52 protein-coding genes and 1 tRNA gene (2 of these 53 running past the window's edge) are annotated in these 56,943 nt (G+C 63.2%); 16 read left to right on the top strand and 37 right to left on the bottom strand.

All coding sequences use genetic code 11. From position 1 onward, the window contains the following. The 3 genes in view from ACMT3I_RS15590 to ACMT3I_RS15580 are tightly spaced (at most 55 nt apart) and all read left to right on the top strand, a layout consistent with a single transcriptional unit that may run on beyond the window. A protein-coding gene (locus ACMT3I_RS15590) for an ATP-dependent DNA ligase (protein WP_414805438.1) crosses the window boundary here: on the top strand, positions 1 to 154 show its end. Its footprint begins 188 nt before the window's first position; 154 of the gene's 342 nt are visible here — the last part of the coding sequence; its start codon lies off the left edge, out of view; it ends in the stop codon at positions 152 to 154. A 55-nt stretch (positions 155 to 209) separates the two neighbouring features. Continuing rightward, a complete protein-coding gene (locus ACMT3I_RS15585; RefSeq protein ID WP_414805437.1) occupies positions 210 to 425 on the top strand; it encodes an SCO4848 family membrane protein in 216 nt (71 codons plus the stop codon). A 37-nt stretch (positions 426 to 462) separates the two neighbouring features. Further along, positions 463 to 1,281 (top strand): shikimate 5-dehydrogenase, encoded by an 819-nt coding sequence (locus ACMT3I_RS15580; RefSeq protein ID WP_414805436.1) that lies wholly within the window; start codon positions 463 to 465, stop codon positions 1,279 to 1,281. On the opposite strand, the gene ACMT3I_RS15575 is transcribed toward ACMT3I_RS15580, so the two are convergent. Together ACMT3I_RS15575 and ACMT3I_RS15570 are read right to left on the bottom strand one after the other, a co-directional pair. Continuing rightward, complete coding sequence (locus tag ACMT3I_RS15575) at positions 1,278 to 1,682, bottom strand: hypothetical protein (protein ID WP_414805435.1); 405 nt, start codon at positions 1,680 to 1,682, stop codon at positions 1,278 to 1,280. The genes ACMT3I_RS15580 and ACMT3I_RS15575 overlap by 4 nt on opposite strands. Positions 1,683 to 1,739: 57 nt before the next feature. After that, positions 1,740 to 2,204 (bottom strand): MarR family winged helix-turn-helix transcriptional regulator, encoded by a 465-nt coding sequence (locus ACMT3I_RS15570; RefSeq protein WP_414805434.1) that lies wholly within the window; start codon positions 2,202 to 2,204, stop codon positions 1,740 to 1,742. A 128-nt stretch (positions 2,205 to 2,332) separates the two neighbouring features. Here ACMT3I_RS15570 and ACMT3I_RS15565 point away from each other — a divergent pair, with 128 nt between their 5' ends. Then, a complete protein-coding gene (locus tag ACMT3I_RS15565) occupies positions 2,333 to 3,601 on the top strand; it encodes a multidrug effflux MFS transporter (RefSeq protein WP_414805433.1) in 1,269 nt (422 codons plus the stop codon). Between the two features lie 152 nt (positions 3,602 to 3,753). Here the strand turns inward: ACMT3I_RS15565 and ACMT3I_RS15560 are convergent, their stop codons facing one another. From ACMT3I_RS15560 to ACMT3I_RS15545, 4 genes are read right to left on the bottom strand one after another with little or no spacing between them, the layout of a single operon-like run. Next, on the bottom strand, positions 3,754 to 5,064 hold the full coding sequence (locus tag ACMT3I_RS15560; RefSeq protein WP_414805432.1) for a Gfo/Idh/MocA family protein: 1,311 nt from the start codon (positions 5,062 to 5,064) through the stop codon (positions 3,754 to 3,756). Positions 5,065 to 5,123: 59 nt separating this feature from the next. Further along, positions 5,124 to 5,942: a carbohydrate ABC transporter permease gene (locus ACMT3I_RS15555; RefSeq protein WP_414805431.1), complete on the bottom strand. Its 819-nt coding sequence runs from the start codon at positions 5,940 to 5,942 to the stop codon at positions 5,124 to 5,126. Then, positions 5,939 to 6,931 (bottom strand): carbohydrate ABC transporter permease, encoded by a 993-nt coding sequence (locus ACMT3I_RS15550; RefSeq protein ID WP_414805430.1) that lies wholly within the window; start codon positions 6,929 to 6,931, stop codon positions 5,939 to 5,941. The genes ACMT3I_RS15555 and ACMT3I_RS15550 overlap by 4 nt, the downstream gene beginning before the upstream one ends. Beyond that, positions 6,918 to 8,234 (bottom strand): ABC transporter substrate-binding protein, encoded by a 1,317-nt coding sequence (locus ACMT3I_RS15545; protein WP_414805429.1) that lies wholly within the window; start codon positions 8,232 to 8,234, stop codon positions 6,918 to 6,920. The genes ACMT3I_RS15550 and ACMT3I_RS15545 overlap by 14 nt, the downstream gene beginning before the upstream one ends. Before the next feature lie 184 nt (positions 8,235 to 8,418). Between ACMT3I_RS15545 and ACMT3I_RS15540 the strand changes: the two genes are divergently transcribed. The 3 genes from ACMT3I_RS15540 to ACMT3I_RS15530 all read left to right on the top strand — a co-directional run bounded on the left by ACMT3I_RS15540 (position 8,419) and on the right by ACMT3I_RS15530 (position 13,562). Next, positions 8,419 to 9,576 (top strand): ROK family protein, encoded by a 1,158-nt coding sequence (locus tag ACMT3I_RS15540; RefSeq protein ID WP_414805428.1) that lies wholly within the window; start codon positions 8,419 to 8,421, stop codon positions 9,574 to 9,576. Positions 9,577 to 9,720: 144 nt separating this feature from the next. Continuing rightward, entirely contained in the window at positions 9,721 to 12,123 is a 2,403-nt protein-coding gene (locus ACMT3I_RS15535; RefSeq protein WP_414805427.1) for an ATP-binding cassette domain-containing protein, read from the top strand. Between the two features lie 71 nt (positions 12,124 to 12,194). Beyond that, complete coding sequence (locus tag ACMT3I_RS15530) at positions 12,195 to 13,562, top strand: glucose-6-phosphate dehydrogenase (RefSeq protein ID WP_414805426.1); 1,368 nt, start codon at positions 12,195 to 12,197, stop codon at positions 13,560 to 13,562. A 25-nt stretch (positions 13,563 to 13,587) separates the two neighbouring features. Here ACMT3I_RS15530 and ACMT3I_RS15525 read toward each other — a convergent pair whose 3' ends face one another. Next, positions 13,588 to 14,478: an NAD-dependent epimerase/dehydratase family protein gene (locus ACMT3I_RS15525; RefSeq protein ID WP_414805425.1), complete on the bottom strand. Its 891-nt coding sequence runs from the start codon at positions 14,476 to 14,478 to the stop codon at positions 13,588 to 13,590. A 179-nt stretch (positions 14,479 to 14,657) separates the two neighbouring features. Here ACMT3I_RS15525 and ACMT3I_RS15520 point away from each other — a divergent pair, with 179 nt between their 5' ends. Next, positions 14,658 to 14,987 (top strand): hypothetical protein, encoded by a 330-nt coding sequence (locus ACMT3I_RS15520; RefSeq protein ID WP_414805424.1) that lies wholly within the window; start codon positions 14,658 to 14,660, stop codon positions 14,985 to 14,987. A gap of 43 nt (positions 14,988 to 15,030) precedes the next feature. Here ACMT3I_RS15520 and ACMT3I_RS15515 read toward each other — a convergent pair whose 3' ends face one another. Then, positions 15,031 to 16,272 carry an EAL domain-containing protein gene (locus ACMT3I_RS15515; protein ID WP_414805423.1) on the bottom strand — a complete coding sequence of 414 codons (1,242 nt, stop codon included), beginning with the start codon at positions 16,270 to 16,272 and terminating at the stop codon, positions 15,031 to 15,033. A gap of 251 nt (positions 16,273 to 16,523) precedes the next feature. Between ACMT3I_RS15515 and ACMT3I_RS15510 the strand changes: the two genes are divergently transcribed. Together ACMT3I_RS15510 and ACMT3I_RS15505 are read left to right on the top strand one after the other, a co-directional pair. After that, positions 16,524 to 17,279 carry an SDR family NAD(P)-dependent oxidoreductase gene (locus ACMT3I_RS15510; protein ID WP_414805422.1) on the top strand — a complete coding sequence of 252 codons (756 nt, stop codon included), beginning with the start codon at positions 16,524 to 16,526 and terminating at the stop codon, positions 17,277 to 17,279. A 130-nt stretch (positions 17,280 to 17,409) separates the two neighbouring features. Further along, complete coding sequence (locus tag ACMT3I_RS15505; protein ID WP_414805421.1) at positions 17,410 to 18,864, top strand: class I adenylate-forming enzyme family protein; 1,455 nt, start codon at positions 17,410 to 17,412, stop codon at positions 18,862 to 18,864. Positions 18,865 to 18,970: 106 nt separating this feature from the next. Here ACMT3I_RS15505 and ACMT3I_RS15500 read toward each other — a convergent pair whose 3' ends face one another. From ACMT3I_RS15500 to ACMT3I_RS15470, 7 genes are all read right to left on the bottom strand, one after another. Beyond that, positions 18,971 to 20,500, bottom strand: a complete 1,530-nt coding sequence (locus ACMT3I_RS15500; RefSeq protein WP_414805420.1) for an InlB B-repeat-containing protein — start codon at positions 20,498 to 20,500, stop codon at positions 18,971 to 18,973. Between the two features lie 150 nt (positions 20,501 to 20,650). Continuing rightward, positions 20,651 to 22,393, bottom strand: a complete 1,743-nt coding sequence (locus ACMT3I_RS15495) for a CocE/NonD family hydrolase (protein WP_414805419.1) — start codon at positions 22,391 to 22,393, stop codon at positions 20,651 to 20,653. 3 nt (positions 22,394 to 22,396) lie between these two features. Next, complete coding sequence (locus ACMT3I_RS15490) at positions 22,397 to 23,356, bottom strand: MBL fold metallo-hydrolase (RefSeq protein WP_414805418.1); 960 nt, start codon at positions 23,354 to 23,356, stop codon at positions 22,397 to 22,399. Beyond that, the gene (locus ACMT3I_RS15485) at positions 23,353 to 24,285 is read right to left on the bottom strand and encodes an alpha/beta hydrolase (RefSeq protein WP_414805417.1); all 933 of its coding nucleotides are present in this window, start codon (positions 24,283 to 24,285) and stop codon (positions 23,353 to 23,355) included. Before ACMT3I_RS15485 ends, ACMT3I_RS15490 begins: the two co-directional genes overlap by 4 nt. Positions 24,286 to 24,310: 25 nt before the next feature. Beyond that, positions 24,311 to 25,420, bottom strand: a complete 1,110-nt coding sequence (locus tag ACMT3I_RS15480; protein ID WP_414805416.1) for an FAD-dependent oxidoreductase — start codon at positions 25,418 to 25,420, stop codon at positions 24,311 to 24,313. 56 nt (positions 25,421 to 25,476) lie between these two features. Further along, positions 25,477 to 26,430 (bottom strand): phosphotriesterase, encoded by a 954-nt coding sequence (locus tag ACMT3I_RS15475; protein WP_414805415.1) that lies wholly within the window; start codon positions 26,428 to 26,430, stop codon positions 25,477 to 25,479. Between the two features lie 11 nt (positions 26,431 to 26,441). After that, positions 26,442 to 27,488, bottom strand: coding sequence for a phosphotriesterase (locus ACMT3I_RS15470; RefSeq protein WP_414805414.1), 1,047 nt, complete (start codon positions 27,486 to 27,488; stop codon positions 26,442 to 26,444). Between the two features lie 222 nt (positions 27,489 to 27,710). Between ACMT3I_RS15470 and ACMT3I_RS15465 the strand changes: the two genes are divergently transcribed. Next, positions 27,711 to 28,328, top strand: coding sequence for a TetR/AcrR family transcriptional regulator (locus ACMT3I_RS15465; protein WP_414805413.1), 618 nt, complete (start codon positions 27,711 to 27,713; stop codon positions 28,326 to 28,328). Positions 28,329 to 28,344: 16 nt separating this feature from the next. On the opposite strand, the gene ACMT3I_RS15460 is transcribed toward ACMT3I_RS15465, so the two are convergent. Together ACMT3I_RS15460 and ACMT3I_RS15455 are read right to left on the bottom strand one after the other, a co-directional pair. Next, complete coding sequence (locus tag ACMT3I_RS15460) at positions 28,345 to 30,696, bottom strand: arylsulfatase (RefSeq protein WP_414805412.1); 2,352 nt, start codon at positions 30,694 to 30,696, stop codon at positions 28,345 to 28,347. Then, on the bottom strand, positions 30,689 to 30,949 hold the full coding sequence (locus tag ACMT3I_RS15455) for a hypothetical protein (RefSeq protein WP_414805411.1): 261 nt from the start codon (positions 30,947 to 30,949) through the stop codon (positions 30,689 to 30,691). Before ACMT3I_RS15455 ends, ACMT3I_RS15460 begins: the two co-directional genes overlap by 8 nt. Before the next feature lie 163 nt (positions 30,950 to 31,112). Here ACMT3I_RS15455 and ACMT3I_RS15450 point away from each other — a divergent pair, with 163 nt between their 5' ends. Beyond that, entirely contained in the window at positions 31,113 to 33,392 is a 2,280-nt protein-coding gene (locus ACMT3I_RS15450) for a LuxR C-terminal-related transcriptional regulator (protein WP_414805410.1), read from the top strand. Here the strand turns inward: ACMT3I_RS15450 and cls (ACMT3I_RS15445) are convergent. Continuing rightward, positions 33,378 to 34,853 carry a cardiolipin synthase gene (gene cls / locus ACMT3I_RS15445; RefSeq protein ID WP_414805409.1) on the bottom strand — a complete coding sequence of 492 codons (1,476 nt, stop codon included), beginning with the start codon at positions 34,851 to 34,853 and terminating at the stop codon, positions 33,378 to 33,380. The two genes, ACMT3I_RS15450 and cls (ACMT3I_RS15445), sit on opposite strands and share 15 nt — an antisense overlap. A 258-nt stretch (positions 34,854 to 35,111) precedes the next feature. Then, positions 35,112 to 35,201: transfer RNA gene (locus ACMT3I_RS15440), tRNA-Ser, on the bottom strand. A 112-nt stretch (positions 35,202 to 35,313) separates the two neighbouring features. Between ACMT3I_RS15440 and ACMT3I_RS15435 the strand changes: the two genes are divergently transcribed. After that, entirely contained in the window at positions 35,314 to 36,144 is an 831-nt protein-coding gene (locus tag ACMT3I_RS15435) for an SGNH/GDSL hydrolase family protein (protein WP_414805408.1), read from the top strand. A 10-nt stretch (positions 36,145 to 36,154) separates the two neighbouring features. Further along, the gene (gene radA, locus ACMT3I_RS15430; protein ID WP_414805407.1) at positions 36,155 to 37,516 is read left to right on the top strand and encodes a DNA repair protein RadA; all 1,362 of its coding nucleotides are present in this window, start codon (positions 36,155 to 36,157) and stop codon (positions 37,514 to 37,516) included. A gap of 130 nt (positions 37,517 to 37,646) precedes the next feature. Here radA and ACMT3I_RS15425 read toward each other — a convergent pair whose 3' ends face one another. From ACMT3I_RS15425 to ACMT3I_RS15410, 4 genes are all read right to left on the bottom strand, one after another. Next, the gene (locus tag ACMT3I_RS15425; RefSeq protein WP_414805406.1) at positions 37,647 to 38,237 is read right to left on the bottom strand and encodes a hypothetical protein; all 591 of its coding nucleotides are present in this window, start codon (positions 38,235 to 38,237) and stop codon (positions 37,647 to 37,649) included. A 94-nt stretch (positions 38,238 to 38,331) separates the two neighbouring features. Continuing rightward, a complete protein-coding gene (locus ACMT3I_RS15420) occupies positions 38,332 to 38,964 on the bottom strand; it encodes a hypothetical protein (RefSeq protein ID WP_414805405.1) in 633 nt (210 codons plus the stop codon). Between the two features lie 164 nt (positions 38,965 to 39,128). Continuing rightward, on the bottom strand, positions 39,129 to 39,638 hold the full coding sequence (locus ACMT3I_RS15415; RefSeq protein ID WP_414805404.1) for an amino-acid N-acetyltransferase: 510 nt from the start codon (positions 39,636 to 39,638) through the stop codon (positions 39,129 to 39,131). A 263-nt stretch (positions 39,639 to 39,901) separates the two neighbouring features. Continuing rightward, positions 39,902 to 42,427 carry an ATP-dependent Clp protease ATP-binding subunit gene (locus ACMT3I_RS15410; protein ID WP_414805403.1) on the bottom strand — a complete coding sequence of 842 codons (2,526 nt, stop codon included), beginning with the start codon at positions 42,425 to 42,427 and terminating at the stop codon, positions 39,902 to 39,904. 242 nt (positions 42,428 to 42,669) lie between these two features. Here ACMT3I_RS15410 and ACMT3I_RS15405 point away from each other — a divergent pair, with 242 nt between their 5' ends. Next, positions 42,670 to 44,349 carry a hypothetical protein gene (locus tag ACMT3I_RS15405; RefSeq protein ID WP_414805402.1) on the top strand — a complete coding sequence of 560 codons (1,680 nt, stop codon included), beginning with the start codon at positions 42,670 to 42,672 and terminating at the stop codon, positions 44,347 to 44,349. A 110-nt stretch (positions 44,350 to 44,459) separates the two neighbouring features. Then, on the top strand, positions 44,460 to 45,434 hold the full coding sequence (locus ACMT3I_RS15400; protein WP_414805401.1) for a pirin family protein: 975 nt from the start codon (positions 44,460 to 44,462) through the stop codon (positions 45,432 to 45,434). A gap of 143 nt (positions 45,435 to 45,577) precedes the next feature. Here the strand turns inward: ACMT3I_RS15400 and cls (ACMT3I_RS15395) are convergent, their stop codons facing one another. From cls (ACMT3I_RS15395) to folE, 14 genes are all read right to left on the bottom strand, one after another. Next, complete coding sequence (gene cls, locus ACMT3I_RS15395) at positions 45,578 to 47,041, bottom strand: cardiolipin synthase (RefSeq protein ID WP_414805400.1); 1,464 nt, start codon at positions 47,039 to 47,041, stop codon at positions 45,578 to 45,580. 4 nt (positions 47,042 to 47,045) lie between these two features. Further along, positions 47,046 to 47,222, bottom strand: a complete 177-nt coding sequence (locus ACMT3I_RS15390) for a hypothetical protein (RefSeq protein WP_414805399.1) — start codon at positions 47,220 to 47,222, stop codon at positions 47,046 to 47,048. A gap of 218 nt (positions 47,223 to 47,440) precedes the next feature. Further along, on the bottom strand, positions 47,441 to 48,325 hold the full coding sequence (locus ACMT3I_RS15385) for an endonuclease domain-containing protein (RefSeq protein WP_414805398.1): 885 nt from the start codon (positions 48,323 to 48,325) through the stop codon (positions 47,441 to 47,443). A gap of 250 nt (positions 48,326 to 48,575) precedes the next feature. Continuing rightward, positions 48,576 to 48,749: a hypothetical protein gene (locus ACMT3I_RS15380; RefSeq protein ID WP_414805397.1), complete on the bottom strand. Its 174-nt coding sequence runs from the start codon at positions 48,747 to 48,749 to the stop codon at positions 48,576 to 48,578. Positions 48,750 to 48,752: 3 nt separating this feature from the next. Next, complete coding sequence (gene lysS, locus ACMT3I_RS15375; RefSeq protein ID WP_414805396.1) at positions 48,753 to 50,282, bottom strand: lysine--tRNA ligase; 1,530 nt, start codon at positions 50,280 to 50,282, stop codon at positions 48,753 to 48,755. A 59-nt stretch (positions 50,283 to 50,341) separates the two neighbouring features. Next, positions 50,342 to 51,235: a pantoate--beta-alanine ligase gene (panC, locus tag ACMT3I_RS15370; RefSeq protein WP_414805395.1), complete on the bottom strand. Its 894-nt coding sequence runs from the start codon at positions 51,233 to 51,235 to the stop codon at positions 50,342 to 50,344. Then, positions 51,232 to 52,074, bottom strand: coding sequence for a Rossmann-like and DUF2520 domain-containing protein (locus tag ACMT3I_RS15365; protein ID WP_414805394.1), 843 nt, complete (start codon positions 52,072 to 52,074; stop codon positions 51,232 to 51,234). The genes panC and ACMT3I_RS15365 overlap by 4 nt, the downstream gene beginning before the upstream one ends. A gap of 15 nt (positions 52,075 to 52,089) precedes the next feature. After that, a complete protein-coding gene (locus ACMT3I_RS15360) occupies positions 52,090 to 53,838 on the bottom strand; it encodes a PH domain-containing protein (RefSeq protein WP_414805393.1) in 1,749 nt (582 codons plus the stop codon). Then, a complete protein-coding gene (locus ACMT3I_RS15355; protein ID WP_414805392.1) occupies positions 53,835 to 54,368 on the bottom strand; it encodes a PH domain-containing protein in 534 nt (177 codons plus the stop codon). Before ACMT3I_RS15355 ends, ACMT3I_RS15360 begins: the two co-directional genes overlap by 4 nt. After that, entirely contained in the window at positions 54,361 to 54,834 is a 474-nt protein-coding gene (locus tag ACMT3I_RS15350; protein WP_414805391.1) for a DUF3180 domain-containing protein, read from the bottom strand. Before ACMT3I_RS15350 ends, ACMT3I_RS15355 begins: the two co-directional genes overlap by 8 nt. Beyond that, positions 54,831 to 55,409 (bottom strand): 2-amino-4-hydroxy-6-hydroxymethyldihydropteridine diphosphokinase, encoded by a 579-nt coding sequence (gene folK, locus ACMT3I_RS15345; protein WP_414805390.1) that lies wholly within the window; start codon positions 55,407 to 55,409, stop codon positions 54,831 to 54,833. The genes ACMT3I_RS15350 and folK overlap by 4 nt, the downstream gene beginning before the upstream one ends. Continuing rightward, positions 55,406 to 55,837 (bottom strand): dihydroneopterin aldolase, encoded by a 432-nt coding sequence (gene folB, locus ACMT3I_RS15340; RefSeq protein ID WP_414805389.1) that lies wholly within the window; start codon positions 55,835 to 55,837, stop codon positions 55,406 to 55,408. Before folB ends, folK begins: the two co-directional genes overlap by 4 nt. Continuing rightward, entirely contained in the window at positions 55,834 to 56,640 is an 807-nt protein-coding gene (gene folP / locus ACMT3I_RS15335; RefSeq protein ID WP_414805388.1) for a dihydropteroate synthase, read from the bottom strand. The genes folB and folP overlap by 4 nt, the downstream gene beginning before the upstream one ends. After that, positions 56,637 to 56,943 carry the 3' portion of a GTP cyclohydrolase I FolE gene (gene folE / locus ACMT3I_RS15330; RefSeq protein ID WP_414805387.1) on the bottom strand. It continues 263 nt past the right edge of the window, so 307 of the gene's 570 nt are visible here — the last part of the coding sequence; its start codon lies beyond the right edge, outside the window — the gene reads right to left on this strand; it ends in the stop codon at positions 56,637 to 56,639. Before folE ends, folP begins: the two co-directional genes overlap by 4 nt.

The raw sequence follows: 56,943 nt of genomic DNA, 5'->3' as shown, positions 1-56,943 counted from the left end.
TTTCCGTTTTTCGGGAAGTCGGCCACCGGCGATCGACAGGGACTGGCTCGAGACCATGGTCACGTCGGCCAACTCGGCCAACGGACTGCATATCGACGAAGCGACACTGGCCGAGGCGCCGCATCCGTCGTCACGCGGCCCGCAATTCGACTGAGGCTGGCCCCCACACGACGCACCGCCTGCACGGGCAACAATAGGCTTGAGTCATCATGACGCTCGCCATCGCCCTCATCCTGTTCCTGAACGCCGTATTCAACGTTGTGGCCTGGCCGCGGTTCTACACACGCGTCGCCAACGATCCCCGCGCCCGTGATGACGCCGGTCGACCGACCACATTCCTGACGGTGCACCGCGTGCTCGTCGGCATCGCGCTGGCCCTCGCAGCGGCATCCGCCATTGCTGGCGTCGTCGTACTCGTGAGCTAACAGCAACTGCCAATTCTGCGGCTGGCAGAATTGAGTCATGAGGCCTCTGCTTAACAAAGACACCCAGCTGTGCATCTCGCTCGCCGCTCGCCCGAGCAATCACGGTACGCGCTTTCACAACTATCTCTATGACGAGCTCGGTCTCGACTTCATCTACAAGGCGTTCACCACCACCGATATCGCCGCGGCGATCGGCGGAGTTCGCGCCCTCGGAATCCGGGGCTGCTCGGTCTCGATGCCGTTCAAAGAAGACGTGATCGCGCTCGTTGATGACATGGACGCGTCGGCTACGGCCATCCGCTCGGTCAACACGATCGTGAACGACAACGGCGTACTGCGCGCATCGAACACTGACTACATCGCGGCGGCGACACTTATCCGCGAGCACCAGATCGACCCGGCAACCCCGTTCCTGCTGCGGGGAAGTGGCGGCATGGCCAAGGCCGTGGCCGCAGCGCTTCGCGATTCGGGCTTTGAGAACGGCACGGTGGTCGCGCGCAACGAGTCAAGCGGACGAGCGCTGGCCGACGAGCTCGGCTATCGCTGGCTGGCGACACCGGGCAGCGAGAGCGCACCACTGCTCGTCAACGTGACACCCATCGGGATGTCGGGCGGCGCAGAGGCCGACGATCTATCGTTCTCCTCCGACGCCATCCAGGATGCGACGACGGTATTCGATGTTGTCGCGCTGCCCGCAGAGACGCCGCTGATTCGCGCTGCGCGCCAGGCAGGGAAAGCCGTCATCACCGGCGCAGAGGTCATCGCGCTACAGGCTGCTGAGCAGTTCGAGCGGTACACAGGGGTGCGACCGAGCGCCGCGCAGATTCTGGCAGCGTCGGAGTTCTCTCGCAGCTAATCTGCGGCGGGAACGAAGATCAAGACGATCGACACGATGAGGGCCAGCATCCCGATACCCAGGAACAGCCAGGTGAGCATCCGCATCAGCTTTTCGCCGTGGCCGATCCGTTCGAAACGATATCGGTGCGGGTTGCGCGCACTGTAGTACACCCGGATTCCGTCGGATGACTCGAAGTCGCGATGGTCATTTTCGTGGATCACATGCTCATGAAGGCCTTCGGATGACATCCATCGAAGACGCGGCTCGCCGGTGCCATCGACCATGACGGCATCCGTCTCAAGCCATCGTCCGGCACTCACCTGCATGACAAGGAGACCGAAGAGACACAGCCCACCGATCACGAGGCCGATCCACATGAGGATTTCCGCGAGGTTCTCGAGGATGTCCAGTGTGTTCACGAACCAATGCTATCCGCCCCGTGGCGTAGCTGAGTGTCGGATAGCGATACGGAAGCCCTACTGAGCCGACTGTTTGGCTTGCAGGGAACGATCGAGCGCCTTCAACGCAGTCGCTGCTGCCTCGATCGCCGCGATCTGCTCGGGAGGCAGCGCAGCGAGAACGTCGCGAATGGGACCCACCCACGCGTTTCCGATGGCAGCCTGCTCGGCCTTGGCCCGCTCGGTAAGAAAGAGCCTGCTCACCCGGCGATCGTCGGGGTCCATCTCACGCGTGACCAGCCCTCGCTCGGTCAACGTGCGCAGGGCTGCGCTGGCATTGCTCTGGCGCAGACCGAGACTCTTAGAGAGCTCGCCGACGGTGATGCCCGGCGCGTCGAGGATGTGTTTGAGAATCGCCAGCTCCGTCATCGGCACGGGCTCGATGCCTGCAATGACCGGTACGCCTCGGTGGATCGTCCACGCGAGGTCGCGCAGCAACATCGACATATCGAGGCGCTCGACCTGGGCAGAACTTTCAGTCATGAACATAGCTTACTTTATGTTTAGAAACATACATATGTTTACATATAGACTGGGTCGGTTCGTTTTATTTCAGTCAAAGGTTTGTGATGTCTCAATCGTTAAGTTCCACCCCATTGTCCGATCCACCATTGTCGGACGGCCAACCGGTTTCATCCGCTGAGCAGCCCGCAAGCGCTCCCCGTCGCTCGGGAGGTGGCATGCTCATGCTCGGCCTCGCGATGCTCACCGCCGTCGCCCCGTTGTCGATCGACATGTACCTTCCCGGCTTCCCCCGGATGGCAATCGACCTCGGCACGACAGCGAGCGGCGTCCAGCTCACCATGACGGCGTTCCTTGTCGGTATGGCGCTCGGCCAGCTCTTCATCGGCCCGCTGTCTGACGGCCTCGGCCGCCGTCGCCCGCTCCTGATCGGCACTGTCGTCGGCCTGCTCGCCACTGTCGTGTGCGCCATCGCGCCCACCATTGAGATCCTGGGCACTGCCCGATTCATCCAGGGCCTGGGCGGCGCAGCGGGTGTCGTACTCGCCCGTGCGATCATCTCTGACACCGCTCGCGGTGCGGCGGCAGCGAAACTCTTCAGCGTGCTGCTCATCATCACTGTGATTGTTCCCGTGCTTGCCCCTCTGGCGGGTGGCGCAGTCATCGTCGCTGCGGGCTGGCGTGCAGTGTTCTGGGTGATTGCAGCCCTTTTCCTCGTCGTGCTCGTCATCGCACTGATCTGGGTGAAGGAGACGCTTCCCCGCGAGGAGCGCACAACCGGTGGCATCAAGGCCACCATGCGTGCCACCCGTGAGGTTCTTGGCAACCGCAACTACACCGGGTACTTGCTGACCTTCACGCTCGGATTCGGCGCGCTCTTCGCCTACATCTCGGCATCTCCCTTCGTGATGCAGAACATCATGGGCCTGTCCGAAGGGCAGTTCTCGCTCATGTACGCCCTGATCGCGCTGGCGATCACCGTATCGAGCGCCGTTTCAGCTGGCCTTGCAGGCAAGGTCGCTATGCGCACAATGATTCGCATCGGCCTGGTGCTGTCAGTGATCGCAGCTGCTGCCCTGCTCGTGGCGATCGTGAACGGCGTGCCCACCGTGGCCACGCTCATCATCCTGGCCGTGCTGCAGCTCGGCTTCGGCATGTTCTTCGGGAGCGCAACGACCCTGACACTCGAAGAGTCCGGCCACCACTCCGGCACCGGCTCGGCGTTCCTCGGCTTCCTGCAGTTCGCCCTCGCGGCCGTCGTCGCTCCGCTGGTCGGCATTGCCGGTGAAGACAGCGCTATGCCCATGGGCATCGCCATCGTCGGCTTCGTCGTGCTGGCGGCCATTGCGTTCTTCGCGCTTACGCGCAACCGTCCTGCCGCACTGGGCCTGACCACACCTGAGGTTGTTGCTTCGTAAGAACGTGGCCTGAGCCCGCATCCGCGCATCGGGTCCGCACAAGGCATCGTCAGAGGGCCTCGGATACTCCCGAGGCCCTCTGACGTCACGTTAGATCTCGTTCGGTCTATTCAGGTGCGGGCTGCATGCTCCACTGGTTCGTCCAGTATGCCTTACGGGAGAAGTGCCAGGGGTGGCTCGACGACAGGCGCGATCGGAGAGCCGGTCGCCGCGTCGATTGATACGACGGTTCCGCTATTCCTTGCCAGCTCGGCAGCCCAAACGAGCTGGTGCGAGTGCAGGCTCGACCGGGCTCCAGACGTGATGAGCCTGCGGTCCCCGGTTCGGATCGCCTCGATGAACGTTTTCACCAATTCGTTGTCCGCCCCACCGTGGCCGTCGGCTGCGCTGGCACCGCCTGCGACCTCCGTGTCGATGGTTTCCTTGGTGTCAGTGACGAAATCATGCACCTCGAACGATCGGCCGTTGCCGTCGATCGAACCCATCGTTCCAAAGATGCGGGTCTTCCTGAAGTCAAGTTCAGTAAATGCCACAACGGTGAAGGATGCCGTCGCACCAGTGTCGAATTCGAGGTTGACCACCTGGTGGTCAACGACGTCATTCTGGCCGTTGTAAACGCACTCACCGTATGGGCCGTCGCGCAGCGCATCTGCTAGACCGGCGGGCGTGACGGAGTTCGTGACGACCGACAATGGCCAACGCTCCCCCACCGGATCGCCGAGGAACCGGTCGTAGATCTTCGGCGCCGAGTACGCGCACGAATTGATGAGCGGACAGTCGACGCACTTGTCTGCAGCGAGCGCCGGCTTGTTGGCTGGCGTGAAGTGCGACAGGCTGCCGAATGACGACACCCTGGCCACGGTCTGCCCAACGATATAGCTCAACCAGTCGAGATCGTGACTGGACTTGGCCATCAGCATCGAGCTTGATTCGGCCTCACGCGCCCAGTTGCCGCGGACATACGAATGGGCGAAGTGCCACCAGCCGATCGGTTCCAGATGCTCGACCGACACGATCGTGCCGATGCGTCCGGAGTCGAGCACCTCCTTGAGCATGCGGGTGTAGCCGCTGTACCGCATGACGTGACAGATCATCAGCGTCACCTCATGCGCCTCTGCTGCCTCGACGATTCGCAGGCTCTCGGCTTCAGTCGGGGCCATCGGCTTCTCGAGAAGCACGTGGTACCCGGCTTCGGCGAAAGCGACCGTCGGTTCGGCATGCAACTTGTCTGGGGTGGCGATGACGACGGCATCGGCACGTTTCGGACCGGCGACGAGGTCGTGCCAGTCGGCGAACACAGCCGATTTATCCAGGCCATGGTCGGCAGCGAAGACCGCGCGATGAACCGGATCGGGGTCAGCTACGGCGACGATGACTGCGCTGCCGGATTCGACGGCGAGGCGCGCATAGTTCGTACCGCGTGAGCCTGCCCCGACGATGGCGAGTCGAACCTGAGTGTGCATGGTCGAACTATCTCCTGGTGCGTGAACGATGAAAGGGTCTGCAAGCCCCTGCGACGAGATCACTTGATGGCGCCCTGCAGCATGCCGCTGATGAAGTGACGCTGGAAAATGAAGTAGAGGATGGCGATGGGTGCGATGACGATCAGCGTTCCGGCCGCGAGGAGCGGGATGTCTTCGCCGTACTGCTGAACGAAAGTGCCGAGGCCCGACGGCGCAGTGCGCATGGCCGGATCACGGATGAGGATCAGCGCGAGCAGGAACTGGTTCCACGCCCACATGAAGTTGAGCAGCCCGAGCGTGATTAGCGCCGGCTTCGCCGTCGGAATCAGGATCTGCACCATGATGCGAAAACTTGACGCGCCGTCAATCTGCGCTGCTTCGATGAGCTCCCGCGGGATGGACTCGAAGTATGAACGCATCCAGAAGATGCCGAACGGCATGAATGCCCCGGCCAATGGCAGGATGACAGCCCAATACGTGTCGAGCAGCCCGATGCTGCGCATGTCGAAGTAGAGCGGGATAACAATCGCCTCGTATGGCAGTGTCAATCCGGCTATGAAGAAGGCGAACAGCATCCCCTTGCCCGCCAGGCGCATCGTCGCCATCGCGTACCCGGCCAACGTTGAGCAGATGACAGCGACCGGCACCACGATGACGGCGATGATCGCGCTTGAGCGGATCAGTGAGCCGAAGCCGGCCATCGTCCAGGCCGCCGCGAAGTTCGACCACTGTGGATCCGTCGGCCACATCAGTCGGGGAACGAGCGTGCCACTCGGCTGCAGGCTGGCGCTGATCAACGCGAGGAACGGAATGACGACGGCCGCTGCCGCGACGAACAGGAACGAGTTAGAGAGCACTCGGGAGCTGAGATTCTTCATTCTGGTTCCTTTCTGAATCGGCCGACGACGGCAACGAGGATGAGGATGAGCACGCTGAGCACTGTGGCCAGGGCGCAGGCAACGCCGACCCGATTGGAGGTGAACACCAGCTGGTAGATCAGCACGCCAGGCACAGTTGTGGCCCGACCTGGTCCGCCTCCCGTGGTGACGTAGACAACGTCGAAGCTGGCAAGCGCTGAAATGATGGTGATCGTCGATGCGATGACGATTTCGGGGCGCAGCGCAGGAAACGTGATGTGCAAAAACTGCCGAACGGGGCCGGCACGATCGAGGCGTGCTGCCTCATAAAGTGACGGATCGATCTTCTGCATTCCGGCCAGGAGCAGCATGGTGCAGAGGCCTGTCGTCACCCACGTGCCGACGACGCCGACAGCGAAGTATGCCCAGTCGAAGTCACCCAACCACGCCCTGGTGATGCCACCCAGGCCGATGGCTGTGAGCAGCTGGTTGATGGGGCCTTCCAAGCCGTACATGTAACGCCAGACGACACCGACAGCCACGAGGGGAAGTACCTGCGGCAAAAACAAGATAGTGCGCAGGATGCCGGCACCCCGGCGCTGGCGGGAGGCGATGACCGCCGCGATGATGAGGCCGAGGATGACCGGAATCACCGTGTAGAAGAAGATAAAGCCGACGCCGTTGCGCAGTGCCATCTGCAGCTGTGGTTCGGTGAGGACGGTGACGTAGTTCTGGAGTCCGACCCAGGTCGACGGGCCGATGCCGTCCCAGTCGAAGAACGAGATCCAAATGCTGTGCAGCCAGGGAGCAGCGACGAAAAGCCCGTAAAAGGCCAGCGCCGGAAGGATGTAGAGGAGCGCCAATCTGGTCTCACGGCCGCGCTGTCGCTGAGCGGACAGGCGGCGTGTCTCCCGTGCCGAACTGGCTACGGGACCCGCGGCCGGGGCGCCGTTGAATGGCGCCCCAACCGGTGAGAGCTGTGTGGCGTCAGCCAAATCAGCTTTGGCCATGCGTTGCCGACCAATCGTCCTGAATCTGCGTGATGAACTCATCGACTGTGATCTTCGAAGCGATCAGCTCCTGCGTGGCCGCCGTGAGCGTATCGTTCATGGTTGCCGTCGCATTGTTGTTGAAGCCGACCAGGCCGTTGTCTGCGACAACCTTGCCCCATGCTGAGACGATGTCTGCCATTACTGTGCCAGCTTCTGGGGTGGCTGCGGCCGGGTCGACCGGCATGAAACCAGAGGCGAACTGCTGCTCGGATGCGTCAGGCGAGTTGAGGAAGTCGAGGAAAGCGGCCGCAGCGTTGGGGTGCTCGCTGCGTGATGAGATCGCGTAGGCGACAGAGGTGCCGATGGCAGTTGCCTTCGCTCCGGGGAACGCTACAAAGCCCGCGTCTACACCAAGGCCGTCGCCGATAGCCGTCGCATCCCAGTTACCGTCAACGAAGAACAGACCCTCGCCCGTGACGAAGTTTGCGACTGCACCCTGGAGATCGATGCCGTTCGCGTCCTTCGGGATGTAGCCCTTCGTCGCCCAGTCAGCGAGCTTCGTAGCTCCCGTGACGTTGCCCGTGGTGTCGAAGGTGCTATCCGTGGCTCCGAAGACCCAGTCAGCTGCTTCAGCTGCGCCATCAATTGACTGGCCGACCAGCTGTACGACGAAGCTTGAGTGGCCCTGCGAGTTACCGAGCTGCAGCGGCAGCTCGCCTGCGGCCTGAGCGATAGCCAGGTCAGCCTCGAACTCGTCGAGCGTTGCGGGTGCAGCTGTGATACCGAGGTCAGCCGCCATCCTCTCGTTGTAATACAGTCCGACGGTGGAGAAGCCGGCGGGTGCGGCGTAGAGCGCACCACCCGGACCGAGGGTGCTGCCGTCTTCTGCGACCCGCCACTGGTCGAGCTGGTTACTCGGATAGACGTCGTTCCAGCCGTATGCCTCTGCGTACGGGTTGAGGTCGAGCACCAAGTCGTTCTTAACAGTGTTCGCGACGCTGTTCAGCAGAACGATGTCGGGTGATTCATCAGAGTTGAGCGCGAGGTTGACGCTCTTGTTGTAGTCCTCGTAGTTGGTCTGCTCGTAGTCGACGGTGACGTTGGGATACGCCTCTTCAAACGCGGCGATCGTCGCCTTGGTCGACGCGCCTGACTCCGGGGTGGAAACGAGAGAAAGGGTGATCGAGTCAGAGCCGAGTTCGGTACTGACTGCCTCACGTGGTGCGGTGGATCCTGCCGATCCTCCGGGAGCGCATCCGGCCAGGAGCACTACGGTCGCCATCGTTGCCGCTGTGGTGAAGGCGAGCTTGCTTCGTTGCATGGGAGTTCTCGATTCTTCCGCTGTGATTGCCTTGTGCGGGGTTTCACAAGGGCCTTTCGTATTATGGACATTAGGGCCGTGATTTGACCTTGTCAACACGATTCGTCAAAATAAACCAGCCATTTCGAAGACTCCTTTCGTTTTGTAGGATCGAGCGTAATAACTACAGGAATAGGGGCACCGGATGACGGCACTGCGCGGGAATGACGTCGCAACACTTCGGTGGATCAATTCGCGTGCCGTTCTGACGGAATTGATGCACTCAGCCGACGTCCCTCTCTCGGTGACTGAACTCGCCAGCCGCATCGAGCTCTCCCGTCCCACGGTCGAAGCCGCCCTGACCGACCTGGTGACCGAGGAATGGGTTGTCGAAGCAACCGGCCAGAGCCAACCGCATCGCGCAGGCCGACCGGCTCGCCACTACAGCTTCAATGCCGCAGCCGGGCTCGTGATGGGTATCGATATCGGCCCCCACAGCATCGTGGGGCTGCTCACCGATCTCAGTGGCACCGTGCTGCACGAAGTACGCAGACACGACCTGGACCTGGCATCCGGCGATGCGGCGATGACCGCCATTCTGGATGCGGTGGCAGCGGCGGTCGATGCTGTCGGAACCTCGGTGTCGCGCATCAGGGTAATCACCGTCGGCGTGCCGGCAATCGTGAGCAACGACGGCGAGATCGCTCTGACGACGGTGGTTCCCGATTGGCTGCTGAGCGGAATTCCAGAACGTATTCGGGCAGCCTTTCCCGGTTCAATCACCTTCTTCGACAATGACGCGAAGCTCGCAACGCTGGCAGAAGCCGAGTGGGGTGCGGCGAGTGGAACCCAAACGGCGTTGTTCATTCTGGCCGGACGCCGTATCGCTGCCGGCCTGATCGTAAATGGCCAGCTCATGCGGGGAACCCGGGGAGCTGCCGGCGAGATCGGCGCACTGCAGGGGGTGGGCTGGGCGACGTCGTTCGCCCGCTTCTCCGACCGGATCAGTGCGTCTCACGATGCTGACTCTGGCACCGCACCCGGGTTGGAAGCGGTGATGATCGCTGCTGTCGCCGGCGACGAACCAGCGCGCGCAGTCGCCGCAGGCTTCGCAGAGGACATCGCCGAAGGTGTTGCCGCCCTCATTCTCACGATCGACCCTGAGGTGGTCGTGATCGGAGGAGGCTGTGCTCGCGCGGGCGACACTTTCCTGGCCCCTCTCCGCGCGGCGCTGGAGCCTCTGTGCATCTACACTCCCCCGCTCGTGGCATCCTCGCTCGGCTCGAAAGCCGTCGCGCTTGGCGCCGTCGCCCGTTCACTCGATCACATGAGAAACGAAGTGCTGGCGCTCGGACTCAGCTAGTCGACAGCGGACCGGACCGAGCAGAAACCGAGAAGCGCGCGTAAGCACGCCGCAACTAGGCTGGCAGCGTCGGCACGCGGGCACCAGCCTGCGTCGAGCCGACGAAGCGCGCGCAAGCGCCTCCGCATCGCAGAGGGAAACCACATGGGCACCGCCACGAAGACCGACACCACGACGGACGCGCAGGCAACAGCGCAGCACGCCGCTGACAGCCACGACCTGATTCGCGTCCAGGGTGCCCGAGTGAACAACCTCAAGGATGTCAGCGTCGAGATCCCGAAGCGTCGACTCACCGTATTCACGGGGGTTTCGGGCTCTGGCAAGAGTTCGCTCGTGTTCGGCACGATCGCCGCCGAGTCGCAGCGGATGATCAACGAGACCTACAGCGCATTCGTGCAGGGCTTCATGCCGACACAGGCGCGCCCTGATGTCGACGTGCTCGAGGGACTGACCACGGCGATCATTGTCGACCAGGAGCGGATGGGGTCCAACCCACGGTCAACCGTCGGTACGGTCACCGACGCCAACGCGATGCTTCGCATCATCTTCAGCCGTGTCGGACAGCCATACATCGGTTCACCCCAAGCGTTCTCCTTCAACGTGGCCTCAGTAAGCGGTGCCGGAGCAGTCACCATCGAACGTGGCGGCGAGAGCATCAAGGAGCGACGCAGTTTCTCGGTCACCGGCGGCATGTGCCCGCGCTGCGAGGGCACCGGAAGCGTGACCGATCTCGACCTCACCCAGCTCTTCGACGACAGCAAGTCACTCGAGGATGGCGCACTCACCATCCCCGGCTACAACGCCGGCGGCTGGAACATGCGGCTCTACAAGGAGTCGGGCTTCTTCGATCCCACCAAGCCAATCCGTGATTTCACGAAGAAAGAACTGCGCGACTTCCTGCACCACGAGCCAGTGCGCATGAAGATCGCCGGCATCAACATGACCTACGAGGGCCTGATCCCCCGCATCCAGAAGTCGATGCTTTCGAAGGACAAGGAGTCGATGCAGCCGCACATCCGCGCATTCGTCGACAGGGCAGTCACCTACACAACCTGCCCTGACTGCCAGGGAACTCGGCTGAACGAGGGCGCACGCTCGTCGAAGATCAACGGCCTGAGCATCGCGGATGCCTGCGCAATGCAGATCAGTGACCTGGCCGAATGGGTGCGCGACCTTAACGAGCCGCCGGTCGCGCCCGTGCTCGAAGCGCTGCTGCAGACCCTCGATTCGTTCGTGCGGATCGGCCTCGGCTATCTCTCGCTCGAGCGACCGTCCGGCACGCTGTCCGGCGGTGAATCCCAGCGCACCAAGATGATCCGTCATCTGGAATCATCGCTCACCGACGTCACGTACGTCTTCGATGAGCCGACCATCGGGCTGCACCCGCATGACATCCAGCGCATGAACACCCTGTTGCTGCAGCTACGGGACAAAGGCAATACGGTGCTCGTGGTCGAGCACAAGCCGGAAACCATCGCGATCGCCGATCACATCGTCGACCTCGGCCCCGGAGCGGGTACCGGCGGCGGAACCGTCTGCTTCGAGGGATCCGTCGACGGGCTCCGCTCCAGTGGCACGCTCACGGGCCGCCACTTTGACTACAGGGCTGCGCTCAAAGAACCCGTGCGGGAGCGCTCTGGCGCGCTGGCGATCCGCGGCGCGGCGGAACACAACCTGCAGGATGTCGACGTCGACATCCCTCTCGGCGTGCTGACCGTCATCACCGGCGTGTCCGGGTCTGGCAAGAGTTCGCTCGTACACGGATCGATCCCCGGCGACGCCGGCGTGATCACCATCGATCAGGGCGCCATCCGCGGCTCAAGGCGCAGCAACCCGGCGACATACACCGGCCTGCTCGAACCGATCCGCAAGGCATTCGCGAAGGCCAACGGCGTGAAGCCGGCGCTGTTCAGCTCTAATTCAGATGGCGCCTGCCCCAATTGCAACGGTGCAGGCGTCATCTACACCGACCTGGCGATGATGGCCGGGGTCGCCACTGTCTGCGAGGTGTGCGAGGGCAAGCGATTCCAGGCATCAGTGCTTGACTACCATCTCGCCGGGCGCGACATCAGCGAGGTCCTCGCGATGTCGGTGACCGAGGCGGAGGAGTTCTTCGGATCCGGTGAGGCGCGCACGCCGGCCGCGCACGCCATCCTGGCCCGCCTCGTCGATGTGGGGCTCGGCTATCTCAGTCTGGGCCAGCCACTCCCGACGCTGTCTGGCGGTGAGCGTCAGCGCTTGAAGCTGGCCAGCCACATGGGTGAGAAGGGCACGATTTACGTGCTCGACGAACCCACGACAGGGCTGCACCTTGCCGATGTCGAACACCTGCTCGGTCTGCTCGACCGGCTCGTCGACTCGGGCAAGTCAGTCATCGTCATCGAGCACCATCAGGCCGTCATGGCGCACGCCGACTGGATCGTCGACCTTGGCCCTGGCGCCGGGCACGAGGGTGGCCAGGTCGTCTTCGAGGGCACACCGGCCGATCTGGTTGCGGATCGATCCACCCTCACCGGCGAGTACCTCGCGGCGTACGTCGGCGGCTGAGCGACCCGATCAGGGCATTTTTACTGCGCGCACAGAGCCGTCCCGCTGCCCGGCGAAGGTAGCCTAGGCGCATGGCTGACCGCATTGGAACACTTGTCATATTCGGAGCGAGCGGAGATCTCGCCCAGAGGCTACTGCTCCCTGGTCTGGGCCAGTTGCTCAGTAGTTCCCGAGGCTACGACCTTCGCCTGATCGGCGTGGGATCCGACCCGATGACGGATGCCGCGTGGCAGAGCCGCGTCGCCGCGTCTTTCGCTGCGGGCGGATCCGCGAGCAGACGGTCGACCACAGTGGCGAAAAACTCGGTCTATCTCCAGGCCGACGTGACGAACCCGGCCGATCTGACTCGTATCCTCGCTGCAGCGACGGGAACGCCTGCGCTGTACTTTGCGCTGCCGCCCCACGTGACGATTCTCTCGATCGCAGCGCTCGAAAAGGTCGATCTGCCGACGGGCACAGTTCTCGGGTTGGAAAAGCCGTTTGGCACCGATCTGCGAAGCGCACAGGCACTCAATCGAAACCTCCTGAAGCTCGTGCCAGAGAAACAGATTCACCGTGTCGATCACTTTCTCGGAAAGTCGACAGTGCTCAACTTGCTCGGACTTCGGTTTGCCAACCGTATTTTTGAGCCGGTGTGGAGCGCAGAGCACATCGAGAGAGTGGACATCGTCTTTGATGAGAAGCTGGGCCTCGAGGGTCGCGCCGGCTACTACGACAAGGCCGGTGCCCTCGTCGATATGATCCAGAGCCACCTGCTCCTCGTGATGGCACTCGTCGCCATGGAACCTCCGTCGAGTCTCGACGCCGACGATTTGCGCGGGTCGATGGCTCAGGTCTTGCGCGCCACGCGTTCCTGGGCGGGCGAGCTTGTGGAGGGCGACCGCCGTGCACGCTACACAGGCGGAACGATCGACGGTCGAAGACTCCCGGCTTATGTGAAAGAAGCGGGGGTGAATCCAGAGCTCGACACCGAGACGCTGGCGGAGGTCACCGTCGGTATTGAGAATTGGCGTTGGGCAGGCGTCCCGTTCAGGCTGCGGTCAGGAAAGGCCATCTCGGATAAGCGCCAGGAGATCGTGGTGACCTTCAAGGAGGTGCCCCACCGGCCATACGGCTTCACCGGCAATCCCGGTCCCACCCGCCTCACCATCTCGCTCACCCCTGACAGCATCGAGCTCGACCTGAACATCAACGGCGAGGGTGACCCATTCACCATCGACAGAGTCAGTCTTGACGTGCAATTCGGCAACGGAGAACTCGGTCCATACGGCGAGGTGCTGCACGGCATCCTCTCTGACGACCCCACCCTCTCGGTGCGGGCAGACGTCGTGGAGGAGTGCTGGCGAATTGTCACTCCGATTCTCGCCGCCTGGCGGGCGGGCGACGCGCCCATCGACAGCTATCGTGCCGGCTCTCGGGGGCCGACCAGCTGGCGTTAGTCCTTCTCCCGGATGGTTCGGCCGTTCAGCGTCGCTTCACGAGCGTCCGCCCGTTGGAGTCAAGGTAGTCACGCCACGAACGCGAGGGTGACCATCCGAGCATCCGCTGCGCCTTCGCGCTGGTGATCCCTGAGGCATCGACCCTGTCGAGGGGGCGCAGCTCAATCTTGTCGCCATAGTAGGTGTGCAGAATCTCAGCGAAGTCACGGCCACCGACGTTGTCTGGAGAAGCTATGTAGAACACCTCGTGGCCTGGCAGGTCGGATTCGGTGGCCAGCACTATAGCGTCGGCGAGGTCATACACGTCGATGTAGCTCCAGAGGTTGGGGCTGAGCACTGATGCGTCACGGATCTGCGGGCCGAGGTTCTGCTCGTAGTTGTCTTCGTTCTGCACCCAGCTCGGTCGGATCGAGATGACGCGAATATCGGATCGTTCGACGGCGGCGGTCATGAGCTGTTCACCGAAGTGCTTCGAGAGCGCATAGGGATCCTGCGGGTGCACCGGGTGCTGCTCGTCGACCGGCGCGTACTCCGGCAAGAAGTCGCGCTCGGGAAAGAAGAATCCGGGAACGGTTTCACTGGATATGTTCACGAAGCGCTTGACGCCGAAACGTACTGCAGCTTCCAGCACATTGAACGTCGCCATGAGATTCGTCTGGAACACGACATGGGCGGGATTGTGGGTGGGCTCCGGGATGGCTGCAACATGCACCACTGCGTCGGCGCTGCGAATCACGGCGAAGGCTTCCCCCGCATCAGTCAGGTCTGCCATTTGATAGTGCGCTGATCCTTCGGCCTCACGCTCGAAAGTTGGGCGCGTCAGGTCCGTTGCAACCACCTCGTGCCCGGCGGCCAGCAGTGCGTCAGTGGCAGCGCGGCCGACCTTGCCGTGTGCTCCGGTGATGACTACCTTCATGCGTGCTCCTTCTGTTCTGCTGTCGGGCTGTCGGGCTGTCGGGCTGAATTGCGGCCACTGTCGTGCGAGATCGCACACGTCGAGACGCCCCAATGCTAGATGGTCAAACGACCGGATGGTGCCCGGCCGGTGTCGAGAGAAATTGCCAGTTACGACCGCTACGGGATTAGGGTTCGGTCATGATAGAACACGCGAAGCACCACGACAGGCTGCCCAAGGGTGAACTTCCCATCACCGAAGTTGAAGCCGACCGATTGGATGAAGACGGCCGGCATTCCGGTTGGCTCGTACTCACCCCCAACTGGATCCTGTTCCTGGATGAAGACCACGACAGCGGACATCACGACGACCGTATCGAGCACACCGACTTTCAGGGCGCAGAGGCGTCCGGCGACGACACTATCGGCACTCTGGCAATCAATTGGAACGACCACGGCACGGTCTACGAAGGCAACACCATCGAGCTCAGGGCGTTCAAGGATGCGATCGTCGACCAACTGAACCCGTAGCCAGCGCTCCCCTATGAGCTCCGTGGATAGGCCGGGGCGGATGTCAGTTGAGCGGTCGGTTTATCAGGGCGAGCGCAGCGGCAGTGGCGAGATCTCGATCATGGGTGATCACGAATTCGTACGAGCCTTCGTCGTGGTTATCCACATCGAGCTCGCGGGCGGCAAGTACGGCCGAGAAATCGGCGGTCAAAACAACAACGTCCCATTCGGCGATGAGCGGGTCGAGCGAGTTGATCTGGCCCACGCGGATCGGACTGTCGGCACCAAACCCCGCCTCGCCGGCCAGGTAGATCGTGACGAGGCCGGCCTCGGCGCCGAGATCCTCGTAACGACGCCGGGTCGCTGACGTGAGGTTGGTGTGGTGCTGAAAGGTCGACAGCACGATGGCGGAGTCGCCGCTGGCCCGGGCACGCGACTCCAGAAACATACTCAGCTGAACCAACAGCGAGCGGTTGGCAGGGCGCGGCGTACGCGTCGGAGCCACCACCTCGTACGGAGTGCGATCGATCGTCGGTGATGACGCCTGCTCCTGTGCAAACCGGATGCCGGCCAGCCCGGAAGCATTCGGTACCTCGGCGGCTGGTCGACCGAAGAGCCAGCCCTGTCCGTAGGTGGCGCCCAGAGCCAGAGCGCTGATCCGCTGCCTCTCGTTCTCGATCCCCTCGGCGAGAACCACGACATTGGCCCGCTCGGCATGCGCACTGACCGCGCTCATCACCCGGGCGGCATCCTGGTTGGGCCGTTCGCGAAGCAGACCCATATCCAGCTTGATGAGGTCTGGCATCAGCAGCGGTAGCAAAGCCAAAGAGGCCGGATCGGCTCCGAGATCGTCGAGGGCGATCCGGTAACCCAGTGAGCGCGCACGCTCGACTGCGGCGAGAAGCCCGCCCGGGTCGCGCATCAGGTCACGCTCTGTCACCTCAATCACTGCCGGGACCGGCGAACGCGGTACGTCAACGGCGCGAGCTCGCCGGAGGGAAGCCGGCTCAACGTTCAGGAAGAGCGAGTGTGGTGTGGTGAATCCCTGTTCGGCGGCGGTGCGCACGCTTGACGCCCAACAGGCCATATCGAGCTCAGTTACCTGGCCAACGTCATGGGCATGATCGAAGAGCACTGCCGGATTGTGGAAGGCCGTTCCGACCGGGCCTCGACTCAGCGCCTCATAGGCAACGGTCGCACCGGAGTCGAGCTCGACGATGGGCTGGAACAGAGTGCTGAGCAGCTGGTCAGTCACTATCGTGCTGAAGAGCGCCGTGGACGCTCGTTCGATACCTGTCGAGATCACTGCCCCATTTTAGGGGTCGACCAATACCTAGGCGAGCGCGGGGAGCACTGCACGCGAATCCGGCTGCGCCAGGTGCTCGGCGGCACGTGAATCAGCCTTGATCTGATCGAGTAACAACACGGTGGGTCCGATTTATGCGAATGTATGGAATTATTCCACCGCGCCACGGTTGCATCTAAGTGGGCAGACCGTCAAGGTCAGTCATTTCCACAGAAGATCGCGAGATCGGATCTCGCGTAGAAGGAGACACCATGGGCAACTTTGAAGGCAAGACCGCACTCGTCACCGGCGGCGGATCCGGTCTCGGTGAAGCAATCAGCAAGGACCTCGCCAAGAACGGCGTCAACGTCGTTGTGGTCGATGTGAACCTCGACGGCGCGAAGCGTGTTGTCGATGAAATCACTGCCGCAGGTGGGACCGCTGTTCCATTCCGCGCAGACACTGCCGTCGCCGAAGACAGCAAGAAGGCTGTCGACTTCGCCGTCGAGACCTATGGCGCCCTCAACTACGCGGTCAACAACGCCGGAATCGGTGGAGCCAATGCCCCCGTCGGCGACGTCGATCTGGCCGATTGGGACCGCGTCATCGGCATCAACCTGAGCGGCGTGCTCTACGGAATGCGCTACCAGATCCCCGCCATCCTCTCTGCTGGCGCCACCGAAGGTGCAATCGTGAACATGGCATCCATTCACGGCACCGTTGCCGCACTCGGCAACGCCGCGTACACCGCTGCCAAGCACGGCGTCGTCGGACTCACCAAGAACGCAGCTGCCGAATACGGCCCCCAAGGCCTGCGCATCAACGCGGTCGGCCCTGGCTACATTGAAACCCCGCTGCTGGCGAACCTGCCGGAAGAGGCCTACTCCGCACTGCAGGCCAAGCACCCGCTCGGGCGCCTCGGCCAGCCGGAAGAAGTCGCCAACGTCACCACCTTCCTGCTCTCAGACAAGGCTGGTTTCATGACGGGTTCATACGTGCTCGTTGACGGCGGCTACACCGCGATCTAGCCACATCGACTAGACCGCTGATCAGGACATAAGCGAAAAAGGCCACCCTCGGGGTGGCCTTTTCCGTTTATCTCTCGTCGCGACAGCGAGTGTGGCAACGTGGCTTGTCACGAAACGCTATTCTGTCGAGGTGAACCGTGCGACAGCGACGAATCCCTTTCTCTATCTGCAGCGAAGCGCAGAGGCCAATCCCTCGGGTGTCTTCTTTGAAACAATTGACCAAAAGGTGCTCAATGCCGACGCACTAACGTCAGTCAGGAAGATCGCCTACGAATTCCGCCAGCTCGGTATGGAGCCGGGCGATCTGGTGGCACTTGATCTTCCCGAGACCCTCAGCATGCTCTTCACCGAGGCTGTCTTTCACGAAGCTGCTGTCAGCACAGTGCTGCCCAGAGGGTATGTTTCGGACGGCGCGTTCCCCATCGACTGGATTTTCAGCAGCGCCGCCCCTGCCCCCGCCTCCCAGGGTCGCGCCCGCGTGGTCAGCGTCGATGCGCAGTTCCTTCAACACTTGGAGCAGAACCCGCTCGACATCAGCCCGCGAGAATACGAGTCAGATCAGAGCATTGCGCGGCTTCTGTTCTCGAGCGGAACGACGGGCCAGCCGAACGGGATCGCGTTTTCCCTTGCCCTCTTGGAATTTCTGGCGGCCGACGCTCTGTCGACGTACATGTCAGGCGATCCCTTCCTGGTGTTCCTTCCGACGGCCACCACGTTCGGATTCTTCGGGTTTTATATGAGTGCCAAGGATGGGCGACCCTTCTGGTCGGTTGAGTCCAGCACCCCCGACGCCATTGTCCAGCTTGCCGTGCGCAGTAAGGCAACCTCGCTCAAGGCATCGCCCGCGCAGATAGCTGCCTTTGTGGATGTACTTGAGGCGTCAAACCAGACGCTTCCTGATGTCCAAACGGTCTATATCGCCGGCACGGTAATGCCCCCTGCCCTGGCGCGCCGCATGCGGCAGGCAACTGGGGGGTGCGAGGTTTACAACCTCTACGGCTCGACCGAAGCCACGCTCGCGTCTGCGCGTTACTACGACTCAGAAGACCCCTTCGATGCCGGCCAGCTATTTGAGGGCTCGAGTGTGCAAATCGTCGATGAAGATGACAACGAGCTGCCCGCCGGTCAGACCGGCCAGATTCGCCAGCGCAACCCGTACATGGTTCACGAATACTTGGGCAACCCCGAGGCCACACGAAAGGTCTTCCGGGACGGGTGGTTCTATCCCGGTGACCTCGGACTTATCCGCCCCGACGGCGGGCTCACGTTGGCCGGGCGCATTTCAGAAGTACTCAACGCCGGGGGTGTGAAGATCGACCCCACGCAGTTGGATCTATTCGCCCTCACGCATCCGCTGGTGATCGATGCCGCCAGCTTTGAATACAACACCGTTGCCGGCATCAAGCAGATCGGGATCGCCCTCGTCACGGAAGACGGTGTCGACGTGCAGGCGCTGATCGACGGCTTCGACACACGGTTCGGGACCGCTGCCCCCAAGCTCGTGGCCCGGATCGAGACGGTTCCACGCAACGCGATGGGCAAGCCGATGCGTCGTACCCTCGCGGATATGTACCAAGAGAGCTGACCGAAGCCGCTCCCGGCTCGCTGTCGCGATCACTAACCTCGTGCGGCAACAAAAACAGGGAGTCGCCCAATTTTCTCGGGCGACTCCCTGTTCCATTTAAGTGGTGCTAGCTCGCCTTTCGTGCCCGTCGTGCTTTCAAGGCGAGCAAGCCGAGGCCAAATCCCAGCGCGGCAAGTCCAGAAGAAAGGGCGGACGGGTCGATCGCCCGCCCGGTCGTCGCCAGCGCACGGTCAGCGGTCGACGCTGCAGGGGCGACACTCGCTGGCACGGGAGTGACGCTGGGCACCACGATGGAGGCGGGCGGCACTACCGGGGTAACGGGAGGCACGACCGGGGTAACGGGAGGCACGACCGGGGTGGTGACGGGAGGCACAACCGGGGTGGTGACCGGAGGCACAACCACCGCGGTCCACGAGGCATAGAACGTTGTCGACGCGGTCACGGGAGCCGAGAAGTCAGCCGGAGTCGTCAGCGCGGCATCCGAGAACCAACCGTTGAAGGTGAACCCAGACCGCGATGGATCAGCGGGCCGAGCGACAGTACCGCCAGGCACAATCAACTGGGGGGCGATACTGCCTCCCAGACCGCTATCGAACGAGACCGTCACCGGCACCACCGCACTCCACGCGGCGTAGAAGGTCGTCGCAGTCGTGACAGGAGACGCGAAATCAACCGGAGTCGTCAGCGCGACATCCGAGAACCACCCGTTGAAGGTGAATCCGGTCTCGGTGGGAGCTGTGGGTGGCGTAACTGTGCCTCCTGCCGGGAACGTCTGGGAAGCGACGCTGCCGCCATGACCGTTGCTGGCGAATGTGACTGTCACGTCGAGGACGGCCCAGCGGAGGACGACGAGCCCACTCGCGCCTTCCCGAAGCGCAGCACTCGCGCCCGCGGGGCCGCCGCCCGTGCCACCGCCACCGCTATTCGGCGACGGAGCCACTGGGGTCACATCTGCCGCGCCGGAGACGACATGGCCGGCGTTGCAGTCCGCGATGCCGATTGTTCCGCCGAAGATCCCGCTTGCCCCGCCGCCGCCGTAGCAGTCAGTGACGTTGCTGAACAATGATCCGCTCGGAGCGATGGTGGCCACGCTCACTCCAGCGCCTCCGTCGAATGCGTTGGCGGGAGTCCCACCCGCACCGCCGCCGCTACTTGCCGAGCCGGCGTTTAGGTTGCCGCTCCTACCGCCGGAACTGCTAGACCCTCCTGAGCTGCCCGTCGTTCCGTTGGAACCGGGGGCAGCCACCTGTGGCGCACCTGCGCCTTGAGTCACGCTGCTTGATTGACCAGAGCCCCCGACGACGAGCGTCACCGGTGTACTTGTGTCGCCGCCGAAGCCGACTACCTTCACCTCGCCGCCGCCGCCGCTGGCAGCGCCATAACCCTGGTCGGGCACCCCGCTACCGCCACCGGCAACGAGCAGCGCTTCCAGCTGACTCATTTCCGCGCTCGGAGTGAACGTACTCTGTCCGACTGTGGTGACGCGCAACTCACAGATGTTGCCGGTGAGAAGTGTGGCGCCCTGGGAGCACGTGATCGGTGCCGCATTCGCCGGCGGTGCCATGAACAGTGACGAGAAGCCTACGGCCGCCGCGGTCGCCACCATCGCTGTTTTCTTTTTTACTGCACTGTGCATTAACTCGTCCCTGAGGTTTCTGTGGTCGTGGATTATCCCGAGCCGCAGCCGTGAAACGGAATACACCAGGGAAATACAACTATCTGCGACAGGTTATCGCATTTGAACCATCACCTTCGTTCAAATGAACCCCCTGATCGGGGGCAGTATTCATCCGATAGTGCTGGCCTGAGGCGCGCGCACCGTATACGGCAGCACGAGCCGGGACTGGTACTCGGCATCTCGGTAGATCTTGTGCGTGACGGGACGACCGACCGGCAGGTGGAAGGCATCCGGAGGCAGGAGCGCGTTGTGCTCGTCCTGCAGCGGTTCGTTGTTCGAGAGCTCGACGACAATATGGTGGCCAGGCATGAATGTCGCCGCGAACGGATAGAGCCGCAGCACGTACTCCTCGATTCTCCCTGGCTCGACCGGCACCGCACGGGTATGCGGATGGATCGGGTTGCCCAGAGTGCTGCGCCCCTCGTCGAGCTCGCGGTGCGATGCCTTGAGGTAGCCGGTGGTGATGAGCTGGCGCTTACCGCCAGGCGCTTCATCCCAGAGGCGCAGGATGAAGTTCGTGTCGACCTGATCGATCTCGGCGAAGATGTGCGCGGCGCCGGTGCCGATCATCTCGACGGGCTCTTCAAACGGGGTGGTGCTCCACTTCAGGAATTCGACCTTGTCTGTCACGGTGAGCGGGGCCTGGTAGAAACCGTCTGGAGCTGCGTATTCGACGCCCATCGGCTCGGGTTCGGCTGAAAGCGCACGACGCGTACGCAGGTAAAGCGGCTTGTGCTCGACCTGCTTCGGCGGCCACCGATCGGCTGTCACGTTCTCGCGAGAGCCTTCGACGAAAACCGAGACGGCCGGCTCATCCATCACACCGTTGTCGATGCCCTTGATCCAGTAGTCGTACCAGCGGAACATCTTGTCGTGCTCTTCAACGAAGGGGCGCGACTGCATCGGCGGGTACGGACCGATGTCGAGCTTCTTCGGACCCTGCAGCGTGTTGAAGAGATCGATCGTGCCGTCGAGGGTCCAGCCGCGGCCCTGGTCGAGCTGCAGCCAAACCGGGATGTCAATGTTCTTCGCCAGGTTGATCGGGTTGCGTTCCTCGTACCACTCGCCGTCGACCTCGTTCATAGCGATGTCGAACCAGGCTTCGTGGTTCTTCGGGTAGTTCAGCACGTGGAACAAGTTGGGCCAGGCGGCCACATCCGGGTCGGCCAGACGTGCGGCGACCTTAGATTTGATCTCTTCTGCTGAGCAGGTTTCAAGCATCCGTGACTTGACGCCGTCGGTGAAGGCCCAGCCGGAGTCTCCCCCGCGGCCCTCACGCGCAGCTCGCGGCATCAGCCACATGATGCCGCCGTGGTAGGTGGTCTCGTAGAAGTCGTAGTGTCCACCTGAGACGAAGATCGCCTTGAGCGACGGGGGTCGCTCGGCCGCAGCGAGAATTTGCATCGAACCGAAATATGAGATGCCGATCATGCCGACGTTGCCATCGCACCAAGGCTGCGCGGCGACCCACTCGATGAAGTCGTATGCGTCCTGTCCGAGCGACACACCGCCGGCGTTGTAATTGCCGATGTGCTCTCCGTCTGAGGCGCCAGAACCACGCAGGTCACCGATGACGTGCACGTAGTCCTCTCTGACGACGCGTGCGATGTCACCTGCTTCGATGCATCCGTCCCACATGGGGCTCGGCCGCCGCTGCGGCGGCATCGTCAACGCGAGAGCCTGCAGCTCCTTGCCATACGGGCTCAGCGCGATGAGTGCGGGGCGCGGCTTGTCTTCAACGCCCTGGTAGGCATCGGCGGCCAGCGTGATTCCATCGCGCATCGGCACGCGCAGGTCTTTGCGCACGGCGATCGGCTGCCCACCGGCGTTCAGCGTGGGGAGTTTAGTCATGAGTCACAGCTCCTGGTTCTGGTTCTGTTTCGGAGTGAAAGTGCTGAGGTAGCCGTGCATCGTCGTGAAGAACGGCGAAGGCTCTAGCGCGGGATCGCCGGTGTAACCGAGCTCCTCGGCCACGGCGGCAAACGGCGAGTACGGGGAGTCGGTCACCTGTGGGCTGTCAGCGAGATACCGCTGCACGGCAGCATTGATGCGCGACTCGTTGTCGAGGCTTCCCTGCAGTGCTTCCGCAGCCTCGTGGCTGTCGAGTTCGACGCCGAACGCTGTCCCGTCGGCTCGACGGTACGGATGCCCAAGGTAGAGATGCCGGGGGCGGATGTCGTCGCGCAGGTACTCGAGGCTGGCCCGGTACTCCATCGGGCTCTCGTACCCAGGAAAGCCATTCGCCGCCCCATATGACTGCACGGCATCGCCAACGAAGACCGAATCCTGGCCATCAATCACGTAGGCCACCGCACCAGCCGTATGACCGGGAACCGCGTGCACCGACACGGTGACATCGCCGCCGAGTGAGATGGTCTCGCCGCCCCCGACGATCAGGTGTGGCTCCATCTCGCCGGAAATCACGGCGGCTGCGGATGCTGCCTGCCTGGCCTCGCCATCCGGATCGTTCAGGTACTGCGCGCGCCCGAGCAGGTACTCGTCGACGTGGGCTCGCCGCGAGCGCAGCAGCGGCGCATCCGCTTCGCTGATGACCACCTTGGCGCGGCGACCTGTCAGCTCCCAGAGGGCATACGCCCCACCGAGGTGATCGATGTGGCCGTGAGTGAGGAAGATCCACTGCACGTCGTCGATGTTGCGGCCCAGTGCTTCAAGCGCCGGCGCCATGCCCTTGGCGGGAGAGCTGGCGATACCCGTGTCGACGATGGCCAGTTCGGGAGCGTCGATCAGAAAGCTGTAGAGCCCGAAGCGACCCCACGGCGAGATCAGTGGATGGACGGCGACCTCGGTCGTCATCGGTCAGATCCCTGGCCGAGGAATTCGGCCGTCTGCTCGAATGCCCGGTAGTAGTCGGGGATCCAGGAGAAGTGCTGCACGAAGCCGTGTCCGGCACCCGCGTACCGCGTGATCGTTGTTGGCACTCCGGCGGCAGCCAGACGCTCTCCGTACAACTCACCCTCGTCGCGCAGCGGGTCGTATTCGCCGGTGATGATGAGTGCGGCAGGCAAGCCGGCGAGGTCATCGCGCTTGATCGGAGAGACCAGCGGATTCGCCGGGTCGGCGCCGCTGTTGAGATAGAAAGAGTTCCAGGGCTTCAGACCGATCGTCTCGAGGCCGTAGCCCCGCGCGTTCTCCCGCAGGGAGGCATAGCGCTCAACGTCGAAGTCGAGGTCGACCGACGGGTAGAAGAGCACCTGATGCGTGATGGCGTCGAAACCCTCATCGTGCGCCATCGCCGTGACAGCCGCGACGAAGTTGGCACCCGAGCTGTCGCCAACGAGTGCCAGCGTTGAGCCGTCCCAGTTGAGGACGTTGCCGTTCTCGGCCGCCCAGCGCACCACGTCGTAGCAGTCCTGCAGGCCGGCAGGATAGTCGGCTTCCGGCGCCAGACGGTAGTCGACCGAGACGACGGTGAAGCTGGTTTCCTTCGCGAGAGCGCGCGCGATGCCATCGTGGGTGTCCAGGCTGCCACAGAAGAATGCTCCGCCGTGGAAATACACGATTAGGCCTGAGGGATCTGCGTCGATCGGGGCGTAGATCCGAACCGGTACCTCGCGCGATTTCGTCGCGACGACCCTATCCACGACGAGAGCGAGCGGCAGGCGATAGGCAACAGGGGTGACCTGCTCCGCGTCGCCCGCGCGCAGCGCGATCGGATCGGGCCGCGTGTCGTCTGACGACGGAATGTGGGTGAGGATTTCGGCGATCTGGGGGTGAACCGGCATCAGGTGACCTCTTTCTCAGGCTTTCTTAGGCTTTGGCGGGGAACGCGGAGTCGACAGTCTGCGCATTCCAGCCGAGTCGCGAGATGCGCTGCAGCTCGTCGGTCACCGGCTTGCGGGTTGCCTGGTAAATCGCCAGGGAGTCTGTGACCGAGTCACCCTGCAGCAGCGCGTCAGCAAACCCACCGGCGTCGAGGATCGCGGAGTTCGCACCCTGACCCTGGTGGTGCAGCATCGCGTGCGCGGCATCGCCGAGCAGCGCGACCGAGTCGCTGTGCCAGGTGTCGACCGCGTCGATGTCGAACACCGAGCGGCTCGTCATTGCACTGATGTCGAGTGTGCGGGCCACGTCTACGATTCGCTCGTCGAAGCCATCCAGGATGCTCAGCAGGTAGTCGGTCGTGATCTCCGGCGCCCACGAGTCGTCATCCGACTGCGCGGTGATGTCAAACGAGAGCTGACCGCGGTGACGCAGCGGCAGGTTGTACGCGATTGTGCCGTTCTGCCCCATGTAGAAGCGCGGGTTGTCGTCGGTGACGAGACCGAAGGCATCCTCGATCGAAATGATTGTGCGGTAGGCGTGTTCGCCCGAGAAGACCGGCGGCTTGTCAGAGAACAGCTGGTTGCGCACTGTCGAGCGGATGCCATCTGCACCGATGACGAGGTCGGCGGTGACCGTCTCGCCGTTCTCGAAGACGAGGGTCGAGTGGTCACCGTTGTCGGTGATTGTCGACAGTTTGTGGCCGATGTGCACCATCCCGTCTGGCAGCGCGCCCAGCAGCGCTTCGATGAAGTCACCGCGGTGGATGATCCTGTTGTGATTGACCTGCTTGTATGCATGCAGGAACGGCCACTCCTCACTCGCGAACATCTGCTTGCCGTCGCCGGAGAAGATCTCGAGGTGGTCGCTCGGTGAACTGACAGCGGCGATCGCGTCGAACATGCCCCAGGCGCGGAACAGCTCCACCGACGGCGGGCGCAGGCCGATGCCGGCACCGACTTGGGCGAGAGCGGATGCCTGCTCATAGACGTGTACGTTTTCAGCGCCGATGCTCTGCAGCGCTTTGGCCGCCGATGCGCCGCCGTAGCCGCCGCCGACAATGGCGATGTTCAGGTCTTTGATTTCGGAAGACTTCATTGTTCTTACCTTTCGTCGACGCGTCAGTGCGCCGGAGTGACTCTGTAGCGGAGGTTCTAGATCTTGATGCCGAGAAAATCGGCGGGATTGTCGACGAAGATCCTGCGGATGGTGCCCTCATCGACCCCGACAGAGCGGAGGTCGGGGATGAGGTCCTCAAAGATGTAATTCACCGTGTGGCCCTTCACTCCTGCCCAGCCGAGGGCGCTGCAGTTCGCGTCAGCACCGGCGAGGGCCTGGTCCAGGTGGCCGGCGTTGATGAAGCGCAGGAAGTGGTCGAGACGTTCCTTGCGCGGCCTGGCCCAGAACGGTGGGTCTTCGAGTTCGGTCTCGTAGCCGAACGTGTCGAAGCCGACACGGCCGCCCTGCTCGGCGATCCAGGTGTCGCGGGTTTTGTCGGCATTCACTCCGTCGTCCGCGTGCCCGAACAGCACCCGGTCAAGAGGCAGGCCCTCTTCGGTGAAGATCGCGATCGACGTCTCGGCGTCGATCGCTAGGTGGGTGAGGATGGGAACGCCCGTAGTCAGCGCTGCGCGAGCCGCAGCCCGATAGATGCGCTTGTCGAGCTCCGTCATCCGGCCTCCCCGACTCACGCCGACCTTGATCACACCGGCCTTGCTACCCGTGTTACCGATACCGACAGTGATCTCGTGGATGAACTGCGCGGTGAGGTACTCGACGCTTGCGTTGGCGAAAATCGGTAGCGCGGTGTCTCCCCCGACGAATCCCGTGCAGGCGACGATGTTGACGCCCGTCTTAGCCGAGAGCGACTTGTAATAGTCGATGTCGCGGCCGTTGCAGATTCCCGTCGCATCCACGAAGGTGCCGCCACCGAGTTCTCGGAATCTACGGAGCTTCGGTACCGTCTCCTCGTAACGCTGCTCGGGGCTCTTCCACCATGTGGTGTCCAGTTCGGAGCCTGGCATGCCGTATCCGATGTGTTCGTGGATGGCGACGTAGCCCAGTTCCTCTGTCGATATCGGTCCCAGGACCGTGTTCACTCGTGACACTGCACTCACCTTCAGCAGACTCGGAGTTCGATGGCCGGCTGCGCGGCGCGCACCCTCAGCAGATTGCTCGGGTTGCCGACGAGGATCTGTCGGATGTCCGCCGCCCCGACACCACGGGACTCAAGCAGGGGGACGAAATCGGTGAGCACAGCGGTGTACGACGCAGTGCTGGCCGGGTGGCCCTTGGCCGAGCCGGTCGCGTTGCTTGAGAGCAGGATGCGTTCGACGAGGCCGGCCGCGACAAGCTCGGCCACGAGAGTGGCGCGTTCAGCATCGGTGATGTGATCCGCGTCGTCGCTGCCGACGTGGTCGATGGCAACGTATGCGCCCACCATCGCGACGGCGAACGGCGCACCGGCAGTGATGGCATCCGTGCGGTCGAGGCCGCCGACAACGATGCGGTCGGCAGGGAGGTGCTCGTCGAGGACGATCGTGAGATCGTGCACCGCCTGCTGCCCGAACCGGATGGACAGCCCAGTTCCGGTATGCAGGGCGGCCCTGGCTGCTCCGCGGAACAGGCTCTCGTCGGTTGCCGTCATGCCGGTTCGCGTCGCGGCGGTGGTCACCAGACCAGCGGCACCTCGGCGCTCGACTCGGGCGACGACCATGCCATCCGTCACCTCTTTAGCGAACAGGTCGGCGAACTTCTCGGCCGGCCACGGGGTCGGCGGGTTGGTCTGTGGCGTGAGGAAGTAGCCCCCGAGCATCTCTTCGGGGCCCATGCCCGTCGAGGCGACGATGTGCACGCCCGTCGAGCGGGACAGCGCTTCGTACAGCTTCACGTCACGGCCATGGAACATGCCGGTGCTGTCAACAATGGTGCCGCCACCTACCGCCTTGAACGCGGTCAGCTGCGCGGCGAGGGAGTCGAAGATCTCGGCTCGATCGATATCGATGTCGAATGCGTGCTCGGCCCCCGGGATCACCGACAGGAGAGCCTCGTGAACTGCCACCACGCCGAGCGCGTCGGCAGAGATAGGGCCAAGGACCGTGTTGACCGTCGTGCTCATACCGGCGCTGAACGCGCCGCCCTCGTCGACAGGTGGGTGTTGACTCACTGGCTTCTCCCTCGAAGCTCGGATGCGAACAAAGCTGCGGCGCCCCGGGTCTGGTCGAGCCAGCGCGGCGCTGCGTTGTCGTTGACTTTACATCATGTCAAGCTAATTGACGCAAGGTAAATCACGGGCACTCGCATGCTCTTCGGGCCACCATCCCGAAGCCGCGTCGCCTTGCCGATCTCGCGCCTGAGGTACACCGTGGTTGAACTGTAGGGTTACCTCATGCCGTCACTGCGCGAATCCCAGAAGCAGCTGACCCGCGACACGATCATCGATCGCTCGCTCGAGCTGTTTACGGCCAAGGGCTACGCGGCCACGACGATCGACGAGATCGCGACGGCCGCAGGCACGACACGAGTCACGTTCTACGCCCACTTTCCCTCGCGCGCAGAATTGATGGCGGGCTTCATGACCCGCGTCAACTCTGTTCTCGACCGAGCATTCGGCCCCGACCAGCCGTCGACTGCGCCCGAACTTGTCGACGTGGTGCGTGCGGGCGAGTTGCCGGACATCCTCGCCTGGATCGAGTCGCGGGCTGCACTCTGGCCAGTATTTCGGCCGTACCTCGATGTCATCGACCAGGCAGCCGGTGTCGACCCCGAGGTTGAAGCAATGCTGGATGCCTGGCGCGAAGAGGTCGTCTCAGACATCGTGCGGGGCCTTGAACTGGCTGGCCGCTTCTCGGCCGAGACCCACCACATCCGCGGTGCTCTCGCCTATAACCAGCTCAACTACGTCGCCACCCTGTGGACCCGCCGAAGGTACGAGCCCAATCGCGAGCACGCGCTCGAGGTGCTCGCCAACAGCTGGTTCCACCTGCTCAGCGACGACGAAGGCTGAGCAGGTGGTGCCGGCGCTATTGGAGCGCTGTGGCGGCCCTCATCCTGTCGTCGGCTGAAATCAGATGATCGTGACTGTCGGTTCCGGTCTGCAGCCGTACCCAGTTCACCGTTCCCTGAAAGTGCACCTCGGCTTCGTAGTCTTCACTCACGGGAGTGCCGGTGTCGAGCCCGACGTCGAGCGTCTCGTCAGCTGAATACAGCAGGGGAACTGTCGCGCCAATGTGTCCACCACCCACCTCGGCGCCGTCGATAGAGAACGTGACGTTCCCGCCTTTGGCGAGGCCACCACCGTCGTAGGCGAAGTCCATCCGCACCTCGTGCACGCCAGCGGGTACCGCCGTGGTCGCCGATGCGTAGAAGCGCTGCAGACCGGCCAGGTTGTGGCAGTACTTCGGTATTCCACCGTGCAGGTACAGGCTCCATCCGGCGAACGCGCCGCCTTGGGAGACGATCACGCCGTCGGCGCCGCGCTCCGGTACGACGATTTCTGCTGTGATCGAGTGCGACTTGTTCTTGAGGTTCAGCACCGAGTTCTCGCTGAGTCGCGACATGCTGCCGTAGAGCAACTGGGTCTCCCCTGCGACGAGTTGCGGTCTTCCAGCAATGTCGGAGTTGAAGCGTTCGATGCGCCGGTCGTCGAGCGGCAGCACGTTGTACTTCACCGCTTCGATCAGCCAGAGCCGCTTCAATTCTTCGAGCTTCTTCGGCTGCTCTGCCGCAAGATCGTGCGCCTGCGACCAGTCGGTTGTGGTGTCGTAGAGTTCCCAGACGTCGTCGTCGAGTGGCGGGAGCTGTGCGTTGAACAACCACGGAACACTGTGCCTGGTGACCGCCGTCCACCCCTTGTGGTAGATGCCACGATTGCACGCCACCTCGAAATACTGCGTCTCGCGAGCCTCAGGAGCATCAGCTTCGTTGAACGAATATGACATCGACACCCCGTGATACGGCATCTGCTGGATGCCGTTGACGAACCTCGGTTCTGGGATGCGCGCCACGTCGAGAATTGTCGACGCGACATCGATCAGGTGATGGAACTGGTGACGGACCTCACCATGGGCGGCTATCCCTGTAGGCCAGTGCACGATCGTGCCAACACGAGTTCCCCCGAAGTGCGACGCCACCTGCTTGGTCCACTGGAATGGCGTGTTCATCGCAAGCGCCCATCCCACCGCGTAGTGGTTGTACGAGCTGACGGTGCCGAATTCATCGATGCGCGACGCCATGAAGTCTTCGGTCTCCAGATCGGCGAGGCCGTTGAGCGAGATCATTTCGTTGAAGGTGCCATTCGGAGTGCCCTCTGCACTGGCGCCATTGTCACCGATGATCACGTAGAGCAGGGTGTCGTCGAGGATGCCGAGGCCATCGAGCGCGTCGATGATGCGTGCGACCTGGTGGTCGGTGTGCTCAAGGAAGCCTGCGTAGAGTTCCATCTGCCGCGCGAGCACTGGCTTGAGCACGTCAGAGAGTGAGTCCCACGCGTCGATCTCGTCAGGTCGTTCGGTGAGCTGAGTGCCTTCTGGCACGACTCCCAGCTGAATCTGCCGTGCCAGCGTCTCTTCGCGAATGGCGTCCCAGCCCCGATCGAACGCACCCTTGTATTTGGAGCTCCACTCAGGCGCTACATGGTGTGGGGCGTGGGTGGCGCCAGGCGCGTAGTACATGAAGATCGGCTTGTCTGGCATCAGCGACTTCTGCTGGTGCAGCCAATCAACAGCGTGATCGGTGAGGTCCTCAGTGAGGTGATATCCCTCCTCCGGTGTCTTGGGCGGTTCAACCGGCGTTGTTCCTTCATAGAGTGCCGGATACCACTGGTTGGTCTCTGCCCCCACGAATCCGTAGAAGTAGTCGAATCCGCTGCCGGTCGGCCACTGGCCGTAAGGCCCTGCCGGACTGGTCTCCCACACAGGCACCTCGTGGCACTTGCCGAACTGGGCCGTGGCATAGCCGTTCAGGTTCAGTGTTTCGGCCAAAGGGGCAGCGCTGTCAGGTCGCACTGAACTGTATCCGGGCGCGGATGTCGCGATCTCGGTGATACCGCCCATTCCGACAGCGTGGTGGTTGCGGCCGGTCAGCAGTGCTTGCCGAGACGGCGAGCAGAGCGCTGTCGTATGAAAGCGGTCAAAACGCAGGCCTTCGCCGGCGAGCTTTTCAAATGTGGGCGTGTGACATGGTCCCCCGAAAACTGAGGACGAGCCGAACCCGGCGTCGTCGATCATGATCACGACGACATTCGGCGCCCCCGTCGGAGCGCTAATCGCCGTGATAGGAGCGAACTTCGTGTCTGGATCCTTGGCGTCGAACGTGATCAATCCAACATGCTCACGGTGCGGGATCGGCAGATTGGACCGCGATGTTTCAGTCATTGGTACTTTCCTCCATGTCGTGGCCCTGTGGCGCCTGCGATGATTCCGGCGTGACCCGATTGACTGAGATGAGCTCGATGGTCAGGTCTCTGAGGCCTTCGAGCACTCCCAACAATTGGGCCTGATCGAGGATCAACCCCACGAGATGGGTCATTCCGTTCTCGATCCGGCTCACCGTGAATCCGTCGAGTGCCGCGACAAGCGACGGACTCAACGTGCCTCTGACGACGATCTCGAACGTCTCGGCACCCACGGTTCACCCTTCCGACCGCGCCCCGACCTATCGGGGTGCAATGGGCTCATCCTCTGCCGCGGTATTACCCGCGGCGTCACCCCCGAAGGATGATTGGACGCTGCCGTAGCCACTGCCGCGGCACGGTGCCACACTGAAAAACACGTCGCCGAGGAGAGCCAGCATGGTCAGTGGACGCTTCACTCCCGCGTATTCAGTTGATCGTCCTGGGCTGCGCGAAACCCTTGATGGCGCACTCACCCGGCCTCTCACCGCCCTCATCGCGCAGGCTGGTGCTGGAAAATCAGTGCTGGTCACACAGTGGTCCAACGCGCATCCGGAGGTGCCATGCGTGTGGATGGACATGACGGATGCCGACGACGAGCCCGCGCATTTCGCGCGCGGCCTCTTATCCGCCATCGGCACTCTCGGCGACGGCCCGCGGGATCCCGACGCTCTCGACGCGCTCGACGCACTGGACACTCTCGAGGCACGAACAGCGCTCGGCCTCACCCCAGAGTGTGTCAGCACCCTGTCGGCCCATCTTGCGTCGCTCGGCACCCTCGTCATCGTGCTCGATGACCTTCATCATGTGTCAGAGCGTGGCGTGAGATACCTGGCCCAGCTCGTCAGTGCTGCGCCGCCTTCGACCCATTTCATCGTGACCAGCCGGGTCGACCTACGCCTCGCATGGGGCCGCAATCGTTTGCGCAGTGACGTGCTCGAGCTCCGTCAAAGCGACCTGGCAATGACCGTCGACGATTCCAGCCAATTGGTGTCGCGCATTACCGGCCTTGAACTCGACAGGTCGAGTATCGAGGTACTCGTCGAACGAACCGAAGGCTGGGTGGCTGGCCTGCAGCTGGCCGCCATGACAATCCGGCTTCGCCAGGACCCGACGGAGTTCATCGCTGAGTTCAGTGGTTCAGACCGGCTGGTTGCCGACTATCTCAGTGAAGAGGTGCTGCATGCCCTGCCAGACGACGACCGCCGCTCATTGTTGGAAATGGCGGTGCTCGACCAGCTGAGTGCCGCACTCATTGCAGACCTCTCTCTCGGCCCTGCTGGTGCGGCTGGTGCTGCCGGCGCTGCTCTGTGGGCACGGCTGGACCGCGAGTCAATGTTTCTGATTCCCCTCGATTCTGGCCGGGAATGGTTCCGCTTCCACCGACTCTTTCGCGATCTGTTGAGGTACAGGCTGCGTGAGGAGGACGGAACCGCAGAACCCCGCATTCTGGTTCGGGCCGCCGAATGGCACCTGCAGCGCGGTGAGACCAGACCGGCGGTCCAATATCTGCTCCGCGCTCGCGAGTGGGATCTCGCGTGCGACGTGATCCTGGACTACGGGTCCACTGCATTCGAGAACGTGGATGCTGCAATGGTCGTGAAGTGGATCACAGGTATTCCCGAGCGTATTCGGTCGCCGAAGATTGGCATCCGCTTGCTCCACGGGAGTCTCACTGCGGCCAGCGGGAGTGCGGTTGAAGCCGAGACCATCCTGCGAGCCGTTGCAGCAGATCCCCGACGCTCTATCGGCGAGTCGGCCTGCGCGCACGCGTTCCTCGCGTCACTGGCTGAGTGGCGCCCGAACCCGTCGCGCTCGATCGACTGGGCGGAATCTGCGCTGGCTGATTTGGCGATGCTGGGTGACGCAGTATTGCCGAACCTTCTCGGGCTCACCGATCAAGACTCGTTGGAGACCATCGCGATGGTTTCGGCCGGTCGCGCACAGTTCTTTGCCGCCAATCCATCAATCGCACGCAACTGGTTGCAGCGAGCGCTCTCGGCGCCAGGTGCCGGCCACTCGATCTGGCGTGTTGCCGCTCTCGGTTCCCTCGCGCTCATTGAGGCGTGGCACAAGAACACCAGTGCCGCCTCGACCTTGGCCGCAGAAGCACTCGCGCTCTCCCAGCAGCTAAGCCTGCGAGAGCATCCGGCAACTGCAGACGCTTTTCTCGCGACATCCATTGCTGCCAACCAACGAGGGGACTCCACTCAAGCTGCGTTCATGCTTCACGAAGCGAATGTCAGGATCACGGCGAACGGCCGCACCCAGCTCAAATGGGTTGCATGTGCTGCAGAGCTGAGCATGAACGGTGCGCGAGGCAGTGTCGACGGGCGACCGCTTGGCCCCCCTCCACGCGTCGTGGCCAATGCGCTGCTCGTCGTCGATGCCCACATGCCAGCACCCGCACCAGCCCTCACCGAGACGCTCACTGAACGCGAACGTGAGGTGCTGGTACTGCTCCCCACCCGGCTGACCAATGTGGAACTCGCTGGCAGGTACTTCGTTTCGGTGAACACCATCAAGACCCACATCGCGCACATCTTCCGCAAGCTCGGTGTTACCAACCGCGGGGCGGCGATCACCAGGGCGATGCAGCTGGGACTGCTGCATTCACGGGAGCCTGAGCTGGATGTTGCCGCGCCTGCTGCTGCGCGCCCACGCCTACTGCAGCGCTGAGGTGAGGCGAGCGACCCCATCGAGGAACGTGGCAGAGGCCGGCTCCTTCTCCCACTCTTCGCGCGTGAGTTGCCGGCCGGCGTCGCGGTAGCCCTGCTCGACGGCGCGCATTTGGTCGACGAATGCGCGACCACGCACGAGAAGCGTCACCTCAGAGTTGAGGGCGAATGAGCGAATGTCCATATTGCTCGATCCGATCACTGCCACGTCGTCGTCAATCGAGAGGTGCTTCGAGTGCAGGATGTATGGACCAGGATAGAGCCAGATCTTCACGCCGGCCCGTAGCAGCGGCGCATAGTAAGACCGTTGGGCGTGCCACACCGATCCCTGATCCCCGATCTCCGACACAAACAATTGCACGTCGAGGCCGCGATGGCAGGCGGAGGTGATCGCGTACATCATCGCTTCATCCGGCACGAAATAGGGACTGGTGATGATCACCTTGCTCTGCGCGGAGGTGACAAGGGTGAGGAACTGGCGCAGGTTGTTCTCGCCGTCGTAGCCCGGCCCGCTCGGCACAACCTGGCAGTCAAGTGCATCCGGCGACGGATCGGCTGGCACGTCGATGGCTGGCACATTCGCATCATCACCGAGCAGTAGCTCGTCGGTCTCCGAGTACCAGTCGGACAGGAAGACGCCGTTCATCGCCGTCACGGTCGGACCGGTGACCCTGGCCACCAGCTCCTGCCATTGCAGACCGCGGGCAAGATTCTTCTTCGTGTTGTAGCTGCGGTCGATGAGGTTCTGCGAGCCCATGTAGCCCACCCGCCCGTCCACGACGACGATCTTGCGGTGGTTGCGGAGGTCGGGCCTCGAATACTCCCCCTTGAACGGGCGCACCGGCAGCATGTAGTGCCACGCCACCCCGATGCGGTCGAGTTCTGCGAAGGTCTCCTTGCTGCCGACCGCGCGACGGGATGCCACGTAGTCGGCCAACAGCCGCACGGGCACGCCACGCTGCACGGCCCGTTCGAGCGCCGCGAAGAATCCCTTGGTCGTGGCATCGAACGAGACGATGAAGTACTCAACGTGCACGAACCGCTCCGCTGTGTCGATCTCGGCAGTCATGGCATCGATCGACGCCTGATAGTCCCCGATGAGTGTCGCGGTGTTGCCGCCGACAGCGGGCAGCGAGCCCAGGTCCTGGTTCTGGTGCACCAGGGAGGCGAACCAGACCGGCCAGTTCGAGCGGTCGCCCACCAGGTCGAGCCCGGCGGCGCGCTCCTGGATGATCTGGTTCAGCTCGTCCTGCTTCTCCCTGCGCCTCTTCGGCAGCCTCGGGCTCCCGATGATGAGGAACAGGATGATGCCGACGAATGGGATGAGGAAGATTGCGAGCAGCCATGCCATCGCGGCGGTTGGCTTGCGATCCCGCGGCACGATGATGAGAGCGGCGATGCGGATGGCCAAATCGGCGAGTATCAGGATGCCGCCAACTATCGAGGTGATCTCACCGTTCATCGGCGGCCTCCGTTCGTCGGGCCTGCAGGGGCACGGTATTGCTGGAAAGCTATCCGGTGACTGCGCAACAGGCATCACCCTGATGGGATGACGATCCCCCTTCGCCCCGTTGCACAAGCGAATGCTGACCTGGCAGCGGGGCGGCTGTGTGAGCTATGGGCGCCCGTAAGCACGGGCGTCCTCTGCAGGGTCGCGCGCGGTAGAAAGCGAAAACCCCCTGACCCGGGTGTCTAGACACGGGGTTCAAGGGGTTTTCTGTGGCGGTACCGGTGGGATTTGAACCCACGGTGGAGTCTCCCCCACACAACTTTTCGAGAGTTGCACCTTCGGCCGCTCGGACACGGTACCGAGGACGATTGTAGTTGAGAAAGTAGCATCGACGCGAATCGGGCCCACGGGTCGGCGCGTCCGCTGACAATCTGCTCAGACGAGCGTCGGTGGCTCGTTGTATTCTCGGCTGGTGACATCCGCTCAGCCTGCCCTTCGAAACCTCGCCATCACCGCCGCATCATTGGCGGCCGCCGCCGGGATCGGCTTCGCTGCGAGCGTGAACTACAAGAAGTTCCGCCGCCGCATCGCCGAGAACGCCGTCGTGCTCAACCAGACGCTGCCCATCAACTCGAAATGGTGGCGCGACCACGCAAAAGAGAAGGGCGAGCTTCTCTACGTCGCCATCGGCGACAGCGCGGCGCAGGGCATCGGGGCCAGCGCTCCCAATCGAGGCTACGTCGGGCTGCTGGCCGATCACATCCGTCTGGCCACCGGCCGCACCGTGCGCGTACTCAATCTCAGCGTGTCCGGTGCGACGGTTGAGCTCGCCGTGCGCGACCAGCTGCCGCGCTTCGTGAAGCTCTCACCCGATGTCGTCACGGTTGCCATCGGCGCCAACGACATCGCGAACTGGGATCCGGTCGTCTTCGAATCCGGCATCCGCGAGATCTTCGCCACCCTGCCGCCATACGCCATCGTGGCCGACCTACCCTGCTTCCATCTGCCGCCCAACGAGCGCAAGGTCGCGGTGGCGAACCAGATCGTGCGCCACGTCGCCGCCGAGTACGGCCTCACCGTCGCGCCGCTGCATGCCACGACCAAACGTCAGGGGCTGCGCAGCGTGGCCACCCAGTTCGCCAATGACATGTTCCATCCCAATGACCGCGGGTATCGGGTGTGGGCTGAGGCGTTCCTGCCCGCCTTGAGCGCGGATCTCGCTGAACGTTTTCCACAGGCACATGCGGACGACCTCAGCGCACAGGTTGCGTCCCTGACCGAGAGTGTCAGCGGTCAGAACTAGGCTCGGTTACATGGCCAAGCCCGCATCAAACTTCCGTTGCTCCGAGTGTGGCTGGGCCACCGCAAAATGGGCCGGCCGCTGCGGCGAATGCCAGCAGTGGGGCACGGTGACAGATGTCGTCGAGAAGGCCGGTCTTGGCCGCTCCGTCAAGGCGACAGCTGTCTCAGGTGCGAATATCGCCCGCCCCATCACTCACGTCGACACAACCGCGGTTGAGCACTGGCCGAGCGGTATCAACGAGTTCGACCGTGTGCTCGGCGGCGGCATCGTGCCCGGCGCTGTCATCCTGCTCAGTGGCGAGCCCGGTGTCGGCAAGTCAACGCTGCTGCTCGAAGTGGCGTCCAAGGCTGCGGCCGCCAAGTCGCGCGTGCTCTACGTCAGCGCCGAAGAATCGGTCAGCCAGGTGCGCCTGCGCGCCGAACGCACCGGTGCCCTGCAGCCCGAGCTTTACCTCACGTCCGAGACCGACCTCGGCACAATTCTCGGCCAGATCGATGCGGTCAAGCCCGACCTCGTCATCGTCGACTCCGTGCAGACGGTGGCCAGCGCGCTGTCCGACGGCCTGCCGGGCCAGCCCAGCCAGGTGCGGGAGGTCGCATCCACTCTCATCCGGGTGGCCAAAGACCGCGACCTGCCCATCCTGTTGGTCGGTCACGTCACCAAAGACGGATCGATCGCCGGGCCCCGCCTGCTCGAGCACATCGTGGATGTCGTCTGCCAGTTCGAGGGCGACCGTCAGACGGCGCTGCGCTTCGTGCGCGCGCTTAAGAACCGCTTCGGCCCGACCGATGAGGTGGGCTGCTTCGAGATGACCGGCGACGGCATCGCCGAGGTCGCCGATCCCAGCGGGCTGTTCCTCAGCCGTGGCACAGAGCCGGTCTCCGGCACCTGCGTGACCGTCGCCCTCGAGGGCCGCCGCGCGATGCCCGTCGAGGTGCAGGCGCTCGTCTCCCCCGCCAGCGCACCCAACCCGCGCCGGGTGACCAACGGCGTCGACCAGTCCCGGGTCGCGATGCTGCTGGCCGTTCTCGAGAAGCGAGCAGGCATCACGCTGTCGAACCAGGATGTCTACGTGTCGACCGTCGGTGGCGTGCGACTCACCGAACCGGCGGCCGATCTTGCCATTGCCCTCGCGATCGCATCCGCTGCCCGCAACAAGCCGATCGCACACCACATTGCGGCGTTCGGAGAGATCAGTCTGGCCGGCGAGGTGCGGCCTGTCTCTGCGGCCAAGCAGCGCGCCGCCGAGGGCGCGCGGCTCGGCTTCACCCACCGCATCGATGCATCAAGCGGATCGATCGCTACTGCCGTCGGCAAGGCGCTGATGAGTGGCGCGAATGCACGGGATGCAGAGCTCGACCGGGCGTTTTAGCGCGCTCGGTATGGCGCTGTACTGACGGCGCGACAGCAATACAGGACGAAATCTCGACCTGTCACCCGAAACAGGACCGATTGAGCGGTCACAGACGCGTCGTCCTGTTTTTGCGACGACGCCGGAGAGCCTAGGCCTCGGGCGCGCCTGATGCCTTACCTGCAGGGCCTGACTCATCAGCATCAGCATCAGCGCTAGCAGCCGCCTCAGCGCCAGCTGCCTCCACCTCGGCCACGGCGTCATCCACGTCGGACTCCTCGAACACCACGCTGTCGAAGTCGACAGGCAGCGGACCGAGAGCAGCAAGCAGATCAGCGGGCGACGCCTGCATCGGGTGCGGTCCGGCGATGTCGAGGAACACAGTCGTGATCTCGTCGGCGTGCGCGGACAGGAATGAGGCCAGCCACTGCGGACTCTGCAGACCGACGGCCGGCGGCAAGTTCGCGGGCTTGTGCGCAGCATCGCTGAACAGCAACAGCGCAATTTCTTCGGTCGCCGGGTCGCGATACGTCCAAATTTCGCCCGGCTCAAGCGGACGGTCCTTGTCTGCCGCCTTCTTCAGCGGCACCACGGTGTTGCCGTTGCGCAGTGCAAAGGCGACAGCCGCCATGTCCTGACGTTCAAGCGCCTGCGCCAATGCCTCAGATCGAAACTGAAGAGGACGCTTCACGCCCTTCTTCTTCGAGACTGCTCGGGAGGGCTTGCGCGACTTGGGTGCCATGCATCAAGCCTATCCGGCAGTTTCTGCGCCAGGCCGTGTCTGGCGTCCGGTTGAGCGCACAGCGAAATAGCGGATGGCACGCGCGGGATGCACCCTAGTTGAGCACGAACTGCGTGGAACTTCGCGATTCGATCCCGTCGATACTCACACTGAGGTTGTAGTACGCGCCGTCGCCCGGTGCGGCATCCCGGGTCTCGTCGGTGCAGGTTTCAGGCGACGAGCGGGTGCGATCCCAGGCCACCGGTGTCGACGAGCTCACCGTGACGCCGGGCTCGAGCGTGACATCGGTATCCGCCGCATCGGTCTGGCAGTCGGTCGAAATCCAATAAACGTCGCTGCCGCTGGAGATAGTGAATACCTGTGCAGCGGTACCCGCGTTCAGTGTGCACGGCACCGCCCCGGTATTGGTGACGCTGAGCGACAGTAGCGGCTCGACATCTGCCGCGTAATTGCCGGCATCGGTGATCGCATCGACCTGCACGACTTGGGGATCACACCTACCGCCGGCGGCGCCGGTACTACCCGCCGCACCGGTCGAGGCATCAGTAGCCACATCGGTCGAGGCCGGTGGAGTCGTCGCTTTGGGTTCGCCGCTGCTTGAGCCTGGACGCACGATGATGAGAAGGATGATGACCAGGACGGCCAAAAGGCCGAGGCCAACCACGAGACGTCGGCGCCAGTACACTTTGCTGGACTGGGGGCCGACCGGATGCTTGATCGTCGACATGACATCAGAGTATGTCTGCCGATCACGAACACCGGTCATTTGCGCGGTGGTTCTCCGACGCATGCGCCCCAGCCCAGCAAGTTCCCAGCGATAGCCGTCTCACCAGTGAGCAAGTTCTGGCTCGCCAGTAAGCAAGACCCGATTCCCGAGTGAACGAGAGCGAACTACAGCCGTTTGACCATCCGGGTATTGCCGAGCGTGTTCGGCTTCACCCGCGCGAGGTCGAGGAACTCCGCGACACCTTCATCGGGCGAGCGAACGAGCTCGGCATAGATCGACGGGTCGACGGTCTCGGTCCCCATGTCGACGAAGCCGTGTCGGCTAAAGAACCCAACCTCGAAGGTGAGGCAGAACAGCCGACTGAGGCCAAGCTCGCGGGCATCCTCTTCGAGTCGGTCGATGATGGCGTGGCCGACACCCTTGCCCAGCCAGTCTTCGGCCACGGCCAGAGTGCGCACCTCGCCGAGGTCCTCCCACATCACGTGCAGAGCGCCGCAGCCGATCAACGTTCCGTTGGCGTCCTCAGCCACGCGAAACTCCTGGACGGCTTCGTAGAAGACAACAGTCTCCTTGCCGAGCAGGATGCGCTTCTGCACCAGAGGCTCGACGAGCTCCTTAATGCGTGGCACATCATGGGTGCGCGCTCGTCGAACCGTATACCCCTGATCGTTCACGCCCACCGTCCTTTCATAACTGCGAATGTGCTGAATACGATTCCAGTCTAGAAGTGCGAGCCGCCCCGCTCTCACGACGGATGCCATCCGCTCGCCGAGAATCCCCGTTTGCGCCGAGAGTCCCCGTTGCAACGGCGACCCTCGGTCGTAGCGGTGATTCTCGAGGTTGAGACGGCGGGCGGCTGCCTCGACTGGCGCGGGCACGCGAAAGGGCCCGGCGGTCGAAACCGCCGGGCCCTTCGTATTCGGAGTGAGCGCTCTGCTTAGTCGCTGGTGATGGCGAGGTCCGGTGTGACCGAACCCGTACCCAGTGCAGCGGATGAGTTGACGCCCACCGACACCGCGTTGTCACGCGCCGTCGTGGTGAAGATGAACTCGCCGTCCTTGAAGTCGACGTGCACGTGGTCGCCAGCGTTCAGCTCGCCGTGCAGGATCTTCTCCGACAGGCGGTCTTCCACCTCGTGCTGGATCGCACGACGCAGCGGACGAGCACCCAGTGTCGGGTCGAAGCCGACCTCGATCAGACGCTCCTTGGCCGGGAGCGTGAGTTCCACGGTCATGTCGCGGTCGAGCATCCGCTCGCTGAGGCGCTTGATGAACAGGTCGACGATCTGCAGCAGTTCGGGCTTCGACAGCTGCGGGAAGACGATGATCTCGTCAACACGGTTCAGGAACTCGGGCTTGAAGTGCTTCTTCAGCTCTTCGTTCACCTTGCCGCGCATGCGGTCGTAGCTGGTGGCCGTGTCACCCTCGAGCTGGAAGCCAACGGGCGAGCCGCTGATGTCCCTCGTGCCGAGGTTGGTGGTCATGATGATCACGGTGTTCTTGAAGTCGATGACGCGACCCTGACCATCCGTCAGACGTCCCTCTTCCAGAATCTGGAGGAGCGAGTTGAAGATGTCGGGGTGAGCCTTCTCGATCTCATCGAACAGCACGACGCTGAACGGCTTGCGGCGCACCTTCTCGGTGAGCTGGCCGCCCTCTTCGAAGCCGACGAATCCGGGAGGGGCACCGAACAGTCGCGAGACCGTGTGCTTCTCGCCGTACTCACTCATGTCGAGCGAGATCATGGCGGCTTCGTCGTCGAACAGGAACTCGGCGAGCGCCTTGGCAAGCTCGGTCTTTCCGACACCAGTTGGGCCGGCGAAGATGAACGAACCGGACGGACGCTTCGGGTCCTTCAGACCTGCACGGGTGCGACGGATGGTCTTGGACAGGGCCGAGATGGCCTCTTCCTGACCGATGACGCGCTGGTGCAGTGCCTTCTCCATGAAGACGAGGCGCGAGGACTCTTCCTCGGTGAGCTTGAAGACGGGGATGCCGGTCGCCTGAGCGAGAACTTCGGCGATCAGGCCCTCGTCGACGACAGCTGTGGTCTTGACGTCGCCCGACTTCCACTTCTTCTCGAGGCGCAGACGCTCGCCGAGGAGATTCTTCTCCTCATCGCGCAGGCTGGCAGCCTTCTCGAAGTCCTGGTCTTCAATGGCGGTCTCCTTGGCGGAGCGAACAACGGCGATCTTCTCGTCGAATTCGCGCAGCTCGGGCGGGCTCGACAGGATCGACAGGCGCAGGCGAGCGCCGGCCTCATCGATCAGGTCGATTGCCTTGTCGGGCAGGAAGCGGTCAGACACGTAGCGGTCGGACAGGTTCGCAGCTGCCACGAGTGCACCGTCGGTGATTGACACCTTGTGGTGGGCCTCGTAGCGGTCGCGCAGACCCTTAAGGATGTTGATGGTGTGCGCCAACGACGGTTCAGCGACCTGGATCGGCTGGAAGCGGCGCTCGAGCGCGGCATCCTTCTCGAAGTGCTTGCGGTACTCGTCGAGCGTGGTCGCACCGATGGTCTGCAGCTCACCACGGGCAAGCAGCGGCTTCAGGATGCTGGCAGCGTCGATTGCGCCTTCAGCGGCACCGGCACCGACGAGCGTGTGGATCTCGTCGATGAAGACGATGATGTCACCGCGCGTGCGGATCTCCTTGGTGACCTTCTTCAGGCGCTCTTCGAAGTCACCGCGGTAGCGGCTACCGGCGATGAGAGAACCGAGGTCGAGTGAGTAGAGCTGCTTGTCTTTCAGCGTCTCGGGCACATCGCCCTTGACGATGGCCTGCGCGAGGCCTTCGACAACTGCGGTCTTACCAACGCCGGGCTCACCGATCAGAACAGGGTTGTTCTTCGAGCGGCGAGACAGGATCTGCATGACCCGCTCGATTTCCTTCTCACGGCCGATGACCGGATCGAGCTTGTTGTCGCGTGCGGCCTGCGTGAGGTTGCGACCGAACTGGTCGAGGACCTGGCTGCCCGCCTGGGATCCAGTCTGCTCATTCGCTCCGACCTGTACCTGCTCCTTGCCCTGGTAGCCAGAGAGAAGCTGGATGACCTGCTGGCGCACCCGGTTGAGGTCGGCGCCGAGCTTCACCAGGACCTGGGCTGCGACACCCTCGCCCTCGCGGATCAGGCCGAGAAGAATGTGCTCGGTGCCAATGTAGTTGTGGCCGAGCTGCAACGCCTCACGGAGGCTCAGCTCAAGCACCTTCTTGGCACGCGGAGTGAAGGGGATGTGTCCGGTCGGCTGCTGCTGGCCCTGACCGATGATGTCCTGGACCTGCTCGCGCACAGCGTCGAGGGAAATGCCAAGGCTCTCCAGAGCCTTCGCCGCGACACCCTCACCCTCATGAATCAGTCCGAGCAGGATGTGCTCAGTACCGATGTAGTTGTGGTTGAGCATCTTGGCCTCTTCCTGGGCCAAAACGACGACGCGACGAGCTCGGTCGGTAAATCTCTCAAACATATGAATACTCCCTTGGCACCTGGGCAGTTATGGCGCCGATACATCGAGAGTAACCAGCGTTTGCCCTCTTGCATGCCCCTGTTCGCTCCCGGCGTGATGGGCACCGATCTATTCCCGAGGTTCACTCAGGTTATGGCCCACGCGCAAGCGCGTAAATCTCCTCGATCGTTGCCCAGGATGCGCGATAGTGGCAGTCTCGGGAGAAACGTCGGCGTGATCGACGAACTGGATGGAGCATTCAGATGGCGAACACCGACCGGCCAGACGAGCAGACCAGCCCAGACCTAGCAGATCCCGACGACAAGGTCAGGCAGCTTCTCGCCGAAAACGAACTGCTGCGTAAACAACTGCTGAGTGGCGCACCCCCGATCGTGCTCGCGCCCGCCCCGCCGCGTCCCGGACGCTGGCGTGCACCTGTTGCCGCCATCCTCATAATTCTCGGCGTGCTTCTCTCGCCGACGGCTGTCGTCGCGTCGTGGGTCAAGGCCGAAGTGACGGATACCACGCGGTTCGTCGAGACGCTCGGACCGTTGGCAGACGACCCAGCCGTGCAGTCAGTACTCGTCGATGAGATCGTAAAGGTCGTCAACGAGAACGTCGATTTCAAGGCAATCGCCGCAGACGTCTTCGACGGCATCGCATCGTTGAATCTGCCGCCGCGCGCGGCCTCGGCACTGCAACTGCTGGAGCAACCAGCCGTTGAGGGCATGCAGTCCCTGGTGCGGAGCGCAACAGAGCGGGTCATTGAATCGCCAGCGTTTGCCGACCTCTGGCAACGGACGCTGCAGGTTACTCACACCCAACTCCTCAACGTGTTGGAAGGTAACACCTCGTCGGCGCTGGTCTTGAATGACAAGGGTGAATTGGGCATCCAGTTGAAACCCGTCATCGCCGCCGTGAAGGACCAATTGGTCTCACAGGGGCTCACCTTCGCCGCGAACATCCCCGAGGTTGATCGCACGATCGTGATCGCACAAGCCGACGGCCTGCTCCAGGCCAGGACGGGATACACCATCCTGAATGCGCTGGGCTACTGGCTGCCGATCATCAGCATCGTGCTGATGGCCGCCGGCGTGCTGATCGCGAAGAAGCGGGCTCGCGCCCTGATCTGGACCGGCGTCGGACTCGCCTTCATGATGCTGATCCTCGGCAGCGGCATCGCCGTTGGCCGCGTGCTGTTTGTGGGCTCCGTGTCTCCCGCGTACATCCCCTCTAACGCCGCACGCTCCATCTATGACGCCATCCTTCCGTTCATCACCAATACAACGATCTCGGTGGGCGTCGTCGGCATTGGACTGGCGATAGTGGCGTACCTGGCCGGCCCGTTCCGCGGCTCGGCGAGCATCCGTCGGGCGACTGTCTCCACCGCAGCCAAGCTGCGCACCAGCGCAGAGCGAAACGGCATCACCACGGGTCGGTTCGGCGAGTTCCTCTACCGTGGACGACGCTGGATTCGGGTCATCATCGCCCTGTGCGTTGCGGCCGTCATCCTGTTCTGGCGACCGCTCACCGTGCCGGTGATCATCTGGACCGCTGTCATCGCACTGATCCTGATACTGCTGCTCGAACTGCTGCTGCGACCGGTTTCCGTCGGACCGGCGAATACTGCGGATCCGGGTAATCAGGGAAATCCAGGTGATCCAGGCGATCCGGGCCTTCCGGGCACCGGCTCGACCGGCGGGCACCACAGTCCGCGGGGCCGTGGCAGTCGTGGCGGGTCAGGCGCGTCTGCCCGGCCTGCTGAGTCTGGCGGGGTAATCGCACCTGAAGCGGATACCGACCCCGCCAACCGCACCACCGAGATTCTCGATGGGCTTCCGACCTCACCCCGACAAGCAGCGACAGGCCCCACCACCCCCCTGCCGCGAATGGGCGAGCCTGGCGAACCTGACCGCCCCGCAGAAACCACGAAGCCGGGCTGAGCGCGCCATCCACAGCGCTCCGTTGGGCACGCTACCGGCCACGGTGCCAGGCATCCGCTCCTTCTTGCACAGACGGTGACTGTCGCGCCCGTGACGAATATGCTGCCCTCATGAGCAATCTCGAGACCGAACCCGTCGAACGCATCTGCCTCGACACCCCGGCAGCGGCCGACGGTATTGAGATTCTTGAGCCACGTATGGTGCCGCTCGGCGGCCCGCGGGCGATGACAGTGCGACGCACGTTGCCCCAGCGCTCCCGCTCCCTGATCGGCGCCTGGTGCTTCGTCGACCATTACGGACCGGATGATGTCACCACCCGCGGCATGGACGTGCCACCCCACCCACACACGGGCCTACAGACGGTGAGCTGGTTGTTCGCCGGCGATATAGAACACCGCGATTCCACCGGGGCGCACGCCTTCGTGCGGCCCGGCGAGCTCAACCTGATGACCGCTGGCCGCGGGGTGCAGCACTCCGAGGTCTCAACGCCGCAGACGGCAGTGCTGCACGGCGCCCAGCTCTGGACGGCCATACCTGACGCGTCTCGACACGTCGCCCCATTCTTCGAGCGGTACGCGCCGCCCGTGCTGCAGCATCAAGGTGCACAGGTGAGCGTGTTCCTCGGCAGTCTGCTCGGGCATATCTCCCCTGCGACAACGTTCAGCCCTCTCGTCGGCGCGCAGATCGATGTCCCGGCCAATACTGAAATCGCCCTGCCGGTCGATCCGCGTTTCGAGCACGGTGTCCTGGTGGACACCGGTGAGGTCACCGTCGACGACGAACCCGTTCCCCGCCATTCCATTGGGTATCGGGCGCAGGGCGCCGAGACCCTGATCATCGCGACGGGCGCCACTCCCGCACGCCTGTTGCTCATCGGCGGCGAACCGCTCGACGAGCAGATCGTGATGTGGTGGAACTTCATCGGCCGCAGCCATGAAGAGATCGTTGCCTTCAGGGCAGCGTGGCAGTCAGAGGTCATCGCCGGAGCTGATGCCGCGGGTCACTTCGGCGCGGTTGCCGGCTACCCCGGTGCGCCGCTGCCGGCGCCAACGCTGCCGACCGTGCGGCTCAAGCCGCGCGGCTAAAGCGCCTACACCCTCGACTACCGGCGCTCGAGAATCGCCAATACTGCCCAGAATCGCCGCGGCAACGGCGACACTCAGCCCAAACGGCGACTCTCGGCGCAAACCGCCCCCACAGGAGCGGCACCCGGCACAGGGGGAAAGCGCTACTGCACAGCCGAGGTCAGGCGAGCCAGATTGTCGAGCACTGTGGAGCGCAACGGTTGCTTCATCCACTCGTCGAGGGTGAGTTCACGGCTGTCGGCACGGTATCCGTCTTCGACGGCGCGCAATTCTGACACGAACGACTTGCCACGCACCATCAGCGACACTTCCATGTTGAGGCTGAACGAACGCATGTCCATATTGCTCGATCCGATGACCGCGACCTCATCGTCGATCGTGAAGTGCTTGGCGTGCAGGATGTATGGCGCTTTGTACATGTAGATCTTGACGCCGGCCCGCAGCAGCTCCTCGTAGTACGAGCGCTGAGCGTGGTAGACGAGCGCCTGATCGCCGATCTCCGAGACGAAGAGCTCCACGTGCAGGCCGCGCTGGGTGGCCGTCGTGATGGCATACATGATCGACTCGTCAGGCACGAAATACGGGCTGGTGATGATGATGCGTTCCTGCGCGTAGTACAGCAGCGCAAGGAACAGGCGCAGGTTGTTCTCGCCCTTGAACCCGGGGCCACTGGGCACGACCTGGCAGTCGAGGGCATCAGGAACATTGCGTGGCCCGATCGGCTCGACGCTGCGCGTGATCAGCTCATCGGTCTCGCTGTACCAGTCGGTGATGAAAATAGCATTCAGCCCGGCGACGATCGGCCCGTCGAGGCGCGTCATCAGGTCTTTCCATTTCAGACCGCGACGGATGTTCTTGCGCGCGTTATAACTGCGATCGATGATGTTCTGCGATCCCATGTAGCCGATCTCACCGTCGACGATGAGCAGCTTGCGATGATTGCGCAGATCAGGACGCTGCCATTTGCCCTTGAGCGGCTGGACGGGAAGCATCAGCTCCCACAGCACACCGGCGCGGGTGAGGCGCTTCAACGTGCGTCGGTATCCCACCTGCCGCTTCGACTGCAGGTGGTCGAGCAGCACTCGCACGGTCACACCGCGCTTGACGGCGCGCTCCAGGGCATCGAAGAAGGGGGCTGTCGTCTTATCGAAAGCGATGATGTAAAACTCGACATGCACGAAGTTCGTGGCTTTGTCGATGTCGTCGATCATTGCGGCGTACGTGCCCTCATAGCTGCTGAGCAGGCTCGCGTTGTTGTCCCCGACGAGCGGCATCGCTCCGAGGTTGCGGTTGAGCTCAACGACCGATTCCAACCAGCCTGGCCACGGATGATCCCGCCTCACTCGCTCCATACCGTCGGTGCTGTCGAGGATGAACTGATTGATCTCGTCCTGCTTGGCCAGCCGCTTCTTCGGAAGCGTGCGGTATCCGATCAGCAGGAACAGCAGGGCACCAACGTATGGGATGAAGAAGATCGCGAGAAGCCAAGCCATGCCCGAAGTGGGACGGCGGTTGCGCGGCACAACGATGACGGCAATGACGCGAATAGCAAAGTCGATGAATAGGGCGACCAGAATTGTTATGGTCGTGATATTCCAGCCGTCCACGGAGCTAGGAGGCTGGTTTATCGAGTCCGAGGCGCGCGCGCTCTTCGGCCTCGATCTGGGAGTAGACCTTACGCTCATTGCGATCGGCATGAATGATCGACCGCATGATCAGCCAGAAAGCCAGCCCGACCAGAACGGTCGGCGCAAGCGACCACAGCGCGTTAGCCCAGAAATTATCCATAACACCCTAAGGATACGCTGAATAGCCTGAGCGTTTCAGCTTGACCGAACGCGAGGCGGCTCCGCCTAGTTGACCACTGCTCACTGCGGCTCTGCATTGGTCGCGCGGGCCTGGTCGCCTGTCGCGAATACAGGACACAACCCAGCTGAGATCGCGATCCGTCCTGTTTACGACAGCGGATGCCCCATCCATCCTGTTTTCGTGACGTCGCGCCGACACTACAAACGGACTGTTGCAAATTGCGACTCAGCAGGCTGTGCAGGCCGTCCGCTCGCCAGAATCGTCCGGATGACCTCCATACAGAGCGGCATCTGCTCCAGTACCTGCCGGTAGCGGAACCGATGCCATCGATACCCCCGCAAGATCAGTTCAGCTTCGCGCCGACTGTCCTCATCGCGCGAGACGTCGTCGTCATGCCATTTGGCGCCATCCGCTTCGATCACCAGCCAGCCGTCAATCACGAGATCGACACGACCGACCCCGACGATCCTCACTTGGATGTCGACAGTCCAGCCCTGGGCGAGTGCGGCGAGCCGCAGCAACGTCTCGAGTCCGGACTCGGCCTTTCCGTCTACCAGCGCGAGTAGCTGCCGAATTCTGCGCGGCAATCGGTTGAAGACCTCGGCCAATTCTTCCCTGGTTAACAGCCCCGAGTTCAGCGCGCTGTCACAGGATGCGATCACATCTTCGGCCGCGCCGATCCGAGCGAACTGCGCGAGCGAGTCACGCAGCGACATCCGCCAGAGTTTGTCGTCAGTGACCGGAAACCGCTCGTGCCACCACAGCCGGTGTTCATCTAATTGCATCAGCGGCAGCCTGCTCGCGGTCTGCGGCGAAGCCACCCACAGGCCGGACGTGTATGTGACCCACACCCCGTAGCTGACCAATGCGGACGCTGCCGCCAACCGGCCGCCGATGGCCACCGCACGTATCGGTTGCCGCTGCGCACTGCTGTGCACCAGCCAACTTCGGCCGACCGGCCAGAGCTCGCGGATTTCGATCGCTTTCAGAATGGCGCGCTGCGAATAGCCAAGGCGTCTCAGCTGAGAGCGGGTCGCGATTCCGTCGAACCGGACTATGTCGCGGGTGAGTGAACGCTGCATCCGCTGAGTATCGATGCCAGAGAATCCACGCGTCACTGACCTCCGCAACCGGTGGATTACTCCCGTGCCGCCATCGCCGTGGAGGGACCGCACGCCCGATACATATCGCGTCGCGAATACAGGACAAACCCGCGCAGAGGGCGCGATGCGTCCTGTTTACGACAGCGGATGCCGGATCCGTCCTGTTCTCGATACCGGCTGCCCGCCAGGTCGACAGACAGACCCGAGCTACAGGACAACCGCAGCCGAATTACTTACCCAGAATGCCGATCAGGCCAGACCCAAGCATGTACAGGCCGACAGCACCGACGACAACCCAGATCGCGATCCGGTTCATCGATGGGCCCTTCTTCTCGCCATCGCCGGATCCGTCGCCCTTTTTCTTCTCAGGCTCGAAATCGTCTTTACGCAAGAAGCTCATCATGACCTACTTCACCAGGGGGAACAGGATTGTTTCGCGGATACCGAGGCCGGTCAGCGCCATGAGCAGGCGGTCGATGCCCATGCCCATTCCACCGGTCGGCGGCATGCCGTGCTCGAGCGCACGCAAGAACTCTTCGTCGAGGCGCATGGCCTCAGGGTCTCCGCCGGCAGCAAGGCGTGCCTGCTCGACGAAGCGCTCACGCTGAATGACGGGGTCAACGAGCTCGGAGTAGCCGGTGGCCAGCTCGAAGCCGCGGATGTAGAGGTCCCACTTCTCGACGACGCCCGGAATCGAGCGGTGGCCACGCACCAGCGGGCTGGTGTCGACGGGGAAGTCCATCACGAAGGTCGGGCGCACGAGGTTGCCCTTGACGAAGTGCTCCCAGAGCTCTTCGACGTACTTGCCGTGGATGGGGTGGTCGATCTCCAGCTCTTCTCGCTCGGCGAGTGCCTTGAGCTCAGCGATCGGGGTTTCAGGCGTGAACGACGTGCCGGCAGCTTCGTTGAGGCTGTCGTACATGCTGATGCGGTCCCATTCGCCGCCGAGGTCGAACTTGGTGCCATCGGCCCAGGTGACGACGTGGCTGCCTGAGACAGTCTCTGCGGCATCCTGGATCAACTTCTGGGTGAGGTCTGCAATCGAGTTGTAGTCACCGTATGCCTCATACGCCTCGAGCATTGCGAACTCCGGCGAGTGCGTGGAGTCAGCACCCTCGTTGCGGAAGTTGCGGTTGATCTCGTACACGCGGTCGATGCCGCCGACCACAGCGCGCTTCAAGAACAGCTCCGGCGCGATGCGCAGGAACAGCTCGGTGTCGAACGCGTTGCTGTGGGTCTTGAACGGACGAGCGGATGCCCCACCGTGCATTGTCTGCAGCATCGGCGTCTCGATCTCGATGAAGTCGAGAGCAGTGAATGTGGCGCGCAGGCTTGCGACTGTCTTCGAACGGGCGATCACGTTGAAGCGGGCCTGCTCGCGGGCGATGAGGTCGAGATAGCGGCTGCGAACGCGAGTCTCCTCGTTCAGTTCGGAGTGCAGGTTCGGCAGCGGAAGCACAGCCTTGGCCGCGATCTGCCACTCCTTGACCATGATCGACAGCTCACCGCGACGTGAGGAGATGACCTCACCAGAGACGAAGACGTGGTCACCGAGGTCGACGAGTGCCTTCCACTCTGCGAGGGACTCTTCGCCCACTTCACCGAGCGACACCATCGCCTGAATGCGGCTGCCGTCGCCACTCTGCAGGCTGGCGAAGCAGAGCTTGCCGGTGTTGCGAAGGAACACGACGCGTCCCGCGAGGCCGACAACGACACCGGTGGTGGTGTCGGCTTCCAGGTCTCCGAAGCGTGCACGCACGGCAGGGATGGTGTCGGTGACCGGCACGGACACCGGGTACGCGCCGCCACCGAGCGACGTTGCGGCGGCGTTCAAGCGCTCGCGCTTGGCCAACCGCACAGCCTTCTGTTCCGAGATTTCGTCCTCGGTCAGCTCGGGCTCGGTCGGCTGTGCAGGAGTGGTGTTCGTGTCGCTCATGTAGTTCTCCGTCGGTCGGTATCAGGGGCGAAATACCCGTGAACCAGCGGTTGTGGTGATTAGGAAAAGTCGGGATCAGTGGTGCCGAGTGCGGTGTTGTCAATCAGCCGCGTGCCGCCGACCAGCGCTGCAACCAGCATCCGAGCCGGCCCGCGATAGTCGTCGTCAACCGGGAGGAATGTCTCCGGATGCACGACAACGAGATAGTCCAGTTTAACCAGTGGCTGTGCCTCAATGACCGCACGCGCAGCAGCGAGTGCATCGGCTGCGGCGCCGTAGTGAGCGGATGCCGCTGCCAGCGCAGCATTCAGCGCCAGCGCACCGTCTTGCTCGGCCTCACTGAGCCGTGCATTGCGGCTCGACAGAGCCAACCCATTATCGGCCCGGACTATTGGAACAACCTCGATCTGCACGGGGGTATTGAGGTCGGTGACCATGCTCTGCACGAGGAAAACCTGCTGGGCATCCTTCTGACCGAACAGGACGACATCCGCCCCTGAAATCTTGATGAGCTTGTCGACGACGGTGAGCACACCGTCGAAGTGGCCGGGTCGCGATGCGCCTTCAAGGAGCGAGCCGACGGGACCGGCGGTGATAGTGGTGCCGCTGGCGCCGTTCGGATACATTTCGCGGGCAGTGGGGGCGAAGACGAAGTCGACACCTGCTGGAGTCAGCTTCGCGACATCGGTGTCGAGGGTGCGCGGGTACAGGTCGAGGTCGGTGGGATCACCGAACTGTAGCGGGTTGACGAAGATTGAGACCACGACGACATCGGCGAGCTCACCGGCACGGGCGACCAGCGAAAGGTGCCCCTCGTGGAGGGCTCCCATGGTCGGAACAAGGGAGACACGGCCGGCACCACCCTCTGCGATTGCTGCGGCCCGTGCCTGCGCAATACGTTCGCGCAGGTCGACAATGCTGCCGACCACCTCGGGGGTGCGGGGCTCGGTCACTGGTCCTCCGATGAATCTGGATCTGGTGTTGCTGATGGGTCTGGCGTGCCGGGCAACCCCGGCGCACGGTATCCATTGTCCCCCGGGATGCCGAAGTCGTCCGCCGCGCTGCCGAAGTCAGCGAGCTCGGCGAGCAGCGCCCTGTCGGTCGCGTCGTGATTGGTGCGGGCGAGGGCGTTCTCCATAGCCGACCTGACCAGCGGCGCAATCACCGCTCCAGGACGTTCAATGCCGATGCCGGACAACAGGCTCGTTGCCTGTTCGACGATCGAGGTGGCGAACGCTGTGGCGGTCTCGACGGCCTCGGCATAGCTCGCGCGATCCGCTTCACCGACCACGACGGGTTCCCCGCCCATTTCGACGACAAGGGCCTGGGCGATCGGAAGCACAGGGGTCGGTGCCGTAACCGCGAAGTAGCTGTCTGAGAGCCGTGCGATGTCGATGCTGGTTCCGGTGAAGGTCATCGCTGGGTGAATGGCCAGCGGGATGATGCCACTGGCGAATGCGCTCTGCAGCACAGCGGTGCCGTACCGAGCCGAGGTGTGCAGCACCAGCTGACCCTGCTGCCAGGTTCCGGCCGCCGCCAAACCGCTGATCAGGCTTTCGAGCTGGTCGTCAGGCACCGCCAGGATCACCAGTTCGCTGCGTTCGACTATCTCGGGGATGGGCAGGATTGGCACGGCTGGCAGGATCGCTTCTGCCCTGTCGCGGCTGTCTTGCGAGATCGCCGAAATGCCGATGATCGCGTGGCCGGCACCGGCAAGTGCCGCTCCCAGGATGGGTCCGACGTGGCCGGCGCCGATGATTCCGATGCCGAGCCGTCCGGGACGGGTGTTCATGTCAGGTACTCCAGGTCAGTCAGTGGTGTGGTGCGTCTGTGCGTGCCGCTCAGCGGCATCAGCCGCTGGATCGACGGGGTCAACGGATGCCAGGTCAGCCGGTGCCGGATCAATAGCAGCAGGTTCACCCGTGGTGACCGCGGCGGTGTCGACCGACGCCTCAGCGAAACCCTGGTTCCAGCGGTGGCTGGTGTCGGAGTGCGCGGATTCAACCGCGCCGACCGCCATCAGGCCGAAGAATCGCTCGCCCTCCGCGACATCCATCACCGGAAGCCTGGCATTCACGGGTCCGACTACCGTATGCAGGTGCGCCGACGCGAGGCGCAACATCCGCTCGACCGGTCCCTGGTCGACACGCACGCTCTGCAGCCTGGCCAGCGGCACGAGGATCAATTCGCGGGAGACGACTCCGCGACGGATGAGCGCAACACCCCGATTGATCGAGTATCCCGTGCGTCGCCACGAGAATGGGCGTAGCCAGGCGGCCCGGCGTGGAGCGTTGGTGAAGCCGCCCTCTGCTCCTGTTCCGGTCATCCCCAGGCTGATCAGAGCGTGCTGCTCATCCCCGTCAAAGCCGGGAAGGATGAGCTCGAGCACCTTGGCCACGTCTGCAGCGTTACCGACGGGCAGCGTCGTCGTGTTCGCCTGACCGGCGGCGCCGCTGGTCGTCGAGTGTCCAGCAGTGTTGATGCGCACCTGCCACCAGCCGAACGGCCGCCACAGGATGGGCTGCGAGACCTCAATTGCGTGGATGCGTCCGGGCGGCAGAATCTCGCTGCTTGTCGAGAGCAGACCGAAACCGACGCGCACCCCGTCCGGCGTGCCAGCGATGCTGTACTGCAGTGATTTGGTGAACCGGGAGAAGTAGTAAGTGACGCTGGCGATAATGCCGGGCACGAGCACAATGAGCAGCCAGCCGCTGGTGCCCGTCGACACACTCACGATGATGGCTATCGCGGCCGCGATGAGGAACACGGTGAATGGGCTGAAGACGAGCGAGCCGAGCAGGCGTAGCGGCGGGATGCGCACCACGGACTCCGGGGGCGCAGTGTCCGGATCAAGTTCGGGCGTGATGAAGTCATTCAGCCGATCGGAGGCGAATCCGCCGATCCGTGTGCCGAACTCTGCTGCACGGGAACCGGCCGCTGCCACGGTATTGGCGTTCGGTTCAGAGCCCATTTCTGCGGCGGTGCCGGCCACGATTGCGGGCTGCTCGGCGACTGCGGTCACAGCACCGGATGCCGACTGCCTGGCACCCGATGCAAGCCGCAGGATCTCGCGTCGCAGGTCGTCGGACAGCGCCGAACGGAGGTAGGCCAACGACACGTTGGCGTCCTGCCCCGCGACACTGACCTCCAGGCGTGCGGCGCCGACGATTCGTGGAATCAGTGGGCGGACGATGTTCACGCCCTGAATGCGATCGAGCCTGGCCTTGCGGTGGCTGCGGAACAGGATCCCGCTTTGAACCTCGACCACCTCGTCTGTGATGCGGAACGTGTGCATCCGCCACGACAGATAGAAGACAATCAGGATGATGATGAGCACAGCAGCAATTCCGAGCAGTACCCAGCCGATGATTCCGCGCCTGATGATCTCGTCGATGGGATCACCCTCGTAGCCAGGAACTCCGAAGAAGACGTCGAGCAGGCGTTCACGCAGATTCGCGATGACGAAGCCGAGGATGGCGACAATGAAGATGCCGCCACGCAGCAGCGGAGTCGCTGGATGCAGACGGTGCCAGTCACCGTCGACGACGGCGCTCACAGCCCCGCCCGACGGCTCTCGGCCAGGGCGACGAGCTGGTCGCGCAGTTCTTCGGCATCCGCTTCGGGCAGCCCTGGGATGACGACGCCGGTGGCAGCTGCGGCCGTCACGAATTTGAGGTCGGCCAGGCCCAACCAACGGGCGATTGGACCGCGCGTGATGTCGACCAGCTGCATCCGACCGTATGGGACGGAGACAAATCGCTGGAACATGATGCCGCGACGGAACAGCAGGTCATCTGCGCGCAGCTGATAGCCGATCGAGCGCAACCTGCGCGGTTCGAAGATGAGGGTGATGATCGTGATGAGCGCGACAGCAGCGCCGGCGATGAGCGCCCACGTCTGCTCGGCAACCAGCCACAGGAACGCTGCGACGCCGCAGGCAATGAGGCCGAAGAGCAGAGTGCCGACGATTTCGACGACGAGGTACTTCGGGGACACCCGCTTCCAGACACCGACGTCGATCAGGTCGAGACGACCGCTCGTTGCGTTGCCGGACGTGTGCGGCTCAGGCGTGAACTCGTCAGCCACTGATATCTCCCCGATTTTGGTCATCATCGTCGCGCGGCGGCAGCGTGCAGAAGTGCTCCGCGATCAGGCCACCGGCCAGCAGTATGGCAGCACCCAGGGCAGTTGCGAGGGCAAGCCACAGGGTTGAGAGCGCAGGAACGACCGAACGGGTGAGTACATAGAGCGCGATTCCCAGACCGATTCCGAGCACAAGCGACCCGCTCAGGCTTGACGCTTTGGCGAGCACGGCAATGCGCAGGGCGACGAACGGATTCACGGGTGGACGAGTTTTGTCCCTCGTTGAACGGCGAATCGGCCACGCCAGCACCACAATCAGGATGCCGATGACGGCCAGGGTCAGCGGCAGGGTGAGCGGCGGCACCAGAATGGGCAGGCCGAACGAGGCTGCACCGAGGTCGATCAAAAAACCGATGACGAGGCCCGCCAGGGCCAGCGCGATCACGGGTGTGGGATGGGTGCGCTTCACGTGGCTGTTCCTTCGAGCGGTACGACGGTGATCTGCAGCTGGCTGAGCAGGTCTGACACTCGCCCCTGCCCGGGCAGGACCGCATCCGGATCGACATCGAGCCAGGGCACGAGCACGAAATCGCGCTCTACCGCACGCGGATGCGGGATCGTGAGGTCGGGGTCGTCGCTGCGTACGTCGTCAATGACGATGATGTCGATGTCGAGCGTGCGGTCGCCCCAGCGTTCGGTGCGGACTCGGCCGTTGGCGTTCTCGATGGCATTGATCGCGGCGAGGAGTTGCTTGGGCTCACCGGTGTAGCAACCGGCGACGACGGTGTTCACGTAGCGTGGCGCCTCAGTGTCGACTCCGTGCAGTTTGACGGCCGCCGACTCGTACAGGGGCGCGATACGCGTCAGTTCGAACCCCTCGATGTCGGCAATCTCCCTGATGGCCAGCGCGAGTGTGGCAACGCTGTCTCCCAGGTTGCTGCCGAGCGCCAGGATGACGTCAGCGCCGGCATCAGCGTCAACGCCGGTATCAGCCGTCACGGGCGCGGCATCCATTCGGATGTTGGGTCGGGGAATCGGAGTCATGCCACGGCCTCCGATTCGTCTCTGGTCTGCTCGCGGGTGGTCTGCTCGCGCGTGATTTGCTCGCGGGTGATTTGCACCGAGACGTCGGTGAACGGAACCTCGATCGGCGCGCTGGGCTTGTGCACTGTCACCTGTACGCGCTGCGCAACGGCGTGAGCGAGCACGACGCCGGCAATACGCTCGGCCACCGTCTCGATGAGGTCGACCGGATTGTGCCGTGCGGCCTCGGTCACCTCGACAGCCAGCTCACCGTAATGGATTGTCTGGGCGATGTCGTCGGATCCGGCCGCTTGAGCGAAGTCGAGCCACACCGTGACGTCGATGACGAAGTCCTGACCGTTTTCCCGCTCGAAGTCGTAGACACCATGGTGAGCGTTGACACGTAAGCCGGTCAACGTGATGGAATCGGCGATCGGCGTAGAGGTCATGAGTCCATTCTTGCGGAGCCGACCCGTGCAAGCACGGACAAAGCGGTGCGCGTTCCGGCAACGTCGTGCACGCGAACGGCCCAGGCGCCGGCTTGGGCAGCTAAAACGCTGATGACCGCGGTAGGCAGATCGCGCTCGAGCACCTGCGCATCAGCGGGGAGCACGCTGGCCACGAAGCGTTTGCGTGAGGCGCCGATCATCACGGGCAATCCGAGCTGATCGAACTCGTTGAGCCTGGCCAGAATCTCCCAGTTGTGTTCGGTCACCTTCGAGAAACCAAGACCGGGGTCAAGGATGATGCGATCGGCCGACATTCCCGCGGCGAGCAACGCGTCAACCCTGGCAGAGAGTTCGGTTCGTACGTCGACGACCACGTCGTCGTAGTGCGTCATCCGGTCCATCTCCTGGGCGTGCGCACGCCAGTGCATCGCGATGTAGTGCAGGCCTGTCGCGGCGGCAACGGATGCCATCGCCGGGTCGGCAAGACCACCAGAAACGTCGTTGATGATATGTGCGCCCGCAGCAGCTGCGGCCTCAGCGGTCGAGGAGTTGAGTGTGTCAACGCTGATCATGAGCCCTCGCCTGGAGAGTTCTTCGATCACCGGGATGATGCGTGCCTGCTCGTCGACCGGCGCAACTCGACCGGCGCCTGGCCTGGTGGATTCTCCACCGACGTCGATGAGGTCTGCGCCCTCGGCCTGCAGGGCGATGGCGTGCGCGATGGCGGCATCCGTCGATGCCCAGCGCCCGCCGTCGCTGAAGGAATCGGGAGTGACGTTCAGCACTCCCATGACCAGAGTCACGACGAGCGTCCGATCAGGGCCATGATCTCGGCCCTGGCTACGGGATCCTGCAATTGACCACGGCTGGCCATCGTCACTGTCGAGCTCTCGGGCTGGCGTGCGCCCCGCATCGACACGCAACCGTGCACCGCATCAAGCACAACGAGCACACCACGAGGCGCGAGTCCGTCTTGCAGCGCCTGGGCGATCTCTTCTGTCAGGCGTTCCTGCATCTGGGGCCGCGAAGCCAGCGTGTCGACGACAGCTGGAATACGTCCGAGACCCACGACGCGCTCCCCCGGCAGGTAGGCGATGTGAGCCCGG

This window comes from Leifsonia sp. A12D58 (assembly GCF_047530025.1).
GTDB lineage: Bacteria > Actinomycetota > Actinomycetes > Actinomycetales > Microbacteriaceae > Cryobacterium.
This window is presented reverse-complemented; position numbering and strand designations above follow the sequence as displayed.

Bases quoted from the DNA above. Each gene is read 5' to 3' on its own strand.
- ACMT3I_RS15550 (WP_414805430.1), bottom strand. From the start codon at position 6,931: ATGGCCAAAGCTGATTTGGCTGACGCCACACAGCTCTCACCGGTTGGG.
- ACMT3I_RS15490 (WP_414805418.1), bottom strand. From the start codon at position 23,356: ATGACGACCGAGGTCGCCGTCCATCCACTGATCTCGCCGTGGGGTCGC.
- ACMT3I_RS15450 (WP_414805410.1), top strand. From the start codon at position 31,113: ATGGTCAGTGGACGCTTCACTCCCGCGTATTCAGTTGATCGTCCTGGG.
- folB (WP_414805389.1), bottom strand. From the start codon at position 55,837: ATGACCTCTACGCCGATCGCCGATTCCATCACGTTGACCGGCTTACGT.
- ACMT3I_RS15500 (WP_414805420.1), bottom strand. From the start codon at position 20,500: ATGCACAGTGCAGTAAAAAAGAAAACAGCGATGGTGGCGACCGCGGCG.
- ACMT3I_RS15555 (WP_414805431.1), bottom strand. From the start codon at position 5,942: ATGAAGAATCTCAGCTCCCGAGTGCTCTCTAACTCGTTCCTGTTCGTC.
- folK (WP_414805390.1), bottom strand. From the start codon at position 55,409: ATGACTCCGATTCCCCGACCCAACATCCGAATGGATGCCGCGCCCGTG.
- ACMT3I_RS15570 (WP_414805434.1), bottom strand. From the start codon at position 2,204: ATGACTGAAAGTTCTGCCCAGGTCGAGCGCCTCGATATGTCGATGTTG.
- cls (WP_414805409.1), bottom strand. From the start codon at position 34,853: ATGAACGGTGAGATCACCTCGATAGTTGGCGGCATCCTGATACTCGCC.
- ACMT3I_RS15405 (WP_414805402.1), top strand. From the start codon at position 42,670: ATGGCGAACACCGACCGGCCAGACGAGCAGACCAGCCCAGACCTAGCA.
- ACMT3I_RS15530 (WP_414805426.1), top strand. From the start codon at position 12,195: ATGGCTGACCGCATTGGAACACTTGTCATATTCGGAGCGAGCGGAGAT.
- ACMT3I_RS15420 (WP_414805405.1), bottom strand. From the start codon at position 38,964: ATGTCGACGATCAAGCATCCGGTCGGCCCCCAGTCCAGCAAAGTGTAC.
- ACMT3I_RS15510 (WP_414805422.1), top strand. From the start codon at position 16,524: ATGGGCAACTTTGAAGGCAAGACCGCACTCGTCACCGGCGGCGGATCC.
- lysS (WP_414805396.1), bottom strand. From the start codon at position 50,282: ATGAGCGACACGAACACCACTCCTGCACAGCCGACCGAGCCCGAGCTG.
- ACMT3I_RS15385 (WP_414805398.1), bottom strand. From the start codon at position 48,325: ATGCAGCGTTCACTCACCCGCGACATAGTCCGGTTCGACGGAATCGCG.
- ACMT3I_RS15465 (WP_414805413.1), top strand. From the start codon at position 27,711: ATGCCGTCACTGCGCGAATCCCAGAAGCAGCTGACCCGCGACACGATC.
- ACMT3I_RS15535 (WP_414805427.1), top strand. From the start codon at position 9,721: ATGGGCACCGCCACGAAGACCGACACCACGACGGACGCGCAGGCAACA.
- ACMT3I_RS15390 (WP_414805399.1), bottom strand. From the start codon at position 47,222: ATGGATAATTTCTGGGCTAACGCGCTGTGGTCGCTTGCGCCGACCGTT.
- ACMT3I_RS15540 (WP_414805428.1), top strand. From the start codon at position 8,419: ATGACGGCACTGCGCGGGAATGACGTCGCAACACTTCGGTGGATCAAT.
- ACMT3I_RS15400 (WP_414805401.1), top strand. From the start codon at position 44,460: ATGAGCAATCTCGAGACCGAACCCGTCGAACGCATCTGCCTCGACACC.
- ACMT3I_RS15485 (WP_414805417.1), bottom strand. From the start codon at position 24,285: ATGCCGGTTCACCCCCAGATCGCCGAAATCCTCACCCACATTCCGTCG.
- ACMT3I_RS15480 (WP_414805416.1), bottom strand. From the start codon at position 25,420: ATGAAGTCTTCCGAAATCAAAGACCTGAACATCGCCATTGTCGGCGGC.
- ACMT3I_RS15410 (WP_414805403.1), bottom strand. From the start codon at position 42,427: ATGTTTGAGAGATTTACCGACCGAGCTCGTCGCGTCGTCGTTTTGGCC.
- ACMT3I_RS15545 (WP_414805429.1), bottom strand. From the start codon at position 8,234: ATGCAACGAAGCAAGCTCGCCTTCACCACAGCGGCAACGATGGCGACC.
- ACMT3I_RS15365 (WP_414805394.1), bottom strand. From the start codon at position 52,074: ATGAACACCCGTCCCGGACGGCTCGGCATCGGAATCATCGGCGCCGGC.
- ACMT3I_RS15520 (WP_414805424.1), top strand. From the start codon at position 14,658: ATGATAGAACACGCGAAGCACCACGACAGGCTGCCCAAGGGTGAACTT.
- ACMT3I_RS15525 (WP_414805425.1), bottom strand. From the start codon at position 14,478: ATGAAGGTAGTCATCACCGGAGCACACGGCAAGGTCGGCCGCGCTGCC.
- ACMT3I_RS15380 (WP_414805397.1), bottom strand. From the start codon at position 48,749: ATGATGAGCTTCTTGCGTAAAGACGATTTCGAGCCTGAGAAGAAAAAG.
- ACMT3I_RS15495 (WP_414805419.1), bottom strand. From the start codon at position 22,393: ATGACTAAACTCCCCACGCTGAACGCCGGTGGGCAGCCGATCGCCGTG.
- radA (WP_414805407.1), top strand. From the start codon at position 36,155: ATGGCCAAGCCCGCATCAAACTTCCGTTGCTCCGAGTGTGGCTGGGCC.
- ACMT3I_RS15580 (WP_414805436.1), top strand. From the start codon at position 463: ATGAGGCCTCTGCTTAACAAAGACACCCAGCTGTGCATCTCGCTCGCC.
- ACMT3I_RS15425 (WP_414805406.1), bottom strand. From the start codon at position 38,237: ATGGCACCCAAGTCGCGCAAGCCCTCCCGAGCAGTCTCGAAGAAGAAG.
- ACMT3I_RS15560 (WP_414805432.1), bottom strand. From the start codon at position 5,064: ATGCACACTCAGGTTCGACTCGCCATCGTCGGGGCAGGCTCACGCGGT.
- ACMT3I_RS15585 (WP_414805437.1), top strand. From the start codon at position 210: ATGACGCTCGCCATCGCCCTCATCCTGTTCCTGAACGCCGTATTCAAC.
- ACMT3I_RS15460 (WP_414805412.1), bottom strand. From the start codon at position 30,696: ATGACTGAAACATCGCGGTCCAATCTGCCGATCCCGCACCGTGAGCAT.